This is a genomic window from Roseomonas sp. 18066 (genome assembly GCF_902706185.1).
GTDB lineage: Bacteria > Pseudomonadota > Alphaproteobacteria > Acetobacterales > Acetobacteraceae > Pseudoroseomonas.
The window spans coordinates 1-53,674 of sequence record NZ_CACSJM010000018.1 but is presented as its reverse complement, the minus strand read 5'-3'; the positions used below and the strand labels follow the sequence as shown (position 1 = coordinate 53,674).

The 53,674-nt window shown below is 68.8% G+C and carries 58 protein-coding genes and 1 tRNA gene (1 of these 59 cut by a window edge); 21 read left to right on the top strand and 38 right to left on the bottom strand.

Going from position 1 to position 53,674, the window contains the following annotated elements:
* The 3 genes from GVN67_RS05995 to GVN67_RS30320 all read right to left on the bottom strand — a co-directional run.
* Positions 1–1,190, bottom strand: partial view of a hypothetical protein gene (locus tag GVN67_RS05995; RefSeq protein WP_159993805.1) — the 5' portion only. It extends 37 nt beyond the left edge of the window; only the first 1,190 of its 1,227 coding nucleotides appear in the window; its start codon is at positions 1,188–1,190; its stop codon lies beyond the left edge, outside the window.
* Between the two features lie 95 nt (positions 1,191–1,285).
* Complete coding sequence (aroC, locus tag GVN67_RS05990; RefSeq protein WP_159993803.1) at positions 1,286–2,392, bottom strand: chorismate synthase; 1,107 nt, start codon at positions 2,390–2,392, stop codon at positions 1,286–1,288.
* 327 nt (positions 2,393–2,719) lie between these two features.
* Entirely contained in the window at positions 2,720–2,923 is a 204-nt protein-coding gene (locus GVN67_RS30320) for a DUF1127 domain-containing protein (protein WP_255430373.1), read from the bottom strand.
* Positions 2,924–3,015: 92 nt separating this feature from the next.
* Between GVN67_RS30320 and GVN67_RS05980 the strand changes: the two genes are divergently transcribed.
* Both GVN67_RS05980 and GVN67_RS05975 read left to right on the top strand, forming a co-directional pair.
* The gene (locus GVN67_RS05980; protein WP_159993799.1) at positions 3,016–4,380 is read left to right on the top strand and encodes a PLP-dependent aminotransferase family protein; all 1,365 of its coding nucleotides are present in this window, start codon (positions 3,016–3,018) and stop codon (positions 4,378–4,380) included.
* A 47-nt stretch (positions 4,381–4,427) separates the two neighbouring features.
* A complete protein-coding gene (locus GVN67_RS05975) occupies positions 4,428–5,324 on the top strand; it encodes an ROK family protein (protein WP_159993797.1) in 897 nt (298 codons plus the stop codon).
* Positions 5,325–5,328: 4 nt separating this feature from the next.
* On the opposite strand, the gene GVN67_RS05970 is transcribed toward GVN67_RS05975, so the two are convergent.
* Positions 5,329–5,679: a hypothetical protein gene (locus GVN67_RS05970; protein ID WP_159993795.1), complete on the bottom strand. Its 351-nt coding sequence runs from the start codon at positions 5,677–5,679 to the stop codon at positions 5,329–5,331.
* An 81-nt stretch (positions 5,680–5,760) separates the two neighbouring features.
* Positions 5,761–7,095, bottom strand: a complete 1,335-nt coding sequence (locus GVN67_RS05965) for an MFS transporter (RefSeq protein WP_159993793.1) — start codon at positions 7,093–7,095, stop codon at positions 5,761–5,763.
* A 76-nt stretch (positions 7,096–7,171) separates the two neighbouring features.
* Between GVN67_RS05965 and GVN67_RS05960 the strand changes: the two genes are divergently transcribed.
* Positions 7,172–8,026 (top strand): LysR family transcriptional regulator, encoded by an 855-nt coding sequence (locus GVN67_RS05960; RefSeq protein ID WP_159993791.1) that lies wholly within the window; start codon positions 7,172–7,174, stop codon positions 8,024–8,026.
* On the opposite strand, the gene GVN67_RS05955 is transcribed toward GVN67_RS05960, so the two are convergent.
* Positions 8,023–8,298 (bottom strand): Nif11 family protein, encoded by a 276-nt coding sequence (locus GVN67_RS05955; RefSeq protein WP_159993789.1) that lies wholly within the window; start codon positions 8,296–8,298, stop codon positions 8,023–8,025. The two genes, GVN67_RS05960 and GVN67_RS05955, sit on opposite strands and share 4 nt — an antisense overlap.
* Positions 8,299–8,405: 107 nt before the next feature.
* On the opposite strand from GVN67_RS05955, the gene GVN67_RS05950 reads away from it, so the two are divergent.
* Complete coding sequence (locus tag GVN67_RS05950) at positions 8,406–9,662, top strand: DNA polymerase IV (protein WP_159993787.1); 1,257 nt, start codon at positions 8,406–8,408, stop codon at positions 9,660–9,662.
* A gap of 3 nt (positions 9,663–9,665) precedes the next feature.
* Here GVN67_RS05950 and GVN67_RS05945 read toward each other — a convergent pair whose 3' ends face one another.
* The gene (locus tag GVN67_RS05945; protein ID WP_159993785.1) at positions 9,666–10,355 is read right to left on the bottom strand and encodes a hypothetical protein; all 690 of its coding nucleotides are present in this window, start codon (positions 10,353–10,355) and stop codon (positions 9,666–9,668) included.
* 216 nt (positions 10,356–10,571) lie between these two features.
* Between GVN67_RS05945 and kdgD the strand changes: the two genes are divergently transcribed.
* Entirely contained in the window at positions 10,572–11,507 is a 936-nt protein-coding gene (kdgD, locus tag GVN67_RS05940) for a 5-dehydro-4-deoxyglucarate dehydratase (protein ID WP_159993783.1), read from the top strand.
* Positions 11,508–11,551: 44 nt separating this feature from the next.
* Here kdgD and GVN67_RS05935 read toward each other — a convergent pair whose 3' ends face one another.
* Entirely contained in the window at positions 11,552–12,310 is a 759-nt protein-coding gene (locus GVN67_RS05935; RefSeq protein ID WP_159993781.1) for an HpcH/HpaI aldolase/citrate lyase family protein, read from the bottom strand.
* A 145-nt stretch (positions 12,311–12,455) separates the two neighbouring features.
* Between GVN67_RS05935 and GVN67_RS05930 the strand changes: the two genes are divergently transcribed.
* The 6 genes from GVN67_RS05930 (at position 12,456) to GVN67_RS05905 (ending at position 19,919) form a co-directional block, all read left to right on the top strand.
* On the top strand, positions 12,456–13,340 hold the full coding sequence (locus tag GVN67_RS05930; RefSeq protein WP_159993779.1) for a dimethylarginine dimethylaminohydrolase family protein: 885 nt from the start codon (positions 12,456–12,458) through the stop codon (positions 13,338–13,340).
* A complete protein-coding gene (locus GVN67_RS05925; protein WP_159993777.1) occupies positions 13,337–14,725 on the top strand; it encodes an FAD-binding oxidoreductase in 1,389 nt (462 codons plus the stop codon). The genes GVN67_RS05930 and GVN67_RS05925 overlap by 4 nt, the downstream gene beginning before the upstream one ends.
* Before the next feature lie 167 nt (positions 14,726–14,892).
* Positions 14,893–16,467: a calcium-binding protein gene (locus GVN67_RS05920; RefSeq protein ID WP_159993775.1), complete on the top strand. Its 1,575-nt coding sequence runs from the start codon at positions 14,893–14,895 to the stop codon at positions 16,465–16,467.
* A gap of 152 nt (positions 16,468–16,619) precedes the next feature.
* A complete protein-coding gene (locus tag GVN67_RS05915) occupies positions 16,620–17,732 on the top strand; it encodes a TRAP transporter substrate-binding protein (RefSeq protein WP_159993773.1) in 1,113 nt (370 codons plus the stop codon).
* Positions 17,733–17,926: 194 nt separating this feature from the next.
* Positions 17,927–18,475, top strand: coding sequence for a TRAP transporter small permease subunit (locus GVN67_RS05910; protein WP_159993771.1), 549 nt, complete (start codon positions 17,927–17,929; stop codon positions 18,473–18,475).
* A 31-nt stretch (positions 18,476–18,506) separates the two neighbouring features.
* Complete coding sequence (locus GVN67_RS05905; protein WP_159993769.1) at positions 18,507–19,919, top strand: TRAP transporter large permease subunit; 1,413 nt, start codon at positions 18,507–18,509, stop codon at positions 19,917–19,919.
* A gap of 43 nt (positions 19,920–19,962) precedes the next feature.
* On the opposite strand, the gene GVN67_RS05900 is transcribed toward GVN67_RS05905, so the two are convergent.
* The 7 genes from GVN67_RS05900 to GVN67_RS05870 form a co-directional block, all read right to left on the bottom strand.
* A complete protein-coding gene (locus GVN67_RS05900) occupies positions 19,963–21,237 on the bottom strand; it encodes an esterase-like activity of phytase family protein (protein ID WP_159993767.1) in 1,275 nt (424 codons plus the stop codon).
* A 46-nt stretch (positions 21,238–21,283) separates the two neighbouring features.
* Entirely contained in the window at positions 21,284–22,408 is a 1,125-nt protein-coding gene (locus GVN67_RS05895; protein WP_255430372.1) for an FAD-dependent oxidoreductase, read from the bottom strand.
* 108 nt (positions 22,409–22,516) lie between these two features.
* Positions 22,517–23,335, bottom strand: a complete 819-nt coding sequence (locus GVN67_RS05890; RefSeq protein ID WP_235034974.1) for an aldose epimerase — start codon at positions 23,333–23,335, stop codon at positions 22,517–22,519.
* On the bottom strand, positions 23,332–24,174 hold the full coding sequence (locus GVN67_RS05885) for an NAD(P)-dependent oxidoreductase (protein ID WP_159993763.1): 843 nt from the start codon (positions 24,172–24,174) through the stop codon (positions 23,332–23,334). Before GVN67_RS05885 ends, GVN67_RS05890 begins: the two co-directional genes overlap by 4 nt.
* A gap of 61 nt (positions 24,175–24,235) precedes the next feature.
* Positions 24,236–25,516 carry a TRAP transporter large permease gene (locus GVN67_RS05880; RefSeq protein WP_159993761.1) on the bottom strand — a complete coding sequence of 427 codons (1,281 nt, stop codon included), beginning with the start codon at positions 25,514–25,516 and terminating at the stop codon, positions 24,236–24,238.
* Between the two features lie 11 nt (positions 25,517–25,527).
* Positions 25,528–26,094: a TRAP transporter small permease gene (locus GVN67_RS05875; protein ID WP_159993759.1), complete on the bottom strand. Its 567-nt coding sequence runs from the start codon at positions 26,092–26,094 to the stop codon at positions 25,528–25,530.
* A 2-nt stretch (positions 26,095–26,096) separates the two neighbouring features.
* The gene (locus GVN67_RS05870) at positions 26,097–27,092 is read right to left on the bottom strand and encodes a TRAP transporter substrate-binding protein (RefSeq protein WP_235034973.1); all 996 of its coding nucleotides are present in this window, start codon (positions 27,090–27,092) and stop codon (positions 26,097–26,099) included.
* 252 nt (positions 27,093–27,344) lie between these two features.
* Here GVN67_RS05870 and GVN67_RS05865 point away from each other — a divergent pair, with 252 nt between their 5' ends.
* Together GVN67_RS05865 and GVN67_RS05860 are read left to right on the top strand one after the other, a co-directional pair.
* Positions 27,345–28,709: an amidase gene (locus GVN67_RS05865; protein WP_159993757.1), complete on the top strand. Its 1,365-nt coding sequence runs from the start codon at positions 27,345–27,347 to the stop codon at positions 28,707–28,709.
* Positions 28,710–28,794: 85 nt separating this feature from the next.
* A tRNA-Arg gene (locus tag GVN67_RS05860) sits at positions 28,795–28,871 on the top strand.
* A 92-nt stretch (positions 28,872–28,963) separates the two neighbouring features.
* On the opposite strand, the gene GVN67_RS05855 is transcribed toward GVN67_RS05860, so the two are convergent.
* The 17 genes from GVN67_RS05855 to GVN67_RS05775 form a co-directional block, all read right to left on the bottom strand.
* Positions 28,964–29,443 carry a hypothetical protein gene (locus GVN67_RS05855; protein ID WP_159993755.1) on the bottom strand — a complete coding sequence of 160 codons (480 nt, stop codon included), beginning with the start codon at positions 29,441–29,443 and terminating at the stop codon, positions 28,964–28,966.
* Positions 29,444–29,778: 335 nt separating this feature from the next.
* Positions 29,779–30,540, bottom strand: a complete 762-nt coding sequence (locus tag GVN67_RS05850) for a hypothetical protein (RefSeq protein ID WP_159993753.1) — start codon at positions 30,538–30,540, stop codon at positions 29,779–29,781.
* A 64-nt stretch (positions 30,541–30,604) separates the two neighbouring features.
* Positions 30,605–31,171, bottom strand: a complete 567-nt coding sequence (locus GVN67_RS05845) for a hypothetical protein (RefSeq protein WP_159993751.1) — start codon at positions 31,169–31,171, stop codon at positions 30,605–30,607.
* Positions 31,168–31,737 carry a hypothetical protein gene (locus tag GVN67_RS05840; RefSeq protein ID WP_159993749.1) on the bottom strand — a complete coding sequence of 190 codons (570 nt, stop codon included), beginning with the start codon at positions 31,735–31,737 and terminating at the stop codon, positions 31,168–31,170. The genes GVN67_RS05845 and GVN67_RS05840 overlap by 4 nt, the downstream gene beginning before the upstream one ends.
* A complete protein-coding gene (locus GVN67_RS05835) occupies positions 31,734–32,072 on the bottom strand; it encodes a hypothetical protein (RefSeq protein ID WP_159993747.1) in 339 nt (112 codons plus the stop codon). Before GVN67_RS05835 ends, GVN67_RS05840 begins: the two co-directional genes overlap by 4 nt.
* Positions 32,069–34,057, bottom strand: a complete 1,989-nt coding sequence (locus GVN67_RS05830) for a DUF927 domain-containing protein (RefSeq protein ID WP_159993745.1) — start codon at positions 34,055–34,057, stop codon at positions 32,069–32,071. The genes GVN67_RS05835 and GVN67_RS05830 overlap by 4 nt, the downstream gene beginning before the upstream one ends.
* The gene (locus GVN67_RS05825) at positions 34,054–35,073 is read right to left on the bottom strand and encodes a hypothetical protein (RefSeq protein WP_159993743.1); all 1,020 of its coding nucleotides are present in this window, start codon (positions 35,071–35,073) and stop codon (positions 34,054–34,056) included. The genes GVN67_RS05830 and GVN67_RS05825 overlap by 4 nt, the downstream gene beginning before the upstream one ends.
* Positions 35,070–35,279, bottom strand: a complete 210-nt coding sequence (locus tag GVN67_RS05820; RefSeq protein ID WP_159993741.1) for a hypothetical protein — start codon at positions 35,277–35,279, stop codon at positions 35,070–35,072. Before GVN67_RS05820 ends, GVN67_RS05825 begins: the two co-directional genes overlap by 4 nt.
* Positions 35,276–35,785, bottom strand: a complete 510-nt coding sequence (locus GVN67_RS05815) for a hypothetical protein (protein ID WP_159993739.1) — start codon at positions 35,783–35,785, stop codon at positions 35,276–35,278. Before GVN67_RS05815 ends, GVN67_RS05820 begins: the two co-directional genes overlap by 4 nt.
* A complete protein-coding gene (locus GVN67_RS05810) occupies positions 35,782–36,060 on the bottom strand; it encodes a hypothetical protein (protein WP_159993737.1) in 279 nt (92 codons plus the stop codon). Before GVN67_RS05810 ends, GVN67_RS05815 begins: the two co-directional genes overlap by 4 nt.
* 11 nt (positions 36,061–36,071) lie before the next feature.
* Complete coding sequence (locus tag GVN67_RS05805) at positions 36,072–36,299, bottom strand: hypothetical protein (RefSeq protein WP_159993735.1); 228 nt, start codon at positions 36,297–36,299, stop codon at positions 36,072–36,074.
* A 126-nt stretch (positions 36,300–36,425) separates the two neighbouring features.
* Entirely contained in the window at positions 36,426–36,797 is a 372-nt protein-coding gene (locus GVN67_RS05800) for a hypothetical protein (RefSeq protein WP_159993733.1), read from the bottom strand.
* A complete protein-coding gene (locus tag GVN67_RS05795; RefSeq protein WP_159993731.1) occupies positions 36,767–37,648 on the bottom strand; it encodes a hypothetical protein in 882 nt (293 codons plus the stop codon). Before GVN67_RS05795 ends, GVN67_RS05800 begins: the two co-directional genes overlap by 31 nt.
* 143 nt (positions 37,649–37,791) lie before the next feature.
* Positions 37,792–38,217: a hypothetical protein gene (locus GVN67_RS05790; RefSeq protein ID WP_159993729.1), complete on the bottom strand. Its 426-nt coding sequence runs from the start codon at positions 38,215–38,217 to the stop codon at positions 37,792–37,794.
* Positions 38,214–38,420, bottom strand: coding sequence for a hypothetical protein (locus GVN67_RS05785; RefSeq protein WP_159993727.1), 207 nt, complete (start codon positions 38,418–38,420; stop codon positions 38,214–38,216). Before GVN67_RS05785 ends, GVN67_RS05790 begins: the two co-directional genes overlap by 4 nt.
* Positions 38,417–38,650, bottom strand: coding sequence for a hypothetical protein (locus GVN67_RS05780; protein ID WP_159993725.1), 234 nt, complete (start codon positions 38,648–38,650; stop codon positions 38,417–38,419). Before GVN67_RS05780 ends, GVN67_RS05785 begins: the two co-directional genes overlap by 4 nt.
* Positions 38,647–39,213, bottom strand: coding sequence for a hypothetical protein (locus GVN67_RS05775; protein ID WP_159993723.1), 567 nt, complete (start codon positions 39,211–39,213; stop codon positions 38,647–38,649). Before GVN67_RS05775 ends, GVN67_RS05780 begins: the two co-directional genes overlap by 4 nt.
* A 229-nt stretch (positions 39,214–39,442) precedes the next feature.
* Here GVN67_RS05775 and GVN67_RS29935 point away from each other — a divergent pair, with 229 nt between their 5' ends.
* The 3 genes from GVN67_RS29935 (at position 39,443) to GVN67_RS05760 (ending at position 43,721) form a co-directional block, all read left to right on the top strand.
* Positions 39,443–39,793, top strand: a complete 351-nt coding sequence (locus GVN67_RS29935) for a helix-turn-helix transcriptional regulator (RefSeq protein WP_235034972.1) — start codon at positions 39,443–39,445, stop codon at positions 39,791–39,793.
* Positions 39,794–40,312: 519 nt separating this feature from the next.
* Positions 40,313–40,576, top strand: coding sequence for a helix-turn-helix domain-containing protein (locus tag GVN67_RS05765; RefSeq protein WP_159993721.1), 264 nt, complete (start codon positions 40,313–40,315; stop codon positions 40,574–40,576).
* Positions 40,577–40,751: 175 nt separating this feature from the next.
* On the top strand, positions 40,752–43,721 hold the full coding sequence (locus GVN67_RS05760) for a class I SAM-dependent DNA methyltransferase (RefSeq protein ID WP_159993719.1): 2,970 nt from the start codon (positions 40,752–40,754) through the stop codon (positions 43,719–43,721).
* On the opposite strand, the gene GVN67_RS05755 is transcribed toward GVN67_RS05760, so the two are convergent.
* The 4 genes from GVN67_RS05755 to GVN67_RS05740 form a co-directional block, all read right to left on the bottom strand.
* On the bottom strand, positions 43,718–44,029 hold the full coding sequence (locus GVN67_RS05755) for a hypothetical protein (RefSeq protein WP_159993717.1): 312 nt from the start codon (positions 44,027–44,029) through the stop codon (positions 43,718–43,720). The two genes, GVN67_RS05760 and GVN67_RS05755, sit on opposite strands and share 4 nt — an antisense overlap.
* 23 nt (positions 44,030–44,052) lie before the next feature.
* The gene (locus GVN67_RS05750; RefSeq protein ID WP_159993715.1) at positions 44,053–47,370 is read right to left on the bottom strand and encodes a hypothetical protein; all 3,318 of its coding nucleotides are present in this window, start codon (positions 47,368–47,370) and stop codon (positions 44,053–44,055) included.
* Positions 47,371–47,513: 143 nt separating this feature from the next.
* Positions 47,514–47,999, bottom strand: a complete 486-nt coding sequence (locus GVN67_RS05745) for a hypothetical protein (protein ID WP_159993713.1) — start codon at positions 47,997–47,999, stop codon at positions 47,514–47,516.
* A gap of 224 nt (positions 48,000–48,223) precedes the next feature.
* Positions 48,224–49,510 carry a site-specific integrase gene (locus GVN67_RS05740; RefSeq protein ID WP_159993711.1) on the bottom strand — a complete coding sequence of 429 codons (1,287 nt, stop codon included), beginning with the start codon at positions 49,508–49,510 and terminating at the stop codon, positions 48,224–48,226.
* Between the two features lie 475 nt (positions 49,511–49,985).
* On the opposite strand from GVN67_RS05740, the gene GVN67_RS05735 reads away from it, so the two are divergent.
* From GVN67_RS05735 to GVN67_RS05725, 3 genes are all read left to right on the top strand, one after another.
* On the top strand, positions 49,986–50,495 hold the full coding sequence (locus GVN67_RS05735; protein ID WP_159993709.1) for a hypothetical protein: 510 nt from the start codon (positions 49,986–49,988) through the stop codon (positions 50,493–50,495).
* Positions 50,496–50,592: 97 nt separating this feature from the next.
* Positions 50,593–51,156 (top strand): thioesterase domain-containing protein, encoded by a 564-nt coding sequence (locus tag GVN67_RS05730; RefSeq protein ID WP_159993707.1) that lies wholly within the window; start codon positions 50,593–50,595, stop codon positions 51,154–51,156.
* 24 nt (positions 51,157–51,180) lie between these two features.
* On the top strand, positions 51,181–51,492 hold the full coding sequence (locus GVN67_RS05725; RefSeq protein WP_159993705.1) for a hypothetical protein: 312 nt from the start codon (positions 51,181–51,183) through the stop codon (positions 51,490–51,492).
* An 18-nt stretch (positions 51,493–51,510) separates the two neighbouring features.
* Here the strand turns inward: GVN67_RS05725 and GVN67_RS05720 are convergent, their stop codons facing one another.
* Positions 51,511–51,924, bottom strand: a complete 414-nt coding sequence (locus GVN67_RS05720) for a hypothetical protein (RefSeq protein WP_159993703.1) — start codon at positions 51,922–51,924, stop codon at positions 51,511–51,513.
* 379 nt (positions 51,925–52,303) lie between these two features.
* Between GVN67_RS05720 and GVN67_RS05715 the strand changes: the two genes are divergently transcribed.
* Positions 52,304–52,531 carry a hypothetical protein gene (locus GVN67_RS05715; protein ID WP_235034971.1) on the top strand — a complete coding sequence of 76 codons (228 nt, stop codon included), beginning with the start codon at positions 52,304–52,306 and terminating at the stop codon, positions 52,529–52,531.
* Between the two features lie 106 nt (positions 52,532–52,637).
* Positions 52,638–53,183: a hypothetical protein gene (locus tag GVN67_RS05710; protein ID WP_159993699.1), complete on the top strand. Its 546-nt coding sequence runs from the start codon at positions 52,638–52,640 to the stop codon at positions 53,181–53,183.
* A 2-nt stretch (positions 53,184–53,185) separates the two neighbouring features.
* Here the strand turns inward: GVN67_RS05710 and GVN67_RS05705 are convergent, their stop codons facing one another.
* Entirely contained in the window at positions 53,186–53,431 is a 246-nt protein-coding gene (locus GVN67_RS05705) for a hypothetical protein (protein WP_159993697.1), read from the bottom strand.
* Positions 53,432–53,674: the final 243 nt, after the last annotated feature.

Genomic DNA, 53,674 nt, shown 5'->3' with positions numbered 1-53,674 from the left:
ATCCCGGCGGCCGGATGGGCCTGGTTGCGGAAGCGCAGCTCGCCCTGCTCGGCGGCGTCCGGCGGCGTCAGGCCGAACAGCTCGAATCGGCTGCTGCAGGCGGCGGCGGCCAGGCGGGCGGCGGCGGGCGTGGTGAAGAAGCGGCGCACCGCGCCCTCCAGCTCCAGCGTGTCGCGCAGGCCGCGCCACTCGGCCCGCTCCACCTCCTCCAGGAAGATCGAGACGATGCCGGGATGCTCGCCGGTCAGCCGGGTGGTGGCGGCCTCGGCCAGGTGGCGGACGACGGTGGCGGCCAGGGCGTTCTCGCGCCCGGCATGGGCGGCCATGACGAAGACGCTGCCGCCGGCCGGGTCGCCGGTCACCGCCAGATGGGCGTCGGGGCCGAACATTTCTCTCAGCCGGCTGGGCAGGACGGCGCTGGCGGCGCGGACGCCGGCCAGCGTCAGCGGGTCGAGCTTCAGGATGGCGGCCTCGGAGGCGTCCTGGCGGCGCTCGCTGGCCAGCAGGCTGCTGACCTGGCGCTGCAGGCTGTCGCGCTCGGCCGGGCTCTGGATGCCCTCGGGCAGGGTCATCTTCAGCAGGTAGCGGCCGGGATGCGCGGCCAGCCAGGTCTGCAGGTCGGGGTTGATGCCGTCGACCAGCGCGAACCAGTCGCCGCGCGGCATATGGCGGCCTTCCTCGGCCGAGACGGTGCGGCAGGCGAGCTCCGCCACCGCCCCGTCGCGCTCCAGCCGCAGGTCATAGGGCGCCTCCTCCGCGAGGCCGGCGAAATGCACCTCGAAGCCACGGGCGCGCTGCCGGCTGGCTTCGCGCAGCAGGTGGAAGACCGGGATCAGCGTGGCCTGGCCGGTCAGCCCGTCCAGCAGCCGGGCCCGCAGCCGGGCGCGGGGAAGCTCGGGCAGGGTGTCGGACAGCCGCACGGCCTCCCGCGCCAGGGCCAGCACCTGGGCCTCGGCCGGGGTCATGCGCGGCGTCTGGCGAGGGTCGGCCAGGCGGGCCAGCAGCAGCTCCAGCGCGTGGCGCTGCTGCGCGGCGCGCCCCTGCCAGGAACGCGGCCGGGCGTGGCGGGCCAGGTCGGCCATGCGGTGGCGCCAGGCGGCCTCCCCGGCGAGCGCCAGGAAGCCGCGGGCGCAGGCGGTGCCTTCCTCCGCGGCGGCGGCAGGGGCGGGGGGGGAGGTGTCCAGGAACATCAAGGCGGCGCCTCGCGCTGATCGCGCTCCAGCCTATCCAGACGCCTCAAGAATTAGTCAAGTTTGCTGCATCTGCGAAGCGCGGGGCCGCCCGATCAATTCCGCGGCAGGCGGGGGCGCAGCGGCGCGTCCGGGTTCTGTGCGCGCTGGCGCAGCAGGTGGTCGGCCAGCACGCAGGCCAGCATCGCCTCGCCCACCGGCACGGCGCGGATGCCGACGCAGGGGTCGTGGCGGCCCTTGGTCAGCACCTCCACGTCGTCGCCGAAGCGGTCGACCGACTGCCGCGGCACCAGGATCGAGGAGGTCGGCTTCACCGCGAAGCGCGCCACCACCGGCTGGCCGGTGGAAATGCCGCCCAGCACGCCGCCGGCATGGTTGGACAGGAATTCGACCTCGCCATCGGCGCCCATGCGCATCTCGTCGGCATTGCCCTCGCCGTCGAGCGCGGCCGACGCGAAACCCTCGCCGATCTCGACGCCTTTGACCGCGTTGATGCTCATCAGCGCGGCGGCCAGATCCGCATCCAGCTTGCCGTAGAGCGGCGCGCCCAGGCCCACGGGCACGCCCTCGGCCACCAGCTCCACCACCGCGCCCAGGCTGCTGCCGGCCTTGCGGGTGGCGGCGAGTTTTTCCTCCCAGGCCGCGACGGCGCCCGGGTCCGGACAGAAGAAAGGATTCTCGTCGACCGTCGCCCAGTCGAAGCGGGCGCGGTCGATGCCGAGCGGCCCCATCGACACCATGGCGCCGCGGATCACCACGCCGGTGCCCAGCACCTTGCGGGCGATGGCGCCGGCGGCGACGCGCACCGCCGTCTCCCGCGCGCTGGACCGGCCGCCGCCGCGATAGTCGCGCACGCCGTATTTCAGGTGATAGGCCAGGTCGGCATGGCCGGGCCGGAAGCGGTCCTTGATGTCGCCATAGTCGCGCGAGCGCTGGTCGGTGTTCTCGATGATGAAGCTGATCGGTGTGCCGGTGGTCAGCCCCTCGAAAACGCCGGACAGCAGCCGGACCTCGTCGGCCTCCTGCCGCTGCGTCACGAACTTGCTCTGGCCGGGGCGGCGCTTGTCCAGGAAGGGCTGGATATCGGCCTCGGTCAGCGCGATGCCGGCCGGGCAGCCATCGACCACGCCGCCGATCGCCGGGCCATGGCTTTCGCCCCAGCTGGTGACGCGGAAGAGATGGCCGAAGCTGTTATGCGACATGGGAAAGGTCACCGGCGGCGGGAATGGGGCGCCGGTTATGCTTGATGGCGGGGGAAAAGGCCAATCCAAGGGCCAAGTGTAGGCCAGGGGAATGAATTCCCCTGGACCCCATCTTTTTTCTGGCCACCGGCCATGGCGGGACCACCGCTTCACGGCGCCGTCGCCCGGGCATCGCGGCAGGACGCCCCACAGGGAAACAGCGCGGCTCCGAAGGTCGCGCTGCTGCTGGGCCGTTTCGCGTCCTGTCGCCACGTGGACGCGGCAGCCACCCCAGAAGGAAGAAGGGGGTCTGGGGGAATTCATTCCCCCAGCCTTTGCCTGCCTTGCTTACTCCCAGAAGGCCTTCCTCGCCTCGACCGCCGCGTCATGCGGCGTCAGCCCGATGTCGCGCAGCCGCTCCGGCGGCAGCTCCGACAGCCAGGCGCGGCTGGCGGCGCGGCGGTGCCAGCGCATCAGGGTCGCCCACAGGCCGGGCCGCGCGGGCTGCGCCGCCAGATTGATCCGATCGATCCGGAATATTGCTCCGAGCATTGCCGCCTGATCCTGGTGTTTCGCGGCGCAATCCATGACACGCATCCAGATTTCGCTTCAAGCGAAGCATTGCTCTCGGTACAATAATCTGCATGACCGATTTCCGCGACCTGGCCGATGGCCTGATTGCCGAGCTCACCGCCGACCTGGCCGCCGGCCGCCGCCGTCCCGGTGAGCGCCTGTCGCCCAGCCGCGACTATGCGCATGCCCGCGGCATCGCCCCTTCCACCGCCAGCCGCGTCTATGCCGAGCTGGTGCGGCGCGGCGTGGCGGTGGGCGAGGTCGGGCGCGGCACCTTCCTGCGCGCCGGCGCCATGTCGCTGCCCGGCCTGCCGGCGCGGGAGGTCGAGCCGGATGGCGTGGTCGACCTGGAGGTCAATTTCTCCGTCCTGGCCGGGCAGGAGGCGCTGCTGGCCCCCGGCCTGGCGCGGCTGGCCGATCCGGCGGCGCTGCACGAGGCGCTGCAGCGCGGCGAGGCGCGCGGCACCCAGGCCGCGCGGCGGGCCGTCGCCGGCCTGCTGGCGCGCGACGGCTGGGCGCCGGAGGCCGAGAGCCTGCTTTTCGCCGGGCGCGGGCAGCAGGCCCTGGCCGCGACCTTCGCCGCCCTGCTGCGCCCCGGCGACCGGCTGGGGATGGAGGCGATGACCTATCCGCTGGCCAAGGGCATTGCGCTGCGCCTCGGCCTGCTGCCGCAGCCGATCGCCATGGACGAGCAGGGCTTGCGCCCCGACGCCGTGCTGGCGGCGCACCGGGCGCATCCCTTCCCGCTGCTCTATCTGCAGAGCGAGCTGCACAACCCGCTGGGCCACGGCATGCCGCCCGCGCGCCGGGCGGAGCTGGCTGCGGTGCTGCGCCAGCTCGACATCCTGGCGGTGGAGGATGCGGTCTATGGCTTCCTCGCCCCCGACGCGCCGCCGCCGCTGGCCGCGCATGCGCCGGAACGGGTGGTGCTGGTCGACAGCCTGTCGAAGCGGGTGGCGCCGGGGCTGACGCTCGGCTTCCTGGTGGCGCCGCCGGCGCTGCGGCACCGGCTGGCGGCCTCGCTGCGGCTGGGCGGCTGGACCGCGGGCAGCTTCGTGCTCGCCGTCGCCACCGCCTGGATGGAGGATGGCAGCATCCACGAATTGCAGCGCCGCAAGCAGGCCGATGCGGCGGCGCGCAACGCGCTGGTGCGGCAGGTGCTGGGCGGCGCCGGCCTGGCGCTGCAGGGCGACCCGCGCGCCTATCACCTGTGGCTGACGCTGCCCGGGCATTGGCGGGCGGAGACCTTCGTCGCGGCGGCGGCGCGGCGGCGCATCGCGGTCTCGCCGGCGGCGGAATTCGCCGTGGTGCCGGGGCATGCGCCGGATGCGGTGCGCCTCGCCTTGGCCTCGCCGGCCGAGGCGGCGCTGCGCCCGGCGCTGGAGCTGCTGCGCGACCTGGCGCTGGCCGGGCCGGAGACCGGCGCCATCGGCTGACGCGCCCCCCTTGCCGGCGGGCAGCCGCGGCGGCAGTGTCCGGCGCCATGCGCATCGGCATCGATCTCGGCGGCACCAAGACGGAAATCGTGGCTCTCGACGACGGGGGCGCGGTGCGGCTGCGCCGCCGCATCCCGACGCCGGGCGATTATGACGGCATCATCGCCGGCATGGCCGGGCTGGTGGAGGGTGCCGCCTCCGAGCTCGGCGCGACGCTGCCGCGGCTCGGCATCGGCATTCCCGGCAGCCTGAGCCCGGCCTCCGGGCTGGTGCGCAACGCCAACACGCAATGCCTGAACGGCCGGGCGCTGGACCGCGACCTGGCGGCGCGGCTCGGCCGTGACGTGCGCGTCTCCAACGACGCCAATTGCCTGGCCCTGTCGGAGGCGGCGGATGGCGCCGGCGCCGGATATGGCACGGTCTTCGCGGTGATCCTGGGCACCGGGGTCGGCGCCGGGCTGGTGGTGCAGGGCCGGCTGATCGAGGGGCTGAACCGCGTCGCCGGCGAATGGGGCCACACGCCGCTGCCCTGGTCGACGCCGGGCGAGGAGCATCCCGGCCCGCGCTGCTGGTGCGGGCTGCACGGTTGCCTCGAGACCTTCCTCTGCGGCCCGGCGCTGGCCGCCGACTGGAAGGGCGAGGGCCATCGCGACGCCGGCGGCATCGAGGACGCCGCGGCTGCCGGCGACACGCGCGCGGCGGCGGCGCTGGAGCGCCATGCCTCGCGGCTGGCGCGGGCGCTCGCGGCGACGGCCAATCTGCTGGACCCGGATGTCGTCGTGCTGGGCGGCGGGCTGTCCAACCTGCGCGGGATCTACGCGGCAGTGCCCGCCCTGCTGCCCCGCTACGTCTTCGGCGATGTCGCGCGGATCAACCTGGTCCCCGCGCGGCACGGCGATTCCTCCGGCGTCTTCGGCGCGGCGCGCCTCTGGGACGCCGGCTGACCCTTCAGGCCAGGGCGGCCTCCAGCTCGGTGGCCAGCACCTGCGCGGCGGCGAGCGGGCTGTAGCCGATATTGACGTGGCGGATGCTGCGGTCCGGGTGGCGCACCAGGGTGACCACGGCCTCCAGCACGGCGCCGCTTTTCAGGCGGGGGGCGTAGACCACGAAGTCATGGTCGCCCTGGCCGCCGCGGAAGCTGACCTCGGTGCCGGCATAGAGGCCGACCAGCGCCTGGATGGTGCGGATGACGCCGTCCGCGCCCTGCACCGGGGCCTGCAGCACGGTCATGGTCAGCGTGGCGTCCGGCGCCAGCTCCTGCAGGAAGGCGGGGCCGGCGGGTTTCTGGGCAGAGCTCATCAGGCAGGTTCCCTCTTCGGAGGCAGGAGTGTGCCGCCTTCCTGGCGCAAGCGGCAGCCGCAGCGGACCAGAAAGATGCAATTAGCCGCGGTGATGGTCGGGCGGCAGGCCGCGCCAGGCCAACAGCGCCGCGCTCGCGAAGCCCAGCGCGGTCAGCCCCGCCGCCAGCGGTGCCGCCGTGGCCATCGCCCCGGGGATGGCGATGCCCAGCACGCCGCCGGCCTGGCGCGCGGCGTTGAGGATGCCGGCGGCCAGGCCACGCCGCGCCTCGGGCACCGCGGCCAGGGCGGTCGCGGTCAGCGGCGCCACCATCACCCCGCCGCCCAGCCCGACCAGCGCCGCGCCCAGCCCGGTCACGCTAAGCGGGGCGTGGCTTGCCAGGGCGACGGCGATCACCGCCGCCCCCGTCGCCGCCAGCGCCAGGCCGGCGGCGATGGGCCAGCGCCGGCCCCAGCGGCGCATCGCCGCGGCGGCCAGGAAGGCGGCGACGGCGCAGGACAGGCTGAGCGGCAGCAGCAGCAGTCCGAAGCCGGCCGGGGACAGCCGCCCGCTCTCCTGCAGCACGACCGACAGCAGGAACTGCAGCCCATAGAAAGAAAAATTGTAGAGCAGGCCGATGGCGACGGGCATCGCGAAGCCGGGCGCCTGGAACAGCGACAAGGGCAGCATGGCGGCCTCGGCGCGGGCGGCCTGGCGGCGCAGGAACAGCGCGCTGGCCAGCAGGCCGAGCGCCGCGGCGGCGAGGCTGCCTTCGATCAGCGCCGCGGCCAGCCCGGCCAGCGCCGCCACCGCCAGCGCCTGGCTCGTCAGGTCGAACCCCACGGCCCGCCCGGGGCGGTCGCGCGGCAGGTGGCGCAAGGTGAGACAAAGCGCGGCGGCGCCGAAGGGCAGGTTGATCCAGAAGACGGCGCGCCAGCCGGCCAGCTCGACCAGCGGCCCGCCCAGGCTGGGGCCGGCGACGAGCGCCAGGGCGGCGATGCCGCTCCAGGCGCCATAGGCGCGGCCGCGCAACGGCTCGGTGGGGAAGGCGCGCGGCAGCAGCGCCAGCGAGGCCGGCATCAGCAGCGCCGCGCCGATCCCCTTCAGCGTCCGCGCCGCCACCAGCGCCTCGATCGAGGGCGCCGCGGCGCAGCCGGCGGAGGCGGCGCAGAACAGCGCGATGCCGGCCAGGAAGACGCGGCGCGGCCCGTGCCGGTCGGCCAGGCTGCCGCCGGCCAGCAGCAGGCTGGCGAAGGCGAGCGTGTAGGCGTTCACCGCCCATTGCAGCCCGGCCGGGGAAGCGCCCAGGTTGCGGCCGATCGCCGGCACCGCCACCAGCGTCACCGTGGTGTCGACCAGCACCATGAAGAAGCCAAGCCCCAGCGCCGCCAAAGGTGCGACGAAAGGGACCGGCAGGGCTTTTGCGCAGGCGCTCATGCCGCCGGGTTTGACGGGGCGGCAGGCAGAAGAATACTTACTGGGTCACCACGCAGGAATAAGCCGGGCTGATGGCATGAATGTCTCGCATCTGCGCAGCCTGGTGGCGGTGGCCGAGGGCGGCAGCTTCACCGCCGCGGCCGCGGCGCTGGGGCTGACGCAATCCGGCGTCAGCCAGGCCATCGCCGGGCTGGAAGAGACGCTCGGCGTCACCCTGCTGCTGCGCCATGCCCGCGGCACCCGGCTGACCGCCGCCGGCGAGCGCATCGCGGGCCTGGCCGCCGAGGCCCTGGCGCAGATGGCGCGGATGCGCGCCGTCGCCGACGAGGCGCGCGGGCTATCCGGCGGCCGGCTGCGGCTGGCGAGCTTCCCCAGCGTCTTCGCCGCCTTGCTGCCCGGGCTGATCCGCCGCTTCGGCCAGCACCATCCCGGCATCGCGGTGACCCCGCTGGAGGCCGAGGACGAGGAGATCGAGGCCTGGCTGGCCGATGGCACCATCGATCTCGGCGTGGTGCTGAACCCGGCGCCGGGGCGGGCGGTGGCGATGCTGGGCGGCGACCTCTGGGTGCCGGTGGTGCCGGCGGGGCACCGGCTGGCACGGCGGCCGGTGGTCAGCCTGGCCGAGCTCGCCGCCGAGCCCTTCATCCTGGCCACCGGCGGCTGCCGCCTGACCGCCGCCACCCTGGCCGAGGAAGCCGGCACGCCGCTGCGCCAGGTGGTGGTGGAGGTGCGCGACTGGGCCAGCGCCTTCGCCATGCTGCGCGAGGGGATGGGGGTGTCGCTGGTGCCCGGCCTGACCCTGCCGGACAGCCTGCGCGGCCTGCGCGCCGGCACCCTGGCGCAGCCGGTCCGCCGCGACTTCGGCCTGGTGGCCAGCCCCGCGCGGCCGATGACCGCCGCGGCCCAGGCCTTCGTCGGCAGCCTGGGCTAGCCGGCCGCTTGCCCGCTGGGGAACAGCCCGCCGAAGATGCGGTGGAACAGCGCGGCGCCGCCACCCTGCAGCCGGTCCAGCGCGCTGTCCTCCAGCGGGCCTTCCTCGGGCAGGCCGGGCAGCAGGTCGCGCGCCTCGACCAGGTAGCCATGGCGGCGCATCAGCGCGGCGGCGGCCTCGGCATCGGCGGGGCGCGCCTCGGCCAGGGCGCGGCGGAGACCCTGGTCCTGGGCCAGGTCCTGGGCGAAGCGGGCGATCTCGGCGCGCGACATGGGAAACTCCGGGGCGGGGGCAAGCTCCAGCGGAGCCGGTGATTAATGTTTCTTATACGTATCGACAAAGCGCAAGGGGGGGCGTGCCGGGCTATGATCAACAGGCCATGACCGCGCTGTGCCGCGACTGCCTGCTCCACGAGGAAAGCCTGTCCGCCGCCTGCCCGCGCTGCGGCGGCCGCCGGGTGCTGCGCCATGCGGAGCTGGGGCGGCTGTCGATCGCCCATGTCGATTGCGACGCCTTCTTCGCCAGCGTCGAGAAGCGCGACCGGCCGGAGCTGCGCGCCCGCGCGGTGATCGTCGGCGGCGGCCGGCGCGGCGTGGTCTCGGCCTGCTGCTACCTGGCGCGGATCCGCGGCGTGCGCTCGGCGATGCCGATGTTCAAGGCGCTGGCGCTGTGCCCGGATGCGGTGGTGATCAAGCCGGACCTGGCGCGCTACAGCGCCGTCGGCCGCCAGATCCGCGCGCTGATGGAGGCGCTCACCCCGCTGGTGCAGCCGCTGTCGATCGACGAGGCGGTGCTGGACCTCTCCGGCACCGAAGGGCTGCACAAGGCGCCGCCGGCCGCGGTGCTGGCCGGATTCGCGCTGCGGGTCGAGAAGGAACTGGGCGTCACCGTCTCGGTCGGGCTGGCGGCGAACCGGCTGCTGGCGAAGCTCGCCGTCGAGCGCGACAAGCCGCGCGGCTTCGCGGTGATCGGCGCGGGGGAGGCGGCGGCGGTGCTGGCCGACGAGCCGGTCGGCGTGCTGCCCGGCATCGGCCCGGTGCAGGTGCGGCGGCTGCAGGCGCTGGGCTTCTTGACGCTGGGCCAGCTGCAGGGGCTGAGCCCGCGCGAGGCCGCCCAGCGGCTGGGGGAGGAAGGGCCGAAGCTCGCCGCCCGGGCGCGCGGCGAGGATGACCGGCCGGTGCGCCCGGGGCGGGAGGCGCGCTCGGTCAGCGCCGAGACCACCTTCGACCAGGACCTGTCCGAGATCGCCGCGCTGGAGGCGCCGCTGTGGCGGATGTGCGAGAAGCTGGCCCGCCGCCTGGCGGCGCAGCAGCTGGCCGCCGGCGGCGTGGTGCTGAAGCTGAAGACCGCCGGCTTCGCCATCCGCAGCCGGCATGCGCGGCTGGCCGCCCCCAGCCGGCTGCCCGACACGCTGTTCGCCGCCGTGCGGCCGCTGCTGGCGCGGGAGGCCGATGGCACCGCCTTCCGGCTGATCGGCATCGGGGCGCAGCCGCTGGTGCCCGGCGCCCAGGCGGATCAGGGCGACCTGGTCGATCCGGAGGCGCCGAAGCGCGCCGCGCGCTGGGCCGCGGTCGAGGCGCTGCGCGCCCGATTCGGCGACAAGGCGGTGATGCGCGGCCGCAGCCTCAGGAAGTAGTGGTCACCACTCCGAGCTGGCGCGCGGCCGGAAATAGGGCGGCGTGGTCATGGTCAGCCGCAGCTCCAGCTTCACGCCGTGCTCGGTGACCTGCAGGCTCTTGGCGGCGCTGGCCGGGATCGGGATGCCGGCGCCGATGCAATAGGCGATCAGCGTGGCGCCGAGGCCCGGGGTGTTCACCACCACCTCGCCGCTGCGGCCGCCGGGGCCGAATCGGAAGCGGACCGACTGGCTGTCGGTCAGCATCTCGGCGCTGGTGACATCCTCGATCGGCAGGCGCAGGCGGTCGCGGCCGCAATGGTGCAGCGCCTGGCACAGCAGGGTCGGGTGGAACAGCAGCACGCGGTGCTCGCGCAGCAGCGGCGGCTGGCGCGGCTCGGCCGGAATGCCGTTCAGCGGCACCGGCGGCGGCAGCGGCGGCGGCGCGGCGGTGGCGCGCGAATTGGCCAGGCCGGCGCCCTGGGTCATCCCGGGGCGGGCATTGGGATTGGGCAGGCTGGCGCCCTGGCGCAGCGGCCCGCCGGCCGCATTGGCCAGGCCGACCTGGTCCAGGCCGGGCGGCCGGGGCGGCGCCAGGGTCGCGACATCGGGGCCGGCGCTGCCGGCGGCAGCGTCGGAGCAGGCGGCGGCGTCGAGCGACAGCTCGGGGCCAAAGCCGGCAGACGCGGGGGCAGCCGCGTCATCGGTCGGCACGGCCCAGCGTCGCGGCCGGCCAGCGGGAGGGGCGGAGGGGAGGTCGGTCACGGCGAGCGGAGGCTCAACGGGGGATATAAATAACTTGTTAATTCGCGACAAAAGCCTCGGCAGTGGCTCGATCACTTCGCCGATAGACGTCGTGGGGCCAAGATGTATGATGACCTGACAGCCGGCGGGTTCTGCCGGCACCACGGCAGGAGGAGAAGAAGACCCATGCCCCTGATGACCCCGGACGAGATGGCGCAGAAGATCGGCAGCGGACTGCTGTCCTTCCCGGTGACGCATTTCAACGCCGCGCTGGGCTTCGACGAGGCGCCGTATCGCCAGCATGTTTCCTGGCTGCTGGAGCATGACCCGGCCGGGTTGTTCGCCGCCGGCGGCACCGGCGAGTTCTTCTCCCTGTCGCCGTCCGAGGTGTCGACCGTGGTGAAGGCGGCGGTGGCCGAGACGGCCGGCCGGGTGCCGGTGATCGCGCCCTGCGGCATGGCGACGCCGATCGCCCAGGAGCTGGCGCAGTCGGCCGAGGCGGCGGGCGCCGACGGGCTGCTGCTGCTGCCGAACTACCTGGTCAATTCGGAGCAGGCCGGCCTTGCCGCGCATATCGAGGCGGTGTGCCGCAGCACGAAGCTGGGCGTCATCGTCTACAACCGCGACAATGCGGTCCTGAACGAGGACACGCTGGCGCGGCTGTGCGACCGCAACCCGAACCTGGTCGGCTTCAAGGACGGCGTCGGCGATATCGAGCTGATGACGCGGGTCTATGCCCGGATGGGCGACCGGCTGACCTATGTCGGCGGCCTGCCCACCGCCGAGACGTTTGCTCTTCCGTATCTGGAGATGGGTGTCACCACCTATTCCTCGGCGATCTTCAACTTCGTGCCGGCCTTCGCCATGGATTTCTACAAGGCGGTGCGGCGTCACGACCGCGAGGCGGTGTATCAGGGCCTGCGCGACTTCGTGCTGCCCTATATCGGCATCCGCAACCGCAAGAAGGGCTATGCCGTGTCGATCGTGAAGGCGGGCTGCGCCGCCGTCGGTCGCCCGGCGGGCCCGGTGCGTGCGCCCCTGATCGACCTGGCCCCGGCCGAGCTGGCCGAGCTGGAGTCCCTGATCGCCGGCGTGTCCGGCGGCCTGCGGGCTGCTGCTTAACGAATGTGGGGGTCCGGGGGCATTCAATGCCCCCGGATTCTTGCTTAGCTTTTCGCGGTGGCGACGGCCGCACGCGCCGCCTGCAGCATCAGGCCCGAGTCGTTCAGGATGGTGACCAGCTTGAAGCCCATGCCGATCATGCGCTTGGCATAGGGCGCCGAGCCGTTGTGCAGCCCGACCGCCTGGTTGCGCTTGCCTGTCTCCTTGAGCAGGCGCTCGTAGATCTTAAGGATCTCCGGCTCCTCGCGATCGAGCTTCGGCGCCATGCCGAGCGACAGGCCGAGGTCGGAGGGCCCGACATAGATGCCGTCGACGCCCGGCGTGTCGAGGATGGCCTCGAGGTTGTCGAGGGCCTGCTTGGTCTCGATCATCGGCAGGACGGCGACGTCCTTGTTCGCCGTGTCGAAATAGGTGCCGGCCTCGCCGTAGATGCCGGCGCGGATCGGGCCGAAGGAGCGGGTGCCTTCGGGCGGGTAGCGGCAGGCGGAGACCAGGGCCGCGGCCTGCTCGGCGGTGTTGACCATCGGGCAGATGACGCCCATGGCGCCGGCATCCAGCACCTTGCCGATGATGCCCGGCTCGTTCCAGGGGACGCGGACCATGGGGGTCACGCCATGCGGCTGCATGCCCTGGAAGCAGGCGACGGCGGAGAGGTAGTCCTGGATGCCGTGCTGCATGTCGACGGTCAGGCTGTCGAAGCCGGACTGGGCCATGATCTCGGCGCTGAAGCCACTGGGGATGGCCAGCCAGCCATTGACCACGGCGCGACCCTGCGCCCAGGCCTCTTTGACCTTGTTCACCATTGTATTTCCATTTCCTCCAGACCGGCGGGAAGGAAACGCTATGCCTGTGTTCCAGGGGCGTCAACGCAAGGGCCGGCGGTTTTCCCGGGGCGGGGGGCGATCAGGACCCCTGGCTCCGCGCCGGGCGCGGGCGTAGTTTCGCGGCATGTCAAACTGGCGTGTCGCTTCCGAAACCGGGGTGCTCACCGAGGTGCTGGTCTGCCCGCCGGACCATTACCGCTGGATCCCCACCAACAGCATCGTCCGCCGGACCCTGTCCGAGGCGCGGCAGGGTCCGGCCTTGCCGCACCTCCAGGCGCAGCATGCCGAGCTGGTCGCGGCCCTGGAGCAGGGCGGCGCGCGGGTGCACCGGCTGACGCCGGCGCCGCACCTGCCCTACATGGTCTATACCCGCGACAGCGTGGTGGTGACGCATCGGGGGCCGGTTCTCTGTCAATTGGAACGCCCCCAGCGTCGCGGCGAGTATGCGACGCTGATCGACTTCCATGCCGGGCATGACAGCGCCTTCTGGCGCAAGTCGAGCGCCGGGACGCTGGAAGGCGGCGACATCCACATCATCCGCCCGGGCCTGGCGCTGATCGGCCATTCGGGCGGTCTCGAAGGGGGCGGGCGCACCGACGAGGCCGGCGCCGAGCAGCTGGCCGGCTGGCTGCGGGGCGAAGGCTGGGAGGTCCGGCTGCAGGCCTTCGACGAGCATTTCCTGCATCTGGACGTGCTGTTCTGCATGGCCGCCCCCGGCCTGGCCGTGGCCTGCACCGAGGTGCTGGACGACGATTTCCTGGCCTGGCTGAAGCAGCACGGCATCCGCTGCATCACCGTCTCCTACCGCGACGCCATGTCGCTGGGCTGCAACATCATCGCGCTGGGGCGCGACCGCGTCGTCTCGGCTGCCGGCAGCACCGCGCTGAACGCCGCGCTGCGCGCCGAGGGGCTGACCGTGCTCGACCCCGACCTGTCGCTGTTCACCCTGGGCGGTGGCGGCCCGCATTGCCTGACCTGCCCGCTGGCGCGGGAAGAGGAAACACCATGACCATCGACACCAACCCGCTCGACACCGTGCTGGCCGCGGCCCGCGCCTTCCTGGGCGACCGCCTGTCCACCAACGCCGCCATCCGCGAGCAGCATTCCAAGGGCGAGGACGCCAACCCGCCGGTGCTGCCCGACGCGGTGGCCTTCGTCGAGACCACCGAGGAAGTGTCGCGGCTGCTGGCGCTGTGCAACACGCATGGCATCGCCGTGACCCCCTTCGGCGCCGGCACCAGCCTGGAAGGCCATGTGGTCCCGGTGCAGCGCGGCATCAGCCTGGACCTGTCGCGCATGACCCAGGTGCTGGAGGTCAATGCCGAGGACATGGACTGCCTGGTCGAGCCGGGCGTCAGCCGCCACCAGCTGAACGACTATCTGCGCGACCAGGGGCTGTTCTTCCCGGTCGATCCCGGCAGCCATTGCAGCCTGGGCGGCATGGTGGCGACGCGGGCCAGCGGCACCAACGCCGTCCGCTACGGCACCATGCGCGAGGCGACGCTGGGGCTCGAGGTGGTGCTGGCCGATGGCCGCGTCATCCAGACCGGTGGCCGCACCCGCAAGTCGGCCAATGGCTACGACCTGACCCGGCTGTTCGTCGGCTCCGAGGGGACGCTGGGCGTCGTCACCAAGGTGCGGCTGCGGCTGCAGGGCATCCCGGAGGCGACCACCGCCGCGGTCTGCCAGTTCGACAGCCTGCAGGCCGCCGTCGAGACGGTGATCATGACCATGCAGGCCGGCATCCCGGTCGCCCGCATCGAGCTGGCGGATGCCGACCAGATGCGCGCCTCCATCGCCTATTCCAAGCTGGCCTTCGAGCCGATGCCGACGCTGTTCCTGGAATTCCACGGCAGCCCGAGCGCCGTGCGCGAGCAGGCCGAGGCGGTCGAGGCCCTGGCCAACGAGATGGGCGGCCGCGGCTTCGCCTGGGCCGAGGATGCCGAGGCGCGCGGCAAGCTGTGGAAGGCGCGGCACGACGCCTGGTGGGCGGCCAACGCGCTGTATCCGGGCTGCCGCGGCATCACCACCGATGTCTGCGTGCCGATCTCCCGCCTGGCCGAGGCCATCGTCCATGCCAAGGAGACGGCGGTGGAGATGGGCCAGAACACCTGCATCGTCGGCCATGTCGGCGACGGCAATTTCCACTGCGTCATCCTGTTCCCGAGCGACGACCCGACCGGGCTGGAGCGCGCCTGGGAGCTGGACCGCCGCATCGTCGCCCGCGGCCTGGCGCTGGGCGGCACCTGCTCGGGCGAGCATGGCATCGGCCTGGGCAAGCGCGAGTTCCTGGTCGAGGAGCATGGCGCCGAGGTGCTGGACGTGATGCGCGGGCTGAAGCACAGCCTGGATCCGAAGGGCATCCTCAACCCGGGCAAGCTGTTCTTCAACTGAGGCGCGAGGGCGTTGCGGGCCGGGAAAACCCCCGCAGCGCCTTCATTTTCCTGAAATTCTTTTAACCTGGCCAGGGCCGCGCCGGCCGTGATCAGCATGGCTGGCTCACGCCCCCGCGACTAGGATCGTTCCTTATTGGGAATCATTCTCGGGGCGGGAGACGGGCCATGGCCTATACGATCGGCACTGCCGGCAGCGATGTGCTGAGCGGCACCGGCGGCAATGACGTGCTCTATGGCGCCGCCGGGAACGACCGGCTGGACGGCCGCGCCGGCAACGACGTGCTGGTCGGCGGCGCGGGCAACGACCTGTTCATCCTGCGCCAGAACGAGGGCTTCGACAGCATCGCCGATGCCGAGCTCGGCGACCGGCTGAAGGTCATGGGCCATTTCTACGATTTCGACTGGGCGAAGCGCGACGGCGCCGACCTGGTGATCTTCTTCGTCGAGGACGAGGATTATACCCAGGTCCCGGCCAACGGCATCCGCATCCTGAACCACTATGCCGGCTCGGCGCTCGGCGGCATCGAGGCCGACCTGACGCTGAGCAACCTGAATTACGGGCTGGATGCCAGCCTGACCAAGGTGGTCTTCGCCGCCGGCCTGGCCGGCACCAACCAGGGCGACGGGATGGAGGCCATCCTCGGCACCGAGGAGGACGACACCGTCACCTCCGGCGGCGGCTACTACGACTATGTCTCGACCTTCGACGGCGACGACAGCATCACCATTTCCGCCGGCACCCAGTTCGCCTTCGTCAATCCGGGCGACGGCAACGACACCGTCATCGGCGGCGCGGGACGCGAGATCTTCCGCGGCAGCCGCGGCTTCGACAGCTATGACGGCGGCGCCGGCGAGGCCGATCGCATCGACTACCGGGACAGCACCGGCGGCATCAAGGTCGACCTGGCCAGGACCACGGCGCAATACGTCAGCGACTATGACGGCGCCGATATCCTGAAGAACATCGAGGTCGTCTATGGCAGCCGCTTCAACGACAAGATCTATGGCGACGCCAAGGCCAATAGCCTGGTCGGCCGCGACGGGCGCGACACCCTGGACGGCCGCGCCGGCGCCGACACCCTGGAAGGCGGCCAGGACAACGACGTCTATTATGTCGACAATGCCGGCGATCTGGTGGTGGAGCTCGCCGGCACGCTGGGCGGCAATGACCGGGTCATCGCCAGCATCACCTATACCCTGACCAGCTTCGTCGAGCGGCTGAGCCTGGCGGGTTCCGCCGCGCTGAACGGCACCGGCAACGAGGCGGCCAACCGGCTCGACGGCAATGCCGCGGCCAATATCCTGAGCGGCCTCGGCGGCAACGACACGCTGCTGGGCGGCGCCGGCAACGACACCCTGCTGGGCGGCGAGGGCAATGACCGGCTGCTCGGCCAGGCCGGGCGCGACACCCTGACCGGCGGCGCCGGCAGCGACCGCTTCGAATGGGACTGGCTGGAGGAAAGCAGCGCCGCCGCCCCCGACATCGTCACCGACTTCACCAAGGGCGCCGACCGGCTGGTGCTGCGCGACATCGACGCGGTCACCGCCACGGCGGCCGATGAGAGCTTCGCCTTCATCGGCACGGCCGCCTTCACCGCCGCCGGCCAGGTGCGCGCCGTCGTCTCCGGCGGCAACACCCTGGTCCAGGTCAATGCCGATGCGGCGACCGGCACGGTGGAGATGGCGATCCAGCTGACCGGCTTCACCGGCATCCTGGCGGCTTCCGACTTCCTGCTGTGATCCCGGGCAAGATGGGCGATAGATGAAGGATTGGTAACTCGCTGGACCGCACGCCGTAACGTTCCGCGGATGACAAAGCCTTGGAATTGCCGGAAACTGTCGGGGTTCTGCGGCGGAAAGTCCGCGGATGTCCAAGGGAGCCAAGGATACAGATGATCCGTCGCCAATTGCTGGCGGGGGGCGCCGTCATCGGCACCACCGCCATGGCTGCCAGCCTTTCCACCCCTGCCCTCGCGCAGTCCGCCCCCGAAGTCCGCTGGCGCCTGGCCAGCTCCTTCCCGCGCTCGCTGGACACCATCTGGGGCGCCGGCGAGCATGTCGCCAAGCGGGTCGCGGCGCTCACCGACAACAAGTTCCAAATCCGCGCCTTCCCCGCCGGCGAGCTGGTGCCCGGGCTGCAGGTGGCGGATGCCGTGCAGAACGGCACGGTCGAATGCGCCCATACGGCGGCCTATTACTTCGTCGGCAAGGACCCGACCTTCGCCTTCGACGGCGCCGTGCCCTTCGGCCTGAACATGCGCCAGACCAATGCCTGGCTGCAGCAGGGCGGCGGGCGCGAGGTGATGAAGGACTTCTTCGCCAGCTACAACATGGTCTCCATCCCCGCCGGCAACACCGGCGCCCAGATGGGCGGCTGGTTCCGGAAAGAGATCAAGACCGTCAAGGACCTGGAGGGGCTGAAGTTCCGCGTCGGCGGCTTCGCCGGCAACGTGCTGCAGAAGCTGGGCGTGGTGCCGCAGCAGATCGCCGGCGGCGACATCTATCCGGCGCTGGAGAAGGGCACCATCGACGCCGCCGAATGGATCGGCCCCTATGACGACGAGAAGCTGGGCTTCAACCGCGTCGCCCCCTTCTACTACTACCCCGGCTGGTGGGAGGGCTGCCTCAACCTGTCCCTCTTCGTGAACAAGGCCAAGCTGGAGGAGCTGCCGCCGCTGTACCGCGAGGTGCTGGAAAGCGCCTGCCGCGACGCCACCATCGAGACCATGGCCAAGTACGACGTGCAGAACCCGCCGGCGCTGCGCCGGCTGATCGCCGCCGGCACCCAGCTGCGGCCCTTCCCGCGCGAGGTCCTGCTGGCCAGCTACAAGGCTGCCTTCGAGCTCTATGACGAGACCTCGGCGAAGAACCCGACCTTCAAGAAGGTCTTCGAGCACTGGAAGGCCTTCCGCGAGGCCCAGTACGGCTGGTTCCGCGTCGCCGAGAACTCCTTCGACCAGTTCGTCTACGGGATGTACGGGCAGGAGGCCCAGAACCGGCGCTGATCACCGGCGCTAAGTCCTGGCGCTGACAGCCGGCGCGGGGCCGCCATGCCGGGCGGGCTCGCGATCCCGCCTGTCATTCCGGCGCGGCTTTGCTAAAAGCTGCTCGCCCAGGGCCGCCCTGGCAACAAACGGCAGCGGGGCCACCCCCGCCGCCCTCCTTTTCTTTCTCGTATCCCTTGGGAGGACCCCGGCGCATGGGTGCCCTGCTTGGCTTCAGTCGGGTGATGGACCGGATCAGCGGTGCCTTCGGCGTGATCGCCTACTGGCTGGTGCTGATCGCCTGCGTGGTGAGCGCCGGCAACGCCGTGGTCCGCTACGGCATCAGCTACTCCTCGAACGCCTGGCTGGAGGTGCAGTGGTACTTCTTCGCCGGCATCGTCATGCTGGGCGCGGCGCCGACGCTGCTGCGCAACGAGCATGTCCGCGTCGACCTGGTCTTCGGCAATATCTCGGCCAAGGCGCGGCTCTGGGTCGATATCCTGGGGCTGATCTTCTTCCTGCTGCCGGCCATGGGCCTGCTGGCCTGGATGACCTGGCCCTTCTTCCTCGACAGCTTCCTGCGCATGGAAGACAGCTCCAACGCCGGCGGCCTGCTGCGCTGGCCGGTCAAGCTGGTGCTGCCGGTGGGCTTCCTGCTGGTCCTGCTGCAGGGCCTGTCCGAGCTGATCAAGCGCATCGCCCTGCTGCGCGGCATCCAGCCGGAAACCGAGGTGGTGGTCGACTACCACCGGCCCGAACAGTGATCCGCAACCGCAATCCGGAAGTCTCCGCCCGATGCTGACCCTTGAGATGATGCCGCCGCTGATGTTCGGCGGCCTCGTCGTGTTCCTGCTGATCGGCTTCCCGGTGGCCTTCTCGCTGGCCGCGGTCGGGCTGTTCTTCGGCTTCCTCTCGATCGAGCTCGGCTATTTCACCTCGGCCTATCTGGGCAACCTGCCGTTCCGCGTCTTCGGCATCATGTCGAACGAGCTGCTGCTCTCGATCCCCTTCTTCACGCTGATGGGGGCGATCCTGGAACGCTGCGGCTTGGCCGAGGACCTGCTGGAGGGCACCGGACAGCTCTTCGGCAAGATCCCGGGGGGCCTGGCCTATGCCGTCATCCTGGTGGGCGCGGTGCTCGGCGCCATCACCGGCACGGTGGCGGCCTCGGTCATCGCCATGGGCATGATCAGCCTGCCGATCATGATGAAATATGGCTATGACATGCGGATCGCGACCGGCGTGATCGCGGCCTCGGGCACCATCACCCAGGTCATCCCGCCGTCGCTGGTGCTGATCATCCTGGGCGACCAGCTCGGCAAGAGCGTCGGCGACATGTATGCCGGCGCCATCGGCCCCTCGATCCTGCAGGTCCTGCTCTTCGTCCTGTTCATCGCCGGCGTCTCGATCTTCGCCCCCCACAAGGTGCCGGCCCTGCCGCCGGAGGCGCTGCACCAGCGCGGCTGGCCGCTGATCTGGCGCGTCCTCAAGGGCATGGTGCCCTCGGTCGTGCTGATCTTCCTGGTCCTCGGCACCATCTTCATGGGCCTCGCCACGCCGACGGAAGCCGGCGCCATGGGCGCGGTGGGCGCCATTGGCCTGGCCGCCATCAACGGCCGCCTGTCCTGGAAGCTGGTGCGGGAGGCCATGGACAACACCATGCGCATCACCTGCATGGTCATCTTCATCCTGGTCGGCTCCACCGTCTTCAGCCTGGTCTTCCAGGGCGTCGATGGCGGCCTCTGGATCGAGCACCTGCTGTCGCACCTGCCCGGCGGTCAGACCGGCTTCCTGGTCTTCGTCAATATCTTCATCTTCTTCCTGGCCTTCTTCCTCGACTTCTTCGAGATCGCCTTCATCGTCATCCCGCTGCTGGCGCCGGTGGCCGCCAAGCTCGACATCAACCTGGTCTGGTTCGGCGTGCTGCTCTGCGTGAACATGCAGACCAGCTTCATGCACCCGCCCTTCGGCTTCGCGCTGTTCTACCTGCGCGGCATCGCGCCGAAGGAAGTGCGGTCCTCCGACATCTACTGGGGCGCCATCCCCTGGGTCGGGCTGCAGCTGATCCTGGTGGCCATCGTGATCTTCTGGCCGGAAAGCGTGACCTACTGGCTGGAACCGGCCAGCACGGTCGATCCGAACTCGGTGGTCATCGACGTGCCGATGCCGGAGGCGCCGTCCGATGATGCGCCGTTGATCTTTAAGTAAGTCAGAAAGCACCGGGGGCATTGAATGCCCCCGGACCCCCACATCAGTTCAGCACACCCCTGATCAAGGCGATGCGCGTGCGCTCGCCGGTGATGCCAAAGTCATCATCATTGATCAGCATCAGCACGCCGCCCGGCAGCAGCGCGATCCCCTCCAGCTTTCCCGGCAGCTCCGGATGGTCGGCGCTGTCCAGCACCAGCCGCTTCTCCAAGGGCACCACGCCGGCGCCACCCTGCTCCAGGGTCGGACGGGTCGCGGGGTCGTCCCAGGAACTGCCCAGGATGTTCGTCGCGGCGCCGTCCAGGCGGACTTCGTAAAGCTTCGTGGTCTTCTCGGTCCGCTCCAGCACCAGCAAGCGGTCGGGGCCGAGCCAGGCCATCTCCGAGATGCGCGGGTCGCTCTGGCGATCCGACGGGTCGTTGCGGAAGCTGCGCGGGTCGTCCAGCTGGTAGACCCATTCGCCGGTGACGCGGTTGCCGGCAGGATCGTAGCGCAGCAGCCGCGTGTTGCGCGCCGCGCGGAAGGCCGCGGTATCCGGATTGGCCAGCGGGTTCTGCAGCAGGGCGTAGAGCGTCGCGCCATCCGGCGTGCCGGTCAGGCTCTCGATGCCGCGGTTCGACTGGCGGCGGGCCAGGATCGCCGGCAGGCCCTCGACCACCTCGTAGCCGGCGCCGGCGAACTCGCCCGCCGTGCCGACGGGCACCACGCGGCGACGGATGCGGCCATCGGCGGCGACCTCGACCAGCGAGGGGCCATTTTCCTCGCCGACCCAGAAGCGGCCGTCGGGCAGGCGGATCAGCCCCTCGGCATCGATGGCGGAGGGGTCGAAGGCCAGGCGCCGGCCATTGCCGTCCAGCGGCTGCTCGGTGCGGCCGGGCAGGGGGTTGGTCAGGCCGGTGATTGGCTGGCCGTCGGGGCGCTTCAGCGCGATCGCCTCGAACAGCTGGAAGCGCCGCTGCTCGGGCAGCAGCCGCAGGCCATAGAGCGTCGGCGCATAGGAGGGCACCGGATAGACCCGGCCGCGCGGCTCCTCGGCGCAGAGCTTGGCCGCCGGGACGCCGGCGATCTCCTCCGCCTCGCTGCAGGCGAAGTTCGGGCCGCGGTCGGAGAGCGTGTAGACGATGTCGGCCGGGTCGCCCGGGCGGTGATAGGCGGCGCTGCCGATGCCCACCGACATCTCCACCACCTTGCCGCCGGGGAAGGCGAAGCGACCCAGGCTGAGCGCCGGGTCGTCGCTGGTCAGCATGGTGATCTCGGGGGCGGCCTGGGCGGCAAGCCCCGGCAGCAGGAAGCAGGTGGCGAGCAGCAGGCGGCGCATCGTCTCGGTTCCGCGTGTTGGAAGGAGACGGAGCCTAGCGCTGCCCTCAGCCGATGCCCTGTGACGCTTCGGTGACAGGCAGCGTCCGGCCGGCGGCCCAGCCGGCCCGGGCCAGGCGGTCCTCGCCGGCCACCGCCAGGCCCATCAGCGGGCCGAACTTGAAGCCATGGCCGGAGAAGCCGCTCATCACCACCGCGCGGTCGCCAAGTGGCTCGAGGATGAAGCGCTCCTCCGGCTCGACATCGTAGTAGCAGGCGCGGGCGCCGATGACGCGGTAGCCCGCCGCATCGCGCAGCCGTGGGCGGACGAGGGCCATGATGCCTTCGACTTCTTCGGGCGTCGGGGTGCGGGAATCGGTTTCCGCATCGCCCGACAGGGAAAAGCGGTGGTCGCCGACCTTCAGCGCGGTGCCGGCGACGGGGGGGACGGCGTAGAAACCGCCGTCGCTAGCCAGGTCCAGCACCATCGGCGCGGCTTCCCAGCCAGCGCGGTGCTCGGGCGGCGGCTCCAGGTAGACGGCGATCTGGCGGGAGGCGGTGACGCGCCCGGCCAGCCCGGGCAGGAAGCGCGGCATCCAGGGGCCGGCGGCGATGACCAGCAGGTCGGCGGTTTTCTGCGTGCCGTCCTCCAGCGTCAGGGTGGCCCGGGCGGGGTCGGCTTCCTTGGCGCGGGCGCGGAGGAAGGTGACGCCGTTCGCGGCCAGGTGGCGGGCGAGGCTGGCCACGATCTGGCGGGCGAGCAGGACGCCGGCATGCTCCATCCGGAAGGCCGCGTGGATGCCGTGGCCGGACAGCATGGGGAATTGCGCGGCGAGGGTGGGGGCGTCGATATCGGCGAAGGGGTAGTTGCCGGTGGTCAGGCCGGCGCGGCTTTCGGCGAGCCATCCGCCGGGGGCGTCGGCGAGGGCGAGCATGCCGGTCTTGACGTAGAGGGTTTCGCCGAGATCGGCCCAGAGTTGGTTCCAGGCGTCGTGGGCGGCGTCGACCATGCGCATGTAGCCGAGCTCGGCGCCGTAGGCGTGTCGGATCAGGCGGTGTTCATCGACGCTGGCGCCGCGTTCGTTGGGGGTTTCGTCCTGGTCGACGATGGTGACGGACCAGCCGGCGCGGCGCAGTCCCCAGGCGGCGGAGAGGCCCATGATCCCGGCCCCGAGGACTAGCGCTGTTTTCATATGTTGAGAGTGCAGCGCAGCAAGGTTGCTGTGCAAGGTTTGTCGTTCAGAGCGCGGCAGCACTGACAGAAAAAAGATGGGCGCAAACCTGTAGGTTTGCGGGGGAATTCATTCCCCTGGCCTTGCTTGAATGTTGATCTGTCCTTCGAGGGCTTGGCCCGGCTGGACGAGGTGCATCGAGCCGAAGCCAGCCTGGTTGATGGCGTTGGGCGGGTGGCTGACCGGCTCGAGGCAGAGCACCGGCGTCTCGAGGGGCGCGAAGAGCTGGAGGTTGTGGGCCCAGGCGCCGGTCGCTTCGAGCGTGACCATGTGGTCGGGCGTCGCGAAGCGGGCCGTGCCGTTCCAGCCGGTGAAGTGGCGGTCCTGGCCGAGCCAGTGCCGGGTGTCGGCGGGCTCGGCGGCGATGGGCAGGCTGCGGGCGTCGGTGGCGAGCTGGGTCTGGGCCGCGAAGTCCAGGCGAGTGCCGGGCGGGCGGTGGAACCAGGGGTGCCAGCCAATGCCGAGCGGACATGGCTCGGAGCTTTTGTTGCGCAGGGTGAGGGCGAGGGTGACGCCGTCATCCGTCAGCGCGATGTCGAGGCGGGCCGCCACGTCGAAGGGGGGTGCTGCCAGCGACTGGGTCAGCACCGCATGGCCAGGGCTGGAGTCGACCACCTCCCAGGCGTGCTCGCGGACCAGCCCGTGCAGCGCGTTGCCTTCGTCGGGGCGGTTGATCGGAAAACGAAAACCTTCCCCGAAGGCGCCGCCGTCGAGGCGGTTGGTCCAGGGCGCCATCCAGAAGGAGCCGGCGCGGGTGGCGTTGGGGTCGGAGCCGTCCAGCGGGCGCAGCACCGGGCGCGCAGCGAAGTCGAGCCTTTCGAAGGCGGCGCCGCGCCCGGGCAGCAGGTGGGCGGACCAGCGGCCCGCCCGGAGGTGCAGCCCGCTCAATCGAGCGAGAAGGCGTCGCGCGGGCTGGGCTTGGCGCGGCTGTAGTCGTTGGCGCAATAGGCGCCGCCCTGGTAGCGCTCGGTGACCGGGTTGCCGGACAGCAGGTGCTCCACCTTGTGGCGGAAGGCCTCGGCGGTGTCGGCGGGTTCCCAGCCGATGCGGGCGCGGTGGTCGGCGCCCCAGTAGCTGGCCGGGTTGGCGCTGGCGCCCCAGACCACGGCATGGCCGACCTTGGGCGCCTCGAGGAAGGCGATGCAGAGGCGGGCCAGGTCGTCGAAGGACAGCCAGGTGGCCAGCATGCGGGCGTCGACCGGCTCGGGGAAGCAGCTGCCGATGCGGACGTTCAGGTTCTCGACGCCGTGCTTGTCCCAGTAGAGCCGGCCCATCAGCTCGCCATAGGCCTTGGACAGGCCGTAGAAGCTGTCGGGGCGGAAGGAGCCGGGGGCCTCGAGCTTCGGCTCGCCCGGGCCCGGGCGGCTGTGGAAGCCGATGCTGTGGTTGGAACTGGCGAAGAGCACGCGGGCGCTGGCGCGGCGGGCGGCCTCGTAGATGTGGTAGAGGCCGCGGATATTGGGGTCCATCACCTCCTCGAAGGGGCGGTCGACCGAGACGCCGCCGAAATGCAGGATCGCCTGGCAGTCATCGGCGATGCGCAGCATGGCGGCCTCGTCGCCGAGGTCGGAGGTGACAAACTCGGCGCCGGGCGGCAGGTCGTCGGGGAAGGCCTTGATGTCGGTCAGGCGCAGGCGGTAGCCGCGCGCCGACAGGGCGGCGGCCAGCATGCGGCCGAGATTGCCGGAGGCGCCTGTCACCAGGACGGGCTTTTTCAGATCGGTCATGCGGGACGCTCCTCGAGGACGGCGGTGCTGCCTTTGGCGGTATTATTGGCGCGCTTCGCCGTCAATGGAACAGGCGCGGGAGCCACAAGGAGACGGCGGGGACATAGGTGACCACCATCAGCACCAGGAAGGCGGCGCTGTAGAAGGGCAGGCTGGTCTTGGTGGCGTCCCACATCGACACCTTGCCGACGGCGCAGGCGACGAACAGCACCGGGCCGACGGGCGGCGTGATCAGGCCAATGCCCAGGTTCAGGATCATCACCACGCCGAACTGCACCGGGTCCATGCCGAGCTTCATGGCGACCGGCAGGAAGATGGGCGTGCCGATCATGATCAGCGGCGCCATGTCCATGAAGGTGCCGAGCAGCAGCAGGATGACGTTGATCAGCAGCAGCAGCAGCAGCGGGTCGTCGGTGATGCCCTGCATCAGGGCGACCGTCATGGCCGGCACCTGCAGCAGCGCCATCAGCCAGCCGAAGGCGCTGGCGCAGCCGATGATCAGCAGCACCATCCCCGTGGTCCGCGCGCCGCCCAGCACCGCCTGGACGAAGCCGTTCCAGTCCAGGCTGCGATAGACGGTGAGCGTGACCAGCAGGGCGTAGAGCACGGCGACCACGGCGGATTCGGTCGCCGTGAAGATGCCGCTGCGGACGCCGGCGAAGATGATGACGATCAGCATCAGCCCGGGCAGCGCCGCGGCCGTCAGCCGGGCCAGCGCCCACCAGCCGGGAAACTGCTCCCGCGGGTAGCCGCGCTTCACGGCCACCGCCCAGGCGGTGAACATCAGCGCGACCATCAGCAGCAGGCCGGGGATGATGCCGGCGGTGAACAGGTCGGCCACGCTGATCGCCCCGCCAGCGGCGATCACGTAGAGGATCATGTTGTGGCTGGGCGGGATCAGCAGGTCGATCAGCGCCGCATTGGCGGTGACATTGACCGCGTAGTCGGCCGCGTAGCCGCGGGCGCGCATCTGCGGGATCATCACGCCGCCGACGGCGGAGGCATCCGCCACCGCCGAGCCGGACACGCCGCCGAAGAGGGTGGCCGCCACCACGTTCACCTGGCCCAGCCCGCCGCGCATATGGCCGACCATGGCCGAGGCCAGGGCGACCAGCCGGTCGGCGATCTGGCCGCGCAGCATCAGGTCGCCGGCGAAGACGAAGAAAGGGATGGCCAGCATCGAGAAGATGTTCATCCCCGAAGATATCTGCTGGAACACCACGATCGCCGGCAGGTCCATGTAGAGCACGGTGACGAAGGCGGCGATGCCCAGCGCGAAGGCGACCGGCGTGCCGATCAGCAGCAGCAGCACGAAGCTGCCCATGAGCAGGGTGATTTCCATGGCGGGAGGCCTCAGGCGTCGCTGACGAGGGGGGTGACGAGGGCTTCCGACGGGGCTTCCTCGCCCGCCAAGTGGGCGGCCAGGCGCTCGGCGCCGAACAGGCCGATCATGATCCCGCCGAGGACGAGCGGCAGATATTCGACCGCGCCGGGCAGGCCGATGGCGGGCAGCGTCGCGTCCCAGACGCCCAGCGCCAGCTCGCCGCCGAACCAGGCCATGCCCAGGCCGAACAGCGTGACCAGCAGGTCGGAGGCGATGTCGCAGGCGCGGGCGATGGGCGCCGGCATCAGCGCCTTCAGCGTGTCGAAGCCCATGTGGAAGCCCTCGCGCACGCCGGCGGCGGCCGCCCCCAGGATCACCCAGCCCATCAGCAGCATCGCCGTGGCATCGGCCCAGGCGGGGGTGTCGTTCAGCACGAAGCGGCCGAAGACGCTCCAGGAGACGACGCCGGTCATCAGCACCAAGCACAGCCCGGCCAGCCCCAGGCACAGGCTGCAGCACAGGTCGAGCGCGCGGCCGAGGGAGCGGGGCAGCCCCCCCTTCCGGCCGTCGAGGGGGCCGTCATGGGGGGAAGCCATGGTCAGGCGCTCTCCCGGATGCGCTGCACCATGGCCTTCAGCCGGGCGTCGCGGGCGAATTGCTCGTAGACCGGGGCCATGGCCTGCTCGAAGGGCTTCTTGTCGACGGTGTTGATCACGGTGCCGGCGGTGACGACCTCGCCCTTGGCGGCCTCGCTGCGGGCGACCCAGAGCTTGCGCATCTCGGGCACGCTGTCGCGGGCGCTCTCGCGCAGCACGGTCTGCATGTCCTTGCCGAGGCGATCGTAGCTGCGCTTCGACATCACCAGGATTTCCGGCGACATCGAATGCTCGGTGACCGAGTAGTACTTGGACACCTCGAAATGCCGCTGCGACTGATAGGTGGGATAATTGTTCTCGGCGCCATCCACCACGCCGGTCTGCAGCGCCGAATAGATCTCGCCGGTGGGCAGCGGCGTCGGATTGGCGCCGAGCGCGCGCATCATCGCCAGCCACAGGTCGGACTGCTGCACGCGGATCTTCATGCCCTTCATGTCGGCGGGCGAGTTGATCGGGCGCAGCCGGTTGTACATGGAGCGCGCGCCGCTGTCGTAGCAGCAGAGGCCGATCAGCCCGTGCTTCTCGGCGCCGGCCAGGATCTCGGCGCCGATATCGCCATCCATGACGCGGTGCATGTGGCTCTCGTCGCGGAACAGGAAGGGCAGGCCGGGGATCACCGTCTCCGGCACCAGGTTGTTCAGCGGCGCGAAGTTGGTGCGGTTCAGGTCGATGACGCCGAAGCGGGTCTGCTCCAGCGTGTCCTTCTCCTCGCCGAGCTGGCGGGAATGGAAGACCTGGATGTTGATGCGGCCCTGCGACCGCTCCTTGGCCAAGCGCGCCATGATCTTGACGCCCTCCACCGTCGGATAGCCGTCCGGGTGGATGTCGGCGGAGCGCAGGTTGATCGCCTGGGCGCTGGCCTTGAAGCCGATCAGCGCGGGCGCGGCGAAGGCGGCGGCAGCCAGCAACGCGCGGCGGCGCGGCATGGTGATGGTCATCGGGACGTCTCTCCTGTTGGGCCCGCGGGTCCGGCGCGGCGCCGGCCTGGCCATGTCGGTCACGGGTATGACGTCCTGTCGTCAGACGACCGCAGCCGCATGCAGTTGCGATGATGGTGGCGAGGAAAGCGCGGCATTGTCAACGGCTTCGAAATGATGGGTTTTGAGGGGGAGGCGGGCGCCTTGCCAGGGGGACGGCCACGGCCCAGCATGCGCGCCCTGCCTGCCGCCAGCTGCCCGGAACCCTACGCCATGCCTCGCGCCGAACCGACCTCGCTGCCCGCCGCCGCCGCCGCCCTCGCCGCCGGCCAGACCAGCGCGGTGGCGCTGGCCGAGGCGGCGCTGGCCCGCATCCATGACCCGGCCGGCGAAGGATCGCGCGCCTTCGTCGCCGTCCAGGCCGAGGCGGCGCTGGCCACCGCCCGCGCCATGGACGCGCTGCGCGCCGTCGGCCGCGCGCCGAGCCCCTGGGCCGGCATCCCGATCACGGTGAAGGACCTGTTCGACCAGGAAGGCGTGCCCACCCGCGCGGGCGCGGCCGTGCTGGCCGATGCGCCGCCGGCGACATCCACCGCGCCGGTGGTGGCGCGGCTGCAGCGCGCCGGCTTCGTCGTGCTGGGGCGCACCAACATGGTGGAATTCGCCTTCAGCGGGCTGGGGGTGAACCCGCATCACGGGACGCCGCGCTCGCCCTATGACCGCGCGACCGGCCGTCTGCCCGGCGGGTCGTCCTCGGGGGCGGCGGTGGCCGTCGCCGACGGGATGGGCCTGGCCGGGCTGGGCTCCGACACCGGCGGGTCCTGCCGGGTGCCGGCGGCGCTATGCGGCATCGTCGGCTACAAGCCGACCGCCAAGCGCGTGCCGCTGGAGGGCGTGCTGCCGCTGTCGCCGAGCCTGGACAGCATCGGCCCGATCGCCAACACCGTCGGCTGCTGCAGCATCCTGCACGAGCTGATGGCCGGCGCGGAAGCCGCCGTTCCCCCGGTTGCGCGCTCCGTCGCCGGGCTGCGCTTCGGCATTCCCGAAGGCTCCTTCCTGTTCGACGGCGTCGAGCCGGCGGTGGCTGCGGCCTTCGAGCGGGCGGTGGCGCGCCTGGCCGCCGCCGGCGCCTTCATCGAGCGTTTTTCCTTCCCTGAACTTGCGGAAATCCCGAAGGCCAATGCCAAGGGCGGCTTCGCGGCGGCGGAAAGCTACGCCTGGCACCGCGCGCTGATCGCGACGTCCCGCGACGGCTACGACCCGCGGGTGCTGTCGCGCATCCTGCGCGGCGCCGAGCAGGATGCCGCCGACTACCAGGAGCTGCTGGCCGCCCGCGCCCGCATCGTCGCCGCGGCGTCCCTTCGCATCGCGCCCTATGACGCCGTGCTGTGCCCGACCGCCGCGCTGACGCCGCCGCCGATCGCCGCCGTGGCGGATGATGCCGAATACGGCCGCATCAACCTGCTGCTGCTGCGCAACACGGCGGCCTTCAACTTCCTCGACAGTTGCAGCATCAGCCTGCCCTGCCACGCCCCGGGCGAGGCCCCGGTCGGGCTGATGCTGACCGGCGCCCATGATGGCGACGCGGCGCTGTTCGCGGTGTCGGCGGCGGTGGAGGCGGCGCTGGCCGGGCGCTGATTTTCGGCGCGGGACAGGGAGTTCCGGGGAGCGCTTTCCAGGGCTTCCCATCCCGCCCGCATCCGGGTAAAGAAGCCCGCGGCGAGGACCCGTAGCTCAGCTGGATAGAGCGTTGCCCTCCGAAGGCAAAGGTCGTACGTTCGAATCGTATCGGGTCCGCCAATTTTTTCAGTGACTTACGGCCGTTCAGGCAGGTCGCTAAAATCCTCGGGGTAACACCGGGGTAACGGGCGCGGACCTAACGCGCTCCCCCATCACGCAGCCAGCGCGTCCCAATCGACCGGCTTGAGGTCAAGCACGTCGCCAGGCTCCGGCCCATCCGGATCCCGCTCGATGGTGCACATCTGCATGGCGGTCTCGCGGGCCTTGGCTGTCTCCGTCAGCATGGCGGCATGAAGAGCCTTGGCTTGCTCGATGGAAATGCCGACCGCTAGCGCCGCCTGAACGGTCGCGGCGGGCATCAGGCTGGCAAGGATGTGAGCAGTCAGCTTGGCAATGGCATCGAGGGGGTGAAGCTCGTCCCAGCTTTCCGCCTTAGATAGCCGAGCGGCCATGTGCGGCTGCTGCCGAATCCGGGCCAGCTCGGCATGCTGCCGGTGCAGCAGGTCATGCAGCAGGATCTTCCCACTAGCCGCGGTCGGGATGCGCCCCTCCGCCTTCAGGGCAGCGATGCGGCGTTCAGAGACGCCGAGGATGCCGGCTAGCTCGCCGGCGGTGATCTCAGTCGGCACCATGATGGTGATGAACCCCCTAGGGATGTGTTGTGGCTAGCCATGCGGCGGGGCCGAATCCCCCGCGACACTTTCCGGGAGCCCAGGGGCCCCCGCCGCCTCTCCGTCGGCTTCGCCCCTCCCCACCGTGGGGAGGTGCGGACATTTCGAGGTGCGGACAGGGTGCGGACACCTTTTCGAACCCGTAGCTGGCCCCGAAACACGCCCGAACTCCCCGTGCCCCTTTCTCCCCCTCCAGGGGCCCCCTGAGCCCGCTGCAGAGCCACGGGTGATTCGGCCGCGGAGGGTGCCTAGCGCGAACCCTGCAAAAGGGGTTCGCAGTTCGCACCTGTTCGCACTCACGGGTCTGGCCGCAGATCCCGCGCCGTCGGCCTCGACCACTCCTCATGCCAGATCCGGGAGAGGTTCATCTCCAGGGACCGGCGCACCGTGGCGTCGAAGTCGAGCCGCTTCGAGTAGGTTGGCGCCTTCCTGGTCACCAGGTAGATCGGCACCACGCCCGAGCCGAAGCCAGACGCCTTCCGCTGATAGATGCCGGGCTTGAGGCCGGGGCGCTCGTCGAACACAGCGAAGTAGCTTTCATTCCTCCGCCGCCCCCGGCTCCGCTTCGGCTTGCCGCCTCTCGCCTTGCTCCTCGATCGGGTCTTCAACGAGTCGAGGGCCGACAGGATCTTCACCAGCTGTCCGCGGCTCGCATTGCCGAAGCTGTCCAGCTCAGCCCAGCGGGTTGGCACCAGGTAGAAGCTGCGGTTGCCCCGCTTGAAGGAAATAGCCCGCTCAGAGCGCTTCAGGTCGCGGGGGCCACCTCGGACCTGGACCCCGACCCACTCGCTGGGCGGCGTGTTCTTGCTGGCGCGGCTAGGCTGCTTGAAGTTCACCGAGGCTTCGATGTTGTTCCACCTGGCATAGTCGACCCGCACCGAGTTGAGGGTGTACGGCGTCGGCCTGTCGAACACCTTGGCCATCTCCCGCTTCACCGCATCGCGGGCTTCCTCGGCGGCATAGTTCACCGCGCGCAGGGTGACCTCGCGGACCCGCTTTCGCTGAGTGTCCAGCTTCTCCTGCAGGCCCTTGGAGAGCATTTCGATGGTGATGTTCACCGATGGGATCCTCCCTAGCTGGGCAGGGAATAGGGGGCGCATGTTGCGCCCCCCCCCTCTAGGTTCAGCGCTGCTGCTGGCGCAGCCTGTCGTAATAGCTGCCGGCATCGATCACGCCGTTGTCCAGCTTGAGGCTGGCCGAGGCATTGAGGCGGGCATAGATGGCCCCGGCATCAATGATATGCGCCTGCTGTACCAACGCGGGCGCTGTGCGGTGCCGAGCAGTGTTGTCGACGCGCGCTGCCATGGTGGCCGTCAGGATCTCTCGCGCATCAGCGAGGGTGGCACCGGAGGAGACCAGGGTCGGCCCCATGTCCTCCAGCCCGCAACGCGCAGTCTCAGCGCAGATTGCCTGGGCTTCTTCGAGCCGTTCCGCCACCTGATCGGTCGTGGCGCCGACACGGAGAAAGGTGGCCACCATCTCCGCGAACCCGGCGCTTTCGCACATGGTGGCCACCGCTTTCTGATGGGCGGTGATGGCGGCCACCTGCTGAGGAGTCATGTTTGGCGCCGCCATGGACACCGGCAGCATGGGCGGTGCCACTGAGGTCATCGTCTGCCGCAGATTCCTCAGGCTCTGCAGCATAGCGCCACGCGGCGCGGTCACGGTCTGCATAGTGTGTTCGCTCACTGGATGCCTTCCTTTCCTTCAAGGTTGTCGCCGTCGGCCCACACAGCGAGCGTGCTGGCGAAATCGCTGGCGTTGCTCTGCTGATCAAACTTGGGGGCGGCGAGTTCTGCGTCGGGGTAACGATTCCCCGCCTGCTGCGAGATGAACTGGTAGTCCATTGCGGCGTTCTCGACGGTCTTCTTCAGCTTCACGCCGTCGGCGACGAGCCGCTTGATCTTGATGCCGTCGCGCCGCCACCAGGCGGCCAGTTCGGCATCTGCATCGGTGAGGGCCTTGGCAGCCTCCGCCGCCTGCCCGAGCGCAGTCACCCGCTTCGCCGTACAAAGACGGGTGGTAAGGTTGGTGGTGATGGCCTCCAGCCGCTCGGCGTCGCCGCGCAGCTTGGCCAGGTCGGCCTCGGCGGCCCCCAGCTCGTTGGCGGTGCCGTCGATCAGCAGATCATCGCGCCGCTGCTTCGCAGCCTCGAGGTCGCTGCCCATGCCGGACAGCACGCCCCGCGCCTTGTTCAGCGCGATCTCGATGGCCTGGGGGGTGGTGTCGGTCGGTCGGAAGTCGGTCGGGTTCATGGTGTTCCCTTCGGGTGGGTGATGTGGCGATGGAGCCAGAAGCCCCGGAACAGGCCGTCCTTCAGAGGATCGGATGCTGGCGGTCCTGGGCCAACGGGGGCGGCGAAGTGCTTCCGCATGGCGGTGGCCTCGGCCTCGTCATGGTCGATCTGGTCCAGCCGGGCTTGCGTGCTCAGCCGCTCGGCGAAGGCCTCCAGAACGTTCTTTTTTTCCAGGGTATGTGCGCAGGGGTCGGAATGGTCAGGACGGTCGGTACTGAGTTGATATTGCTTGTGTTTTAGGCGATCCGACGCCTTCGGCATCGTCGGATCAGTAGGAACGAAGGAGGCGTTCATGCCGCCACCTCGGCCGGCTGGCTGTCGCCGAGCAGATCGGCTTTCACGCTGTAGCAGCGCACCAGGTCGAGCCCCGGGATGCGCACCTTCTGCGCCAGGTTCTTGCCGTCGCCGGGCTCGAGCATGCCTTGGTCGCGAAGGGTCCGCGCCGTCTCGGTCGGGTCGATGCCGGCCTCGGCGCAGACTTCCCGCCAGATCACGGGAGGGATCAGATAGTTCTCTTTCCCCTTGGCATCCCGGCGCCGCCAGCCGGCGCGGTTCGGCACTGTCTTGTCGGGGAAGGTCTCCTGCCAGTCCCCGCCGTCGGCCTTGTTCAGCGCCACGAACCGGCTTGCGCCGTGGGCCAGCAAGAACAGGCGGACGGCCCGCAGGTGCTGCTGTTCCTCCCCAGAGCCAGCGCCGCCGCGGCTGACGAGCCATGCCGCCAGCATCGCCTGCGCGGCCCGGGTGGCCTCTCCGTCCGGCCAGGGCAGGATGCCCCACGCGCGAGCCAGCTCGCCGGCCAAGCTAATCAGCGCGAAGCGCCGGGCGACGTCCCGAACCTGGGCATCAGCATCAGGCTTCAGCGTCTGCGCAAAGATGCTGCGCATTGCGGCTGCTGCCTGATCCAGCGCGCCGGGAGTCGTGGCGCGGTCCCGGATCAGCGACGCCAAGAATGCGCGGCCAGCGGTCCCGTGCTGCTGCCGCAGGGCGGCGTGCAGGTGCCCCATCATCGCGTCGATCGAGGCGAAGCCGTGCAGCCGCGGCCAGTTCCCGACAGAGGGCAGCGGGATGGATGGCAACCGCACCTCGGCGCCGGCAGGCAGCTTCTGGCCGGCCTTCGCCACAACGGAGCCGATGTCGAGTTCGCCTGTGCTGAGGATGAATGTCCGCCACGTCCGCCGCCGGGCGGCGCTGGTGTCGCGGCGCATGCGGCCTTTGCCGCTCTCGTTCGCCAGCATGTAGATGCCGCTCGCCACCTCGCGCGGGTCGGCCTGGTGAAGCTCGTCCAGGCCGAGTAGCCCGTCGCTCGATTCCTCGGCCGCCCCCTCGAGGCCGTTGGCGGTGGAGCGCCAATCGCGCAGCGCGCCACCCTTGAACGGCATCCCCCACACAGATAGCCCCAGGCGCAGCGCCAGGGTCTTTCCGACCTTGCTGCGGCCCGCCAGGTGCAGGCCGCCCGAAGGCTCCCCCAGCGGCTCCAGGAGCGGGCCGACGAAGGCGCCGGCGATGGCGGCGACCGCCATGTCGTTGCCCACGGCGTGCGCGGCAATCTGCTGCTGCCAGCCTTCCAGCGTCCCCGCCTGAGCGACAAGCTGCACGGCAGCCTCGGCCTGCAGCTTGAGCACCATCGCTTCCGACGTTTTGCATCCGAAGGCGCTGCCGTCCGCGAGGACGTAGGCAGGATCCTGACCGGGCTGAGCGTGCCAGCCGGTGCGGCTGACCAGCGTCACACGGCTGCCGGCCTGCACCTCGCCGAGGGCGCGGCGGAAGTGCAGCCGTGCGGCGGGGTCCGGCGAGACGCGGAGGCCGCGTTCCACCAGCGCCGCCTCAAGCTCGCCTGGCCCGACCATCAGCAGCCGGGCCGGCATCGGCCAGGTATGCTCGCGGCCGTCTCGGTCCTTCCACCGAAGCCAAAGCCCCCAGCCGTCGCCAGACGCCTCGCGCGCTTCGCCCAGCACCTCGAAGGGCGCGGACAGCCACAGCAGGCCGTTTTCGCCGGTGTCGACGTGCAAGCCGTCGGCGCGCATTTTGAGGCCATAGGGCCAGCGGACCTCGCCGGCCGCGGGCGGCGCCTTCTTGCGGTAGTCGGCCGCGGCGTCAGCCTCGCGGCGGCGCAGCTCGGCCTGAACGGCCTTGTCGAGAGCGCCGACGGTCAGACCCAGCGCCTGGGCGGACTGCTTGCGAGCCCGGGCGTAGGAGACGGCATCCATGTCGGCGAGGCGCGTGATCTCCAACGCTTCGGCGGCGAGGTCGCGTTCGGGAGCGGCGGTGTCGGTGCTCATGCGCGGACCCCCGCGGACAGGTTGCCGGTATCCATCCGCTGCCCCACCGCCCACTTCACGATGGCGGCGCCTTCCTCCTTGCTCTTGCCGACATCGACCAGCGCGCCGCCGATGGCGCGCGACACCTCGTCAGCGGTCAGGAGGTCGGCGCGGACCAGGCGAGCGAGGCCCCAAGCCTCGGCGACGGCGGTAGGGTGGCGGGTGCCCTCGCTCTGCGCCCGGATGTTGGAGACAGCCCGCGTCAAGGCCGCCAGGGCATAGGCGCTGCCCGATCCCGGCCGCGCGAAGCCGCCAGCACGGGATTCGTCGGCCGCGCGCGGCTTCGGCGCCGGGGTCAGAGCGGCGACGGTCGGCGTCAGGATCTCACGGCGCTCCCCCTGCAGCCAGGCGAGGCGGCACGGAAGATGGTCGTGGACGCCGGCTTCGAAGGCAGGCGCTGCGGTATAGGTGATCTGCCCCGCCCGGAAGCCAGAGGCATCGACCGGCAGCCCGCGGAACCAGCACTGGCCCTCGGCGCCGGAAAGGGGGCGGTCGCACCACCCCCACAACCTGAGGCGCGCCCCCGGCTTCAGCCCGTGTGAGCCGGTAGCTTGCACCACCAGGTCCGCCTGCTGCAGCGGCTGCGGCAGCATCGGTAGGACGGCACGGGCGCAGGCGATCAGGTCGGCGCGGTCGATCCCCTCTGGCAGCGGCACGCCGTCCAGGTCCAGCGCCAGCCAGCGCCGGGCCACGTCGCGCAGCGTGGGCTGCTCGCCAGTCTCCGGATCAGGATGCACCAGGCGGCGGACGTGCTGGCGGCGGCTGGGGTCGGCGATCGCGCCGCGGACGATGGCACAGTCGGGGCGGCCGATCAGGACACCGAGCAGCGCCAGCAAGTCTGGCAGGTCAGCCAGCGGCTCAGCGAAGAAATCGTAGTGCCGGGCGGTGTCGTACCCCTCGATGGTGCCATCAGTGCGGACGCGCTTGGCCAGGCGGGGGCCGTAGGACTGCAGTATGGTGATGCTGTCGGCGGTCATTCCGCCCCGCCTTCCAGCGCCATCAGCCGGCGCCCGTTGTCGACCTGGGCCAGCGCTTCGGCCATGTGCATGCGAACAGCGTCGGGATGGGTGCTGCTGTTATGGGTATCGAGCAGCAGGTCGTAGAGAGCGTCGAACACGCCCGCCAATTCGCCCATGACCTTCACCAGCTCGGCGCAGTCGGGGGAGAGGAACGGCGCGGTCACTGGAAGACCGTCCCGGCCGGGGCGTGGCCGACAGGGTGGGTGCCGCCGACGGGCGGTACGATGTTCAGGATGCGCAGGTGCGACGCGTACTGATCGGCCAGCGCCAGCCATTCAGCGTGATGCCGATACTCCATCTCGATCACCAGGACACGCTTGGTGGCCAGGGTCGCTTCGACGATGAAGCTGTAGTGCTCGGGCTGACCGCCCGTCGCGTGGAGAACCACCAGGCGGGCCCAGCGCAGCAGCCGGCGCACCTGCGGCCAACCCTTGCGGCCGACAGCGTCGGGGTGGTCATCGGTCAGCAGGATGGTGGTGGGGCGCTCGGCGCTGAGGACCCGCGCAGGCACGCGGGCACCGTAAGCAGCGATCGCCAAGCAGATCGCTCCCTCGCGAGCGGCACGAAACGCGGGCATACGCGACGCCTCGCCCAACTGCTGGGAACGCACGATCATCTCGGCCGCCTCGGTGTCGGTCACGAAAATGGCGGGGGCCTGGCGGCGGCTCATCGGCTGGCCTCCATCAGTCGCTTGGCGGCGATCGCGTCTCCAATGCTGTCGAAGATGCGGCGAACCGGGCGGCGGTCGAGCGCAGCCGGCATCGGCGGGACGAGCAGCGCCGCGCGCGGGCTGCCATCGGTGCCGGCGGCCAGCGGGATCTCGATCAGACGGATCGGCTCAGCGTTCATGCGGAAGGCCGGCTTGGTCGGCTCGGCCCAGCGGCGGCCGAACTGCGGGTTGAAGTCGGGGTCCGACTGGCGATGGTAATTCGTGTTGCTGCGCATGACCGGCTCCCTCAGCTCAGCGGCGCGAAGGGCGGGCGGCCGGCGGCGAGAGCGGCCAGCTCGGCCTTGATCTCTTCCTCGGTCTTGCCCATGGCGCGAGCAAGCTCGTGGAGCGGAACCATCACTTCGCCGCTTTCCACATCGATGATGTGTTCGACGTTGATCTCGTCGAGGAACTCGATCAGATGGGCGCGGAGCTGCTTCCGCAGTTCGGGGGGGAGGCTGGAGAAATCGTGCATTGGTATCCTCACGGGATGTGCACGGCGGAGTGGCAAAGCAGCGAGAGAGACGCTATATTCAGCGGGCCAGACTAGCTTTCTTCTCTCGCAGCCCCGCCCGGTCCTCTGCCGTGGCGGGGTTTGCTTTTAGGCGGCGAACCGAGCGTCGGCCTCGGACGTGCTCCGGCGCGGCGCGCTGGTGCAGCTGCGGGCCCAGGAGAGCGCGTCTTCCCAGCGATACAGCGCACGGGCGGAGAACAGGCTGTACGGCGGCCCACCACCGCGCGTGGCCTTGGTGGCGAGCGTCCGCGGCGACACCGGATAACCGGCGGCGGTCAGCGCGCCGGCCACGGCTTCGCGGGTCAGCAGCGCGTCAGGGCGATCGGGGAGAATGTTCATCAGCGCAACACCTCGCAATTGAGATGTTGTGAGGATGGTCAGGCCGAGATGCCGGATATAGCGACCATAAATCGATCCCGATTTCTGGTTTATGGCTTCCTGGTCGTTAGCTCGCGCCACCGAGCGCGCAGAGCCTCTGTGGCGGACTTCGGCTTTATCTGCGCCTCGAGCGGATGTGTTTCCCTTAGCCAGGCCGAGAGATGCCGGCACTCTTCGGTCAGCGTGGGAGCCAAAAGCCCGTCTGCTGCGCGTTGCGCCATGTGGCTCTCGATCAAATGCCGACTGGTAGGCCGCCCCGACACGCCGCTCCGCTGACCGTCCAGTCCTGGCACGGGCGATGGCAGCGGCCAGGTTTCGGCGACCTCTGCAGTCAGGAAGTAGGCATGATGGTATCTTTGCTTGCCTGCAGCAAAGATCTCGCCCTTCGGAGTGATCCACGCTTGCACGCTGCCGAAGATTTCCGAGGGAACTTTCTCGGCAACTGTCGGGGTATCCCAGTACCAGTGTCCTGGGGTGGCTCGAGCGACGATTCGTTCGCCGGTTAAGGCATCCAACAGTTCGGCCGAGGCAGTGGCCTGCGCGGTACTCAACCGCTTCCATTGCGCCAAGTCGCGCTGCAGCTGCTCGATCAATCGGTCGACTGGAAGGGCATGTGCCGCGACAAGATTGGTGAAGCGGGCAAGCTCCTTTTGCACGGCTCTCTCGGAAAAATCGATGCTCGAGCTTTCCGGCCAGCGTGTCTCGCCATCCCTGATCAGTTCCAGCAGGGTCAGAGCCGGATGCGGTTCGACTCGAGAATCCGGCTCCAGCAGCCACATATGCCGGAAGCTGTTGCGGCCGGTGAGATCGATGTTCACCGGATCCCAGCCAGAAAGCCAGTTTAGCAACTGAATGGCTTCCATCCGTGCCGTTGTCGGCAAAGGCTTCCGCGTTGGTGCCGCCAAGCCACTGGCGTGCATGCCGTCGACCATTCTGAGCTTCTCCGCACAGCTGTCCGCAAGCGAGATGCGGCAGGGCGGCCCGGTGCGGAGTACCGGGCGCGCGGGTGGCCACCCGTGCCCTGCCGAGGTGCAGTATAGCACCCCGGAACAAGCCAGGAACGGACAAGGCCGTGTTACCGGACATTGGCCGGGCGCTCTTGCCCATCGAGCCGCGCCCACTCTCTTCTGGCCGCCAGCCGGATATCGCGGCAGACGGCATAGGCGGCCGGCGCCGGCTGCCCGCCCTCGAGCATGAGGTCGCGCATGGCGTCGAGGATCAGGTCGGCCTCGCGCCAGAAAGAGGGAGTGTCGATCCCCCTCATCCTGTTGGCGAGCTGTCGGCCGAGGTCGGCCGGTGTCTCGGGGAGCGCGCGGCCCAGTTCGATCAGCCGCCGATCCTGGTGCAGGTGGTGCAGCCTGGCCGCCGCCTCGGCGTCCTGGCTGCGCGCCAGGTTGCCGGCATGGGTCAGGTGCTCGTGGCTGGCGCGCTCGGCCACGGTGTCAAAGCTGCGCGGGCACCAGGCGCAGCGGTGGCTGGCGGGGAGGGCGTGGCGGCTCACTGGTTCATGCCCTCCAGCAAGAGGCCGACGAACAGACCGGCCGCGGTGCCGGCTAGCGACCAGCTCAGCAGCGCCAGGCTTACCATGGACCGCGGCGGCAGCGAGCCTGTGCGAATGTAGGCCCGGGCACATTCCCAGCGGGTCGGGCAGACCACCGGCGGCGGCGCATCGTGGGAAATTCCCACCATGGGAGGGCGGATCATGCCTGCGGCCCTCGGACTTCGGCGCGGACAGCAGCCCACACCTGCTCCATGGCCTTCGAAGCCTCGACCCGGAACAGATCCTGGGCCTCGACCAGATAGCGCAGGCCATCCTCGGCCGCGTCGGGGGCGTCCACGAGGATGCTGCGGAGCAGTTCGGAGCCCTGCTCGAGCCGGCCGAGCACATAGTCGACTTCGTTCAGGGCCTCGTTGAGGGTGGGGGTGCTGCTCATGGCCGCCCCCAGGCCGGCCCCCCGATCCTGCTGCCGCGGTCGTCGCAGGCAAGGCAGCAGTCCTCGTCATCCGGCTCGGCGTCGTCGCGATCACCAGCGCCGCAATCGTCGTGGCGCTGGCGGAGACGCAGGCTGTCCAGGTCATCATCGGCGGCCGAGCAGCAGTCCTGCTCTTCCTCGAGGTCCGCTGTCGGCGCATCGAAGCTGTCCAGCAGGTCGATCAGCGCCGCGGCGAGCGCCTCGATCCGGCCGCGCTCCCGAAGTATCGGAGCGAGATAGGCCAGTTCGCGCGGCAGGTTCAGGCTTCTTCTTCTGGCCTGGCCGGCAGCGACCGACGATCTTCTCGGCGACGGGTCAGCGCTGACCTTTTCCCCCAGATTGGGGAAAACCTCGGGATGGCCGGAAGGCATCTCCGTGAGGGGGATGCCCTGCCGATTGATCCCCCGATCCTGGGGAACCAAAACCGAGGTTTTTGCCCTCGAGGGCGTAAACCCCTCGGCGCCGGCGGTGGCCGGTCTTCTGGACGCGCGGACGGGTGGCGCGTTATGCGCAGCAGTAGCCATGGCCTGATGCTCCAGCGTCAGGGTTGTGGTGAGGCCGGGCTGGGTGGTGCAAACACCGAGCTCGGCCGATCTGAGTGCACAAGCGTGATCGCTGCGGAATGGTGGTTCCCACACGCAATCTTCTGGTGCTGATACCCATCTAAGTGGTACTCTAGGTCATCGTCAAGTAGATTTTGGGTGTGGCAACCATATGGCTGTTTCTGGGAACCAAATTCGGGCGGCCCGCGCATTGGCGGGCCTCGAGCAAAAGGATCTCTCAGAGACGTCCGGGGTCAGCATCAACACCATCCGCAATATGGAAGCGCGAGCTGCCGAGCCTGTCCGAGGGCGGTTGGATACCATGGAGCGCGTGGTTGAAGCGCTGGCACGGGCTGGCGTTGAGTTCATCCCAGAAAACGGCGGCGGCGCTGGCGTGCGACTTCGGCGGCCAAGCCTTCCCGGCAGCGAGATCGCCCATCCTGGCTTCGCAGCGACCATGGGCAACGCGCTCCGCACAATGCCTGGAAAGCAGGAGGTTCAGGTTAGCGAGGCTGCTGCCAAGGATGAGGCGCGCCGCAACCATGAAAATTCCGAGGATTAGCCAAATAAGGCACGCGGCCGCACAGGACATAGGCTTTGGGCGCGCCGGCCAAGCATTACGAGAATTAATCTTTGAATTTACCGAATATGGGATCACGATAGGTGAGTCCCTGACTGCATAGATGCAGCTGCCGTGCCTTTATTGTTAAGGTTCGGCAGTAAATCATGTCAAACAGGCCGCCAATCAGCCAAGCTGCCCTAATGTGTGATGTCGCGTCCGCATTAGTCGAGGCTATCGATAGTCTTCTTCGGTACTCTCCAACTCCAATGCGCTCTGCGTATGATTTGCTTAATAATACGATCGTCAGCCTTCCAAACGACGCTCAAATTATGATCAGATTTGAAGCGCATCGGATTTGGGCGCAGCGGGCGGGAGAAACCTCCTAGACGCAAGGGCACGAACCGACCGACATCGCATGATCCGCGCTGCTAAGATCCGCGGGCATCGCCAACCCGCCTCATCAAGCGCTCGCGCCTTGGTTCCTTGAGTAGCGTGAGCCTGGGCTCGCATAGTCCGCCCATGATTTCTCGCGAGCCCGATTCGAACATCTCCCTAACCGGTCCCCAGCTTCGAGCGGCCAGAGCACTCCTAGGTTGGACTCAGCATCAGCTGCATATCGCCAGCGATATTCCGCAGCGGACCATCGCTCGCCTGGAGAACGGCACGGCCGCGCCTCATAGAGCGACCATCCTCGCCATCCGCGGCGCTCTCGAGGTGGCTGGCGTCGAGCTAATCCGGGAGAATGGGGGTGGGGCCGGGGTTAGGCTGAAGAGGCCTACATAGAAGACCGACCTGTCCAGGCTCAGGAGGCACCATCGCCACACGATGGTTCCAAAGATGCATAGTTCCGGTTTAGTACTCATTTAGTTCGTGACCCGTCCGCCACGATCACGTTCTAAGGGAACTAATTATCTCACGGGATCTCGATTAACGCCCAGCGCAATGGAACGGTGTCAGCATGAAAGCCGACGCCTTCATTGCCAAATGGCGATCCAATACCCGGAACGAAGCTGCTGCCTCCAAGGAGCACTTCCTAGATCTCTGCGCGGTGCTCGGAACGCCAACACCGAACTCCGACCCTACCGGGGCAACCTATGCATTCGAAAAAGGGGTTAAGAAGACCTCTGGCACTGGCGGTTGGGCTGACGTCTGGAAGCGCGGCTGCTTTGGGTGGGAGTATAAGTCTCGCGGGGAAAATCTCGAGAAAGCCCACGATCAGCTTCTCCGATACGCCGGCGCGCTAGAAAATCCTCCGCTGCTTATTAGCAGCGACATGGACCGGATGATCATCCGGACAAACTGGACTAATACTGTTTCCGTGCGCCACGAATTCGAACTGGAACACCTACGCGACTCGAAGGTGCGCGGCCAACTAACTGCGTGTTGGATTAAACCAGATCTGTGGCTGCCTACAACAACGCGCCAAGCCTTGACCGAGAAAGCCGCGGCGGACTTCGCAGAGTTGGCAAAGCGGCTGCGGGTTAGGAAGCACGACCCTCAAACCGTCGCCCACTTTGTCAACAGGCTAGTCTTCTGCCTGTTTGCAGACGATGTCGGGCTCCTGCCTGAAGGTCTGTTCGACAGGATGCTCGGCTTTGCCGCCAAGAAGCCAGATAGCTTCACAGATGCCGCAGCCGAACTCTTTCGCGCAATGGGCAAGCCCGGCGGGCGGGTGGGCTTCGAAGCGGTGCAGTGGTTCAACGGTGGCTTGTTCGACGATGATACCGCGCTGCCACTTCAAAAGGATGATGTGCAGCTGTTGCAGAATGCCGCGTCGCTGGATTGGGCAGAGATTGATCCGTCGATCCTAGGTACTCTCTTCGAACGCGGCCTGGATCCTGACAAACGTAGCCAGCTGGGCGCCCACTATACGGATCGAGCCAAGATAGATCTCTTGGTCAACGCTGTTGTAGTCTCGCCACTACTGGAGGAGTGGGCCGCAGCTAAAGCTCGCATTGCGGCCAGCATGGATGCCCGCGCTGAGGTAGTACGTGCTGAAACGACGAAGAGCGAGAAGGCTGCGAAGGCGCTCGCATCCGAAGCCATCACGCAGGAGAGTCGGGCCGCCAAAGCGGGGCTGCTGAAGGAGCGTAAAGCTCGCCTTGATAAGAAAGCATCATTGCTGGGTAAAGCTCAAGGAAGCTACCGGGCCTATCTGGACAGACTGCGAGCCTTCCGCGTTCTGGACCCAGCCTGCGGATCCGGCAATTTCCTCTACCTTTCTCTGCTGGCGCTCAAGGATCTTGAACAGCGTATCGGAATTGAGGCGGAGGTGCTTGGCCTCGAGCCCTCTCTGCCAATGATTGGGCCTGAGGCAGTTCTGGGTATGGAGGTCAATTCCTACGCGGCGGAACTGGCGCGTGTCAGCGTGTGGATCGGCCATATTCAGTGGGCGCGTCGAAATGGATATTCCCCGCCATCCGACCCTGTACTACGCACCTTGGATACCATCCGCTGCCGTGATGCTATCCTTCGGGACGATGGCACCGAGCGGGAATGGCCAGAAGCTAATGCAATTGTTGGCAACCCCCCATTCTTAGGTGGGAAGGTACAGCGTCGAAAGCTGGGCGACAGCTACGTTGACACGATGTTTGGTGCTTATGCCGGCAAAGTTCCACCCGAAGCGGATCTGGTTTGCTACTGGATAGAAAAGGCGCGTAAGGCGATCGAGGCTGGCCGCACCGAACGCGTCGGGCTAGTCGTGACGAATAGTGTGCGGGCTGGTTCCAACAGGAAAGTACTCGACCGCGTCAGAGAGACGGGAGTGATCTATGAAGCTTGGTCAGACGAGCCTTGGACACTCGAAGGCGCATCTGTCCGGGTCTCTCTGATGTGTTTTGCCGCTGAGCATAGCGGTCAGAAGCAATTGGATGGCGATGCTGTAAATGAAATCTTCTCTGACCTGACAGCTGGGGTTAGTGACCTCACGGGGGCACTCCGCCTGCCAGAAAACGCCAACGTTGCGTATATGGGCGTGACGCCTGCGGGATCGTTCGACGTTCCCGGAGAGATCGCTCGGTCTTGGCTGTCTGCGCCAAACAATCCAAATCGTCGCCCAAATTCAGATGTTGTTCGCCCTTACGCTAACGCCATGGACGTGACACGGCGATGGCGTGACGTTTGGACCGCAGATTTCGGATGCGATATGCTCGAAAGCTCTGCGGCATATTACGCCGATCCGTTTGCTCATGTGGCGACAGTAGTCAAACAGGAAAGACAGGCTAACGCCCGCGAAAGCTATCGTCGAAATTGGTGGCGGTACGCCGAACCACGCCCGGCCATGCGCAAAGCAATTGCAGGCCTGACGCGCTATATCGCGACCCCCATGGTGGCGAAGCATCGGATCTTTGTTTGGCTACCCCTCTGCGTCGTCCCAGCAAACTTGCTGAACATAGTCGCTCGCGATGACGACACCACTTTTGGAATTCTCCATAGCCGCTTCCACGAAGCTTGGGCCCTCCGCCAGTGTTCTTGGATGGGGGTTGGAAATGATCCTCGCTACACGCCAAGTACCACCTTCGAAACTTTCCCTTTTCCGGAGGGGCTGGCTCCGAGCGTTCCGGCTGCCCAGTACGCGAATGATCCGCGAGCGCAGCGTATTGCTGCTGCGGCGCAGGCGCTGTCGGAGATGCGCTCCGGATGGCTGAACCCGCCGGAGTTGGTCCTTCAAGTGCCGGAGGTTGCGCCAGGATTTCCCGATCGGATTTTGCCAAAAGATGCTGCCGCCGCTGCTTTGCTCAAGAAGCGTACACTGACCGCGCTCTACAATACTCGTGGCACACCGCAAGGCGCCTGGTTGGACAACCTGCACCGCCGTCTGGATGCAGCTGTAGCTGCCGCTTACGGCTGGCCAGAGGACATCAGCGAAGACGAGGCTCTCAGCCGCTTGCTGCAGGCAAACCGAGCTCGCCTGCGCCTCGGAGCCTAAGCTTCGGCCTCCGGCTTCGACGCCGGCACCAGCGCCAGCACCGCTCCCCCGGCTTGGGGAGCGGGCTTCTGCTGGGACGCCCCGGCACGGTCCATGGTTCGTGCCGCCTGATCTTGGCTCAGCGTCCTCAACAATTCCGTCATCTCCGTCAGCGTGCTGGCTATGGCCGGCAAAACCTTCGTCAGCTGATCGATCTGCGCGGCCTGGAGTACCTGGGCCTGCTGCATGCGCTGGGCCGTCGACAGGATCTCCATGTGAGCCTTGTTGATCAGATGGGCTTCCAGCGCCTGGCGGTCGGCGTCATTCATTCTGATGATCTCCTGCTCGATAGTTAGCGACGGCCGATCGACATCGCCGCGGTCGTCATTTGCTGCTCGCGCTGCAGCCGGTCGACGGCGGCGCGCAGCTCCTGCAGCTCCCCAACGAGGGTGGCGGTTTGCGTCTCGGTGTTCTGGGTCATGAAAGCTTGGGTCAGCGTCTCAGGCGATATGGCGCCAATCCCGCCGAGCGTGTCCTTCACCTGCCGGAATGCATCCGCGTAGCCCGTCCCACTGCCGTAAAGGCCGCGCGCTGCCGTCAGGTAGTCCTGCGAGTAGCTCTGGAACTGGCTAAGCGCCGTCGCATCACCCCCGAGCGCCGCTTCCTGATTGCTCAGATACAGCGACCGAGCGGTCATGAACTGCTCGGACGCGCCGAGCGGGCTGCTATCGCTGTAGTTCAGGCTGCGGGCATAGTCGGCGAGGCTGCCTATCACCCCAGCCGCATTGCCTGCCGCCTGCTTCTCCGCCTGGCTGACTTGCTCGGCGTAGCGCTCCGCAATGGCCAACCGCTCCTGACCAAGGGTCTCCTCCAGGGTCAGCATGCGCTGCGTCACGCTATCCGCGGTGAGACCCAGGCTCTCGAGGTTAGCCTTGAAGGCCGCACGCTCGCCGACGGCAGCCAAGTCGAACGACCGAAGATCGGCCTCCTCATCCTGCCCGGTCGCACGCAACCGGCGGATCAGCAGGTTCTCATCCGCGCCCCAGACAGCCAGATGGCGCTGCTCGACCAGGGCCGAGATCTGCTCGCCTTGCTTTTGCACCAGGGCGTCGGTCGCGAGGCCGAGCTCGGCAGCCTTGGCCCGCGCCGCGTCGAAGGTGGTGTTCACCCCGGCGATGGACAGGTCGAAGGCGCTGACGGCTTCGGCAGTCGACGTCAGCGGCTCATAGACCGACCTGACCCAATCGATATTGCCGAACGCCGTCTCCAGGCTCGCCTCGGCCCCTTGCGCAATCTCCCGGGCAATGACGGCCATGACGCTGTCCGAGCCGCCCGTGAGGTTCCCCAGCACCGAGCGGACCAGGTCGTCGTTGTCCGCCTCGGGGTCCTCGTCATTGCCGAAGTGAATCTGGCTGATGCCCGTGTCTGCACGCAGGCTCAGCCCGCGCCCAGCGATCGAGGAATTCAGGTTCCCCAGCATCGACTGCGTGGTTGCCCGCTGCTCGTCGAGCTCCATGTGCTTGGAGCGCTCGGACAAGATCGTCAGCTGGCCGTTGGCGTCGGTCCCTAGCTGGAAGGAACCCGCCGGGTTGGGCTTGCCGGGGCCGAAGAGCCCGCCGAGCAGGCCGCCGCCGGCGCCACCAATGAGACCGCCGATCAGCGTCCCGATGCCCGGGATGATCGAGCCGATCGCCGCGCCAGCCAGGGCGCCGCCGCCGGACCCGATCATGCCACCAGTCGACTTGCCGCCGACGAGGGTGTTCAGCAGCATACCCGCGCCGAATCCGGCGCCGGCGCCACCCAGGAGGCTGCCAAGGGTCACGGGGGCGCCCGCCTCGGCAGCAGTAGCAAATGCCATCGCAATCGGGTCAGCGCCTGCAACAGCCGCGCTGCCGAGGGACGAGGGCGCAGTCCACAGCGTCGTGCCAAGCGCACCCGAAAGCCCGCCGCTCAGGCCGAGGCTGGATCCGATACCGCTAAGCCCCAGGGCCTCACTGATGCTGCCCAGGCCCAGCGTCTCGCCCAGGTTCGCCAAGCCAAGCGCCTGGCCCACCCCGCTGAAGATGCTGGACGAGCCCGAGACGCTGCCAGCGGCACCAGCGAGGGCGGTGCTGCTCATAAGGCTGCCAACGATCGGCTGCACGATAGGGCGGATGACCGCTTCAGCGCTGATGCGCGCCACAAGCCCCAGGGCGGTGCGACGCATGTTCTGCCACATGCTGTTCCAGCCACCTTCCGTGGCGGTGAACATGTCGGCGAAGCGGTCAGAGCTGTACTGAACGATATCGTCGGTGACGCGCTCCTCCCGCTGCTGGCGCCGTTCGAGCTCGCGCTCCTGCTCCTTCTCGCGTTTCTCCCGCGCGCGCTCATCCGCCTTTGTCTCGGCCTCAGCCTTTCGATCGGCCTGCCCGCGCCAACGATCCAGCAGGCGCTGCACGCCGGCCTCACGCTGGAATGCCTCGCCCTGGGAGCCGTCGGGATTGATCGCGAAGACGTCGACGAGGGTCTTCGCCGCGCCGGCGGCCTTGGCGGCCTTCTCCGCCAGATCCGTCAGGGTCTTGTTGCGGAGCTGCAGCGCTAGGTTGGTCGCTTCGGTAGCAGCCGCTTCAGAGATCTCACCGTTGACGCGCTGAGCACGGATGTCGCGCAGCTTCTGCTCATACTGCTGCTGGGCGGCAAAGCGCTGGTCGAGCTGTGCCCGCATGGCATTGAGGCCAGCGGGGTCGGAGGATGCCGGGCCGAGTTCCTCAGGACCCAAACGCCCCGCATTGTCGAGCCGAGTAAGCGTGGCTCGCAGCTGCTCTGCCTCGCGCTCGGCTCCGGTCAGCTGACTCCGCAGTTCGCGGACACGCACGATGGCCTGGGCTTCCGCCGCCTGATCACGGGCAGAGTCGGCCCGGTAGACGTCAATGCTACGACCCTGGCCGCTCCAGATCTGGCCTACCCGGCTGCCGGCCAGATCGCTGAGATACGCTTCCTCCTCGGCAAGGCGGCGCGCCAGTTCCTGTCGCCCACTCCCCAAGTCATCCAGTCGAGACTGCGCCTGGGTCCGAAGCTGACTGCGCTGCAGGTTCGCTAGCGTGGCCGCGCGCTGTCCGGCAGTCAGGAACAGGTCGTTGATGCTGGAGAGGACCTTGGCGGTTTCCTGGGCGCTGGAAGTCATCGCGTCTAAGGCCGACTGGCCGCGCTCCCGAGCGATGTCCGCGTTGCCGCCGATGTCGAGGAACTTGATGGCCAGCGCGCCTGCGGCGACCGCTGCACCTGCAATGGCGCCGCCGGTGCCGAAGATGCCCAGGAACTGCGGCAGCTGCTGCGACATGGCGGTGAGGGCGCTGGTGCCGCCCTGCACCTGAACCGCGAAGTCCTGCGCCTGGAAGCCAGCTGCGCCCATCGCTTGGCTGAACCGGCTGAAGCCAGAGGCGGAGCCCTGCGCCGCCTGGATCTGGCGCTCAGTGGTCGACTGCAGCGCCGTCATCGTCTGGTTGTAGCGGTCGGCGGAAATCTTCCCTTCGTCGAAGATCCGCTGAACGGTCCTGGCTTCCTCACCATATCGCCGCACCACCGATGCGGCTGTCCCGAGCCGGGATTCGATCTTGTCGAACGACGCATCAATCGACTGGAACCCAGCCGCACCAAACTTGAATTCAAGGTCTGTATTGGAGCCCGACATTCGCAGATCCCCGCGCGGCAAGAATGCCTCAAGTATATTACGGGGATTATGCCAGATGAGGGCGGCGCAGCGAATCGCTAAATGGCAGAAATCGAGAGTATGTCAGCAACCTTTAGAAGGAGCTGCTCTTTATCCATCCGTCATCAAGGGCCTGCAACCCGCTCCAGATCTTCGAGCTCCTTCTTCCACCATTCCAACCCCTGGATAGCGATCTCTTCCGCAGGCTTTTCCATCTTGTCTTTGTCTGGCCCGAACCAATTCTGCGTCAGAATCTGTTGGCCATCTTCGGTTAATAGATCCTCACCCGCTTCGTCCTGAATGCCCGACGGGGCAACGTGGAAACGATATTCCTTCAGCAAGGAATCGCGGTGAAGTTTTATGACGTTGATAAATTCGGGCTCCTTACTAGCTACGTCCCATCTCGCTGTAACGACTGCACCGAAATTGACGTTCTTGCCGCCATCTACCTTCTTCAAGACATGCCCTACTGCTCGAATTAGGGTCACAAGAGAGATCCAGTAGATTCGACGGTCTACATCGTCCTTTGAACCCCGGAAGCGTTCGAGAGCGATCTCGGCATCTTCGAGCACGCGCCAGGCTTCCAGTTTTCTTTGCTGCGCCACGTCCATCCCTCCCGAGCCTTCGTTACGGCTAATGATAGGCACGCCACTGAAGCTTGGAAGCCCCTTTCCGACCTTCCGATGTTCCGACAAACCCGACTGTCCGACCAGCCGTCGGAATGCATTATGGTATTGATAATAAACGATAATCCGACCGGTCCGACTGTTCCGACGCTATTGCGCATGCCCTGGGCTTAGAAACATGTGCTCGGTCAGGCGGGACGCCGAAACGCCTACCTGCCCATGCGTGTAATCGTCTCTTCTGCCACCCGATCGGCCGCGGCCAGCAGCACGGCATCCGCATGGTGGATGTACCGCCGGGTGATGCCGCCGCCCTTGTGGCCGATCATCTGGCCGATGGTCGCATCGCTGAATCCGATATCGGCGGCGAGGCTGGCGAAGGAATGCCGGAGCACATGTGGCGTGACATCGCTCGGCACGCCGCCTGCAGCGCAGACGCGTGCGAAGTAGCTCGGGAAGCCAGACATCACCCCCGCACCGCGGGAAGCAGGGAACACCAGGTCGCCGGCGCCAGCGCGAGACTGGGCATTGAGGATGGCGCAGGCTGCCTGGGACAGCGGGCGCATGCTTTGGCCGGTCTTCGTGTCGGCTAGGCGGGCAGTGCGGGTGACGAGATCCACCTCGCTCCACCTCAGGCCGATGACTTCGCCAGAGCGCCAGCCGGTCACCAGTAGGAAGCGGATGGCCGCCAGGGCAGGGGGCCAGATCTGCTGCTTGCCCTCCTTCCCGTCGGCGCGGTGAGCCGGGCCAGCCAATGCTACCAGGCCAGCACCGATGCCCGCATATTCCTGATCGCTGAGGCGCCGCTCGCGCTGGCTGTCGGCGAAGCGGATAACGCCAGTGACCGGGTTGCTCGCGCAGAGGCCTTTGCGGACAGCGTAGGTGAAGAGGGCGCCCAGCATGCCAACCGTGCGTGCTGCGCTCCCCTTGCCGCCGCGGACGTTCGACAGGCCCCTCGGCTTCCCGGTCTTCTCCCGCTTGCTGGACCTGCCCTCTGCCACGGCGTGCATGAAGCGCTCGACGTCCGCCCGGGTCAGCGATGACAGCTTCATGGGGCCGAGCAGCGGCAGCACATGCGAGCTGATGCGGCTGCGGTCAGTTGCCAGGGTGGTGGACTTCTTCGACGTGCCGCGGCGGGTCAGCAGTCGCCCTGCCTCGGCGTCGGCGAGATACATCTCGCAGAGGTCGGCAATGATGGCCGCCTCCCGCCGCTCCCGCTTCTCAGCTGCTGGATCGCGCTGCTCGATCTTCACTTCGGCCAAAATGGCCAAGGCTTTCTCCCGCGCCTGGTCAGGCGTCCAGGGCGCGCCGTGCTGACCGATGGTTAGGCGCCGCTGCCGGCCCTCAACCGTCCGGAACATAACAAAGTAGGAGACCGTGGCCCCCGCCCGTCGGCGCACGCCGAAGCCGGGGACAGCCCCTGGCCCGGCATCGAAGATCTCGGTGTTCTGGGGGAGGGCGCGGATCTCACGCAGCCCGATCTTCCGCTTGTCCGCCACGTCCTGGGCCTCGCGCTCCGGCTGTTACCCCGGCTCTACGGGGTAACACCGGGGTAACAGCGCGACGCATATCGGCGCAACCTCGCGCAAAGCCTCGCAAACGCATATCGTGGTTAATCAGCGGTTTAACAAACGCCCGCAAGACAGATCAGCCCAGAAAAAACGCACCATTTTACCCTCCGAAGGCAAAGGTCGTACGTTCGAATCGTATCGGGTCCGCCAAATTTTTCAGTGACTTGCAGCCGGTCAGGCAGGTCGCTGAAATCACCGGGTAACCCCCCGGCGTGACAGGCGCAAATCGAGCGCCCCCCCCCAATGTATCCCAGTCGATCGGCGTAAGGTCCTGCGTCTCGCCAGGTCAGGGCTGCACCGCGTCATCCTCCTGGATCAGGCGCGGGGCCCCCTCATGCCCGAGCCCGCGCTTGAGGCCGCTTCTCCCGCCCCATAAGGTTGCGCCTCCCTCCGGAGCCGCTTGATGCGATATCTCATTCTGGCCGCAGCTTTCGCCTTGGCCGCCTGCGCCCAGAAGCCGGATCCGATCGCCCCGCGCGCATCGAGAGCGACCGCATCCAGGACGGCCGCCGCGCAGCGTGCCACGGATCCGGCAGCCGAGGTGCAGCGGCTTCAGGCGACACCGGCGCAGCTGCGCCGCTACGAGCAGGCCGTCGCCAGGGACCTGCGAGATCCGCAATCCGCCCGATTCTCGTCGACCTACGTCGTGGAGAGCGAGGGGACCAAGGGGTTGTGCGGCTTCGTGCGGGAGAAGAATGACAATGGCGGCTACGCAGGCAGGCAGATGTTCTATGCCTCGCTGGTCGATGTCGAAACCGCCAGCTCGCCAACGGCCATTGCTGCGCCGCCGTGGATGGAGCCGAGAATTGCTTTGGCGGCTATCAGAGCAAAGTGCAGGGGGGCCGCTGAAACGGCGGATGTCGAGCTCACCCCGGAGATCGGCCGCGATGCAGGCAAGCGGCCGCGAGGCTGAGACGCAGGGGCGACCGCGCCCTCTGGCTCCCATCGCCGGCCTGGCCTTCCTGGTGCTGCTCCCGGCCTGCGCCAGCACCGTTCCCGGATACCAGGAGGTGGCGCAGCCCATCGCCGCGCCCGAGGTCGGCCGGGTCGTGCTGTTCACCGGCCTCAACTGGTCGGGCGAGAGCTACCGCGCCACCGGCACGGATGCGCTGGCGCAGGACCTCCGGCGTGGCGGCGTGCCCGCCACCGTGCATCGACCCGGCGAATGGGCCCGGGCGGCCGATGACCTGCTGGCCCTGGCCCCCCGGCCCCAAGCCATCGCCGTCTATGGCTATTCGGCCGGCGGCCCGGCTGCGGCGCGATTCGCCCGGCGGCTTGGCGAGGCCGGCCTTCCGGTCGAGACGATGGTGCTGCTCGACGCCTGGGGCTCGGCCGAGGTCGCCTGCAGCGTCCGGCTGACCGTCGCCTATCGCCTGCAGCCCGGCGAGGCGCCGTCGCCGGCCCGCCCCGGATGCGCGCGGGTGCAGGACACGGTGATCGATGCCGATCTGGCGCCCGGCCTCGGCGGGCTCGGGCATTTCAGCGTGGCGGTCGATGCGACGGTCATGCGGCTGGTGGTCGAGCAGCTGGTCCAGGACGGGCGGGTGCGCCGGCGCCCGGCGCCCGGCGGGTGAGGCCCGGCGGGTGAGGCCCGGCGGGTGAGGCGACGGGCAGGCGCCCCCGCGCTGCTGCTGTTGCTCAGCGCGGTCGCCCAGGCGCTGCTGCTCCACGCCTACCGATACGAGCTGGCCGCGCTGGCCCGGGGCAGCACCGCGCTGTTCCCGCCCTACGCGCTGCCCCTCCTCCTCGCGCCGTCAGCCGTGGGGATCGCGGGCTGCCTGGCCGCCCGCGCCCTGCGCCGCCGCGGATCGGCCTGGGCGGGGCCCGTGCTGCTCGCGGCCTTCGCCCTGCTGCTGCTGGGGGCGGGCGCGGCGCTCCATGTCACGCTGCACCCGCTCGACCTGGGATAGCCGAGGGGCGGCGCGCCCTCAGCGGCAGGTGATGACCAGGTAGGGCGCCAGCGTGGCGGAGGGGAGGGCGCCGGCGCCGGAGGGATTGGCCATCGTCTGGCTCGCCAGCTTCAGCCGGGTGTTGGCGAGGCCGTTCAGGCTCTGGCCATGCGCCTGCAGCCGATCGGCGATGACCGCGCCCCCCTGCCCGTAGGTGAACTGCGCGTTGTAGGCGACGGCCTGGCTGCCGGTGTTGCGCAGCTGCGCGTAATAGTCGACGCGCGACCGCGAGCCGTTCGACACGATGGTGTTGTAGAAGGCGTCGACGACCAGCCGGTTGTTGCAGTAGCTGGCCTGCTGCGCCGCGGCCGGGGCCGCGCCGATGACCGTCGCAAGCAGCGCGAGCGCCGCGGCGGCGAGGAGGCAGCGGCACGGCCTGGGGCGCGGGATCATGGCGGCATCGGGTCTCTGTCGGGGCCGGCCATGAATGCCATGCCGGCGCCGGCGTCGCCAATCCGCGGCGTCTATCGGGGCGATGGGCGATGTGACCCCAGCTGACGGCCCCGGCTGGACACCACCGGCATCCCGCCGCTAGCTGACCGGCGAAGCATCCCGAAGGACGAGAAGAATGCCCCTGCAGCAGGCGCTGGAATGGATCAGCCAGCACCGCACCGGCGTGGTCATCATGGTCGCCGTGATGTTCCTCACCCTCTGGCTGAAGAACCGCCGCTGAGGTGGCCTGCCTCGCGCCCGCGGCGCCTTGCATTTCCGCCGCAATTCATGGCGAAGCTGCGGCCATGATCGATCTCTTCCGCTTGAAGGAATGCTGCCTGTGACCTCGGCCCGGCTCTGGTCGCTCGGCGTCTTCCTGGTGGCGCTCGGCATCGCCGCCTCGGTGGTGGGCTGGGACACGCTGCTGTGGATCCCGCGCTGCGTCATGTCCTGGCTCACCTGGCTGCCGGCCGCGGTGCTCGATGCCTGGCGGGCGTCCCCCACCACCTTCGGCGTCATCGCGGTCGGGCTGGTGCTGATGCTGGCGGCGCGCTTCCTGCGGCGCTGAAGCGGCCCCCTCACGCAGCTTTGCGGCCGCGCGCCGCATTGCCGCCGGCTTTCCCCGCAGCCTGGGCGCGTCACCAGGATTGCAACCAGACAAAGGGAGAGACCGCATGCGCACGACGCTCGCCATCACCGCCCTGGCCCTGCTGCCCGCCCTCGCCAGCGCGCAAACCCAATCCCCCGGCCAGGCGCAGGCCCAGGGCCAGCCGATGCCGAAGCTGGTGATCGGCGCCCCCGGCAGCTGCGAGATGACAGTGGACAATGCCCCGCGCCCCTGCAGCAGCGGGCTGGTCTATGTGCAGCACCGCGACGGCGCCATCCTGCTGTCGGTGCAGAGCGGCCGCGGCGTCACCATCGGCTTCCAGGCCGATCGCGACAGCCAGCCGCGGCCGGAGGAGTATCATCTGGGCCTGACCCGGATGCACACCTCGATCGACGGCCGCAGCATGGCCAAGCAGATCAATGGCAGCTGCGACATCAGCATGTCGGCCGATGGCCAGACCTGGCACCGGGCCAGCTGCACGGCGACCGACCGCAGCGGCTCGGTCACCCGGCTGCGCTTCACCGGCAATGGCCAGCAGGTCAGCGCCGCGCGGCCCGACGGCGCCACGCCCGCGGCGCCCCCGGCGCCGGGCAGCGCCATGCCGAAGGGCTGAGCCTAGTCCAGGCTGGGCAGCAGGTCGCAGACCGCGCCGATGCAGCTGCCGGTGGCGCGCAGCCCGGTCAGCACCAGGTCGCCGACATCGCCGGCCAGGCCGACCAGCTGGCTGGCGGTGTCGAGCTGCACGGCGCCCTCGCCCAGCGTCTCGAGCGGGCCGGGCGGCGGTGGCGGCGCGGCCTGCTGGGCGCGGCGGACCTGCTCGGCATTGGCGGCGGCGATGGCGGCGAGGTGCTCGGGGGTCATGCGAGGCTCCGTCCGGTTGCCCTTCTGTCCTGGGCACCACCGCCGCGTCGATCAAGCAAGATGCGCGTGTCCGGCAGGGCGCGACGCCGCAAGCCCTTCAGCTGAAACGGAAAAAGCCTCGTCATCTCCGCGCGAGCAGAGGCGGCCTCCGAAAGGAATTGCCCGGGGCGGCGGCGCGCCGCCATGCTGCGGGCTTCCCGGCATGGAGAGCGCCCCGCATGGCCGATACCCCTGTCTCTTATA

Excerpts from the sequence above, each read along its gene's own strand:
- aroC (WP_159993803.1), bottom strand. The coding sequence starts at position 2,392 with ATGTCGCATAACAGCTTCGGCCATCTCTTCCGCGTCACCAGCTGGGGC.
- GVN67_RS30320 (WP_255430373.1), bottom strand. The coding sequence starts at position 2,923 with ATGCTCGGAGCAATATTCCGGATCGATCGGATCAATCTGGCGGCGCAG.
- GVN67_RS05980 (WP_159993799.1), top strand. The coding sequence starts at position 3,016 with ATGACCGATTTCCGCGACCTGGCCGATGGCCTGATTGCCGAGCTCACC.
- GVN67_RS05975 (WP_159993797.1), top strand. The coding sequence starts at position 4,428 with ATGCGCATCGGCATCGATCTCGGCGGCACCAAGACGGAAATCGTGGCT.
- GVN67_RS05970 (WP_159993795.1), bottom strand. The coding sequence starts at position 5,679 with ATGAGCTCTGCCCAGAAACCCGCCGGCCCCGCCTTCCTGCAGGAGCTG.
- GVN67_RS05965 (WP_159993793.1), bottom strand. The coding sequence starts at position 7,095 with ATGAGCGCCTGCGCAAAAGCCCTGCCGGTCCCTTTCGTCGCACCTTTG.
- GVN67_RS05960 (WP_159993791.1), top strand. The coding sequence starts at position 7,172 with ATGAATGTCTCGCATCTGCGCAGCCTGGTGGCGGTGGCCGAGGGCGGC.
- GVN67_RS05955 (WP_159993789.1), bottom strand. The coding sequence starts at position 8,298 with ATGTCGCGCGCCGAGATCGCCCGCTTCGCCCAGGACCTGGCCCAGGAC.
- GVN67_RS05950 (WP_159993787.1), top strand. The coding sequence starts at position 8,406 with ATGACCGCGCTGTGCCGCGACTGCCTGCTCCACGAGGAAAGCCTGTCC.
- kdgD (WP_159993783.1), top strand. The coding sequence starts at position 10,572 with ATGCCCCTGATGACCCCGGACGAGATGGCGCAGAAGATCGGCAGCGGA.
- GVN67_RS05935 (WP_159993781.1), bottom strand. The coding sequence starts at position 12,310 with ATGGTGAACAAGGTCAAAGAGGCCTGGGCGCAGGGTCGCGCCGTGGTC.
- GVN67_RS05930 (WP_159993779.1), top strand. The coding sequence starts at position 12,456 with ATGTCAAACTGGCGTGTCGCTTCCGAAACCGGGGTGCTCACCGAGGTG.
- GVN67_RS05925 (WP_159993777.1), top strand. The coding sequence starts at position 13,337 with ATGACCATCGACACCAACCCGCTCGACACCGTGCTGGCCGCGGCCCGC.
- GVN67_RS05920 (WP_159993775.1), top strand. The coding sequence starts at position 14,893 with ATGGCCTATACGATCGGCACTGCCGGCAGCGATGTGCTGAGCGGCACC.
- GVN67_RS05915 (WP_159993773.1), top strand. The coding sequence starts at position 16,620 with ATGATCCGTCGCCAATTGCTGGCGGGGGGCGCCGTCATCGGCACCACC.
- GVN67_RS05910 (WP_159993771.1), top strand. The coding sequence starts at position 17,927 with ATGGGTGCCCTGCTTGGCTTCAGTCGGGTGATGGACCGGATCAGCGGT.
- GVN67_RS05905 (WP_159993769.1), top strand. The coding sequence starts at position 18,507 with ATGCTGACCCTTGAGATGATGCCGCCGCTGATGTTCGGCGGCCTCGTC.
- GVN67_RS05900 (WP_159993767.1), bottom strand. The coding sequence starts at position 21,237 with ATGCGCCGCCTGCTGCTCGCCACCTGCTTCCTGCTGCCGGGGCTTGCC.
- GVN67_RS05895 (WP_255430372.1), bottom strand. The coding sequence starts at position 22,408 with ATGAAAACAGCGCTAGTCCTCGGGGCCGGGATCATGGGCCTCTCCGCC.
- GVN67_RS05885 (WP_159993763.1), bottom strand. The coding sequence starts at position 24,174 with ATGACCGATCTGAAAAAGCCCGTCCTGGTGACAGGCGCCTCCGGCAAT.
- GVN67_RS05880 (WP_159993761.1), bottom strand. The coding sequence starts at position 25,516 with ATGGAAATCACCCTGCTCATGGGCAGCTTCGTGCTGCTGCTGCTGATC.
- GVN67_RS05875 (WP_159993759.1), bottom strand. The coding sequence starts at position 26,094 with ATGGCTTCCCCCCATGACGGCCCCCTCGACGGCCGGAAGGGGGGGCTG.
- GVN67_RS05870 (WP_235034973.1), bottom strand. The coding sequence starts at position 27,092 with ATGACCATCACCATGCCGCGCCGCCGCGCGTTGCTGGCTGCCGCCGCC.
- GVN67_RS05865 (WP_159993757.1), top strand. The coding sequence starts at position 27,345 with ATGCCTCGCGCCGAACCGACCTCGCTGCCCGCCGCCGCCGCCGCCCTC.
- GVN67_RS05855 (WP_159993755.1), bottom strand. The coding sequence starts at position 29,443 with ATGGTGCCGACTGAGATCACCGCCGGCGAGCTAGCCGGCATCCTCGGC.
- GVN67_RS05840 (WP_159993749.1), bottom strand. The coding sequence starts at position 31,737 with ATGAACCCGACCGACTTCCGACCGACCGACACCACCCCCCAGGCCATC.
- GVN67_RS05835 (WP_159993747.1), bottom strand. The coding sequence starts at position 32,072 with ATGAACGCCTCCTTCGTTCCTACTGATCCGACGATGCCGAAGGCGTCG.
- GVN67_RS05830 (WP_159993745.1), bottom strand. The coding sequence starts at position 34,057 with ATGAGCACCGACACCGCCGCTCCCGAACGCGACCTCGCCGCCGAAGCG.
- GVN67_RS05825 (WP_159993743.1), bottom strand. The coding sequence starts at position 35,073 with ATGACCGCCGACAGCATCACCATACTGCAGTCCTACGGCCCCCGCCTG.
- GVN67_RS05815 (WP_159993739.1), bottom strand. The coding sequence starts at position 35,785 with ATGAGCCGCCGCCAGGCCCCCGCCATTTTCGTGACCGACACCGAGGCG.
- GVN67_RS05810 (WP_159993737.1), bottom strand. The coding sequence starts at position 36,060 with ATGCGCAGCAACACGAATTACCATCGCCAGTCGGACCCCGACTTCAAC.
- GVN67_RS05805 (WP_159993735.1), bottom strand. The coding sequence starts at position 36,299 with ATGCACGATTTCTCCAGCCTCCCCCCCGAACTGCGGAAGCAGCTCCGC.
- GVN67_RS05795 (WP_159993731.1), bottom strand. The coding sequence starts at position 37,648 with ATGGTCGACGGCATGCACGCCAGTGGCTTGGCGGCACCAACGCGGAAG.
- GVN67_RS05785 (WP_159993727.1), bottom strand. The coding sequence starts at position 38,420 with ATGATCCGCCCTCCCATGGTGGGAATTTCCCACGATGCGCCGCCGCCG.
- GVN67_RS05780 (WP_159993725.1), bottom strand. The coding sequence starts at position 38,650 with ATGAGCAGCACCCCCACCCTCAACGAGGCCCTGAACGAAGTCGACTAT.
- GVN67_RS05775 (WP_159993723.1), bottom strand. The coding sequence starts at position 39,213 with ATGGCTACTGCTGCGCATAACGCGCCACCCGTCCGCGCGTCCAGAAGA.
- GVN67_RS05765 (WP_159993721.1), top strand. The coding sequence starts at position 40,313 with ATGATTTCTCGCGAGCCCGATTCGAACATCTCCCTAACCGGTCCCCAG.
- GVN67_RS05760 (WP_159993719.1), top strand. The coding sequence starts at position 40,752 with ATGAAAGCCGACGCCTTCATTGCCAAATGGCGATCCAATACCCGGAAC.
- GVN67_RS05755 (WP_159993717.1), bottom strand. The coding sequence starts at position 44,029 with ATGAATGACGCCGACCGCCAGGCGCTGGAAGCCCATCTGATCAACAAG.
- GVN67_RS05750 (WP_159993715.1), bottom strand. The coding sequence starts at position 47,370 with ATGTCGGGCTCCAATACAGACCTTGAATTCAAGTTTGGTGCGGCTGGG.
- GVN67_RS05745 (WP_159993713.1), bottom strand. The coding sequence starts at position 47,999 with ATGGACGTGGCGCAGCAAAGAAAACTGGAAGCCTGGCGCGTGCTCGAA.
- GVN67_RS05735 (WP_159993709.1), top strand. The coding sequence starts at position 49,986 with ATGCGATATCTCATTCTGGCCGCAGCTTTCGCCTTGGCCGCCTGCGCC.
- GVN67_RS05720 (WP_159993703.1), bottom strand. The coding sequence starts at position 51,924 with ATGATCCCGCGCCCCAGGCCGTGCCGCTGCCTCCTCGCCGCCGCGGCG.
- GVN67_RS05710 (WP_159993699.1), top strand. The coding sequence starts at position 52,638 with ATGCGCACGACGCTCGCCATCACCGCCCTGGCCCTGCTGCCCGCCCTC.
- GVN67_RS05705 (WP_159993697.1), bottom strand. The coding sequence starts at position 53,431 with ATGACCCCCGAGCACCTCGCCGCCATCGCCGCCGCCAATGCCGAGCAG.